The organism is Aliibacillus thermotolerans (assembly GCF_027853235.1).
GTDB lineage: Bacteria > Bacillota > Bacilli > Bacillales > Marinococcaceae > Aliibacillus > Aliibacillus thermotolerans.
Map to the genome: position 1 here is coordinate 1 of NZ_WKJG01000026.1, position 53467 is coordinate 53467.

At 41.9% G+C, this 53467-nt stretch carries 49 protein-coding genes, 1 tRNA gene, 1 pseudogene and 1 other annotated feature; of the genes and pseudogenes, 46 read left to right on the forward strand and 5 right to left on the reverse strand.

Annotation, left to right across the window (positions count from 1 at the left end; genetic code table 11):
- The first annotated feature begins 272 nt into the window (after nucleotides 1-272).
- From GJS40_RS02655 to uvrC, 7 genes are all read left to right on the forward strand, one after another.
- On the forward strand, nucleotides 273-1982 hold the full coding sequence (locus GJS40_RS02655) for a long-chain-fatty-acid--CoA ligase (RefSeq protein WP_270895945.1): 1710 nt from the start codon (nucleotides 273-275) through the stop codon (nucleotides 1980-1982).
- 111 nt (nucleotides 1983-2093) lie between these two features.
- A complete protein-coding gene (locus tag GJS40_RS02660; RefSeq protein WP_270895947.1) occupies nucleotides 2094-2696 on the forward strand; it encodes a TetR/AcrR family transcriptional regulator in 603 nt (200 codons plus the stop codon).
- 18 nt (nucleotides 2697-2714) lie between these two features.
- A complete protein-coding gene (locus GJS40_RS02665; RefSeq protein ID WP_270895948.1) occupies nucleotides 2715-3488 on the forward strand; it encodes an enoyl-CoA hydratase in 774 nt (257 codons plus the stop codon).
- A 75-nt stretch (nucleotides 3489-3563) separates the two neighbouring features.
- Nucleotides 3564-4337, forward strand: coding sequence for an electron transfer flavoprotein subunit beta/FixA family protein (locus tag GJS40_RS02670; RefSeq protein WP_270895949.1), 774 nt, complete (start codon nucleotides 3564-3566; stop codon nucleotides 4335-4337).
- Nucleotides 4338-4353: 16 nt separating this feature from the next.
- Nucleotides 4354-5325 carry an electron transfer flavoprotein subunit alpha/FixB family protein gene (locus GJS40_RS02675; protein ID WP_270895950.1) on the forward strand — a complete coding sequence of 324 codons (972 nt, stop codon included), beginning with the start codon at nucleotides 4354-4356 and terminating at the stop codon, nucleotides 5323-5325.
- Between the two features lie 304 nt (nucleotides 5326-5629).
- Nucleotides 5630-5944, forward strand: a complete 315-nt coding sequence (gene trxA, locus GJS40_RS02680; RefSeq protein WP_270895951.1) for a thioredoxin — start codon at nucleotides 5630-5632, stop codon at nucleotides 5942-5944.
- A 78-nt stretch (nucleotides 5945-6022) separates the two neighbouring features.
- A complete protein-coding gene (gene uvrC, locus GJS40_RS02685) occupies nucleotides 6023-7798 on the forward strand; it encodes an excinuclease ABC subunit UvrC (RefSeq protein ID WP_270895952.1) in 1776 nt (591 codons plus the stop codon).
- Here uvrC and GJS40_RS02690 read toward each other — a convergent pair whose 3' ends face one another.
- Nucleotides 7799-8164, reverse strand: a complete 366-nt coding sequence (locus GJS40_RS02690; RefSeq protein ID WP_270895953.1) for a DUF2507 domain-containing protein — start codon at nucleotides 8162-8164, stop codon at nucleotides 7799-7801.
- Between the two features lie 116 nt (nucleotides 8165-8280).
- Between GJS40_RS02690 and GJS40_RS02695 the strand changes: the two genes are divergently transcribed.
- The 36 genes and pseudogenes from GJS40_RS02695 to GJS40_RS02870 all read left to right on the forward strand — a co-directional run bounded on the left by GJS40_RS02695 (nucleotide 8281) and on the right by GJS40_RS02870 (nucleotide 49323).
- The gene (locus tag GJS40_RS02695; protein WP_270895954.1) at nucleotides 8281-9642 is read left to right on the forward strand and encodes a TrkH family potassium uptake protein; all 1362 of its coding nucleotides are present in this window, start codon (nucleotides 8281-8283) and stop codon (nucleotides 9640-9642) included.
- Between the two features lie 419 nt (nucleotides 9643-10061).
- Complete coding sequence (locus GJS40_RS02700) at nucleotides 10062-10673, forward strand: succinate dehydrogenase cytochrome b558 subunit (protein ID WP_270895956.1); 612 nt, start codon at nucleotides 10062-10064, stop codon at nucleotides 10671-10673.
- 37 nt (nucleotides 10674-10710) lie between these two features.
- A complete protein-coding gene (gene sdhA / locus GJS40_RS02705; RefSeq protein ID WP_270895957.1) occupies nucleotides 10711-12489 on the forward strand; it encodes a succinate dehydrogenase flavoprotein subunit in 1779 nt (592 codons plus the stop codon).
- Nucleotides 12489-13250 carry a succinate dehydrogenase iron-sulfur subunit gene (gene sdhB, locus GJS40_RS02710; protein WP_270895958.1) on the forward strand — a complete coding sequence of 254 codons (762 nt, stop codon included), beginning with the start codon at nucleotides 12489-12491 and terminating at the stop codon, nucleotides 13248-13250. Before sdhA ends, sdhB begins: the two co-directional genes overlap by 1 nt.
- A 766-nt stretch (nucleotides 13251-14016) precedes the next feature.
- On the forward strand, nucleotides 14017-14484 hold the full coding sequence (locus tag GJS40_RS02715) for an acyl-CoA thioesterase (protein ID WP_270895959.1): 468 nt from the start codon (nucleotides 14017-14019) through the stop codon (nucleotides 14482-14484).
- A 103-nt stretch (nucleotides 14485-14587) separates the two neighbouring features.
- A complete protein-coding gene (locus tag GJS40_RS02720; RefSeq protein WP_270895960.1) occupies nucleotides 14588-14812 on the forward strand; it encodes a helix-turn-helix domain-containing protein in 225 nt (74 codons plus the stop codon).
- A 335-nt stretch (nucleotides 14813-15147) separates the two neighbouring features.
- On the forward strand, nucleotides 15148-16740 hold the full coding sequence (gene mbcS, locus GJS40_RS02725) for an acyl-CoA synthetase MbcS (protein ID WP_270895962.1): 1593 nt from the start codon (nucleotides 15148-15150) through the stop codon (nucleotides 16738-16740).
- A 762-nt stretch (nucleotides 16741-17502) separates the two neighbouring features.
- On the forward strand, nucleotides 17503-18318 hold the full coding sequence (gene racE / locus GJS40_RS02730) for a glutamate racemase (protein ID WP_270895963.1): 816 nt from the start codon (nucleotides 17503-17505) through the stop codon (nucleotides 18316-18318).
- 78 nt (nucleotides 18319-18396) lie between these two features.
- Nucleotides 18397-19467 (forward strand): GerMN domain-containing protein, encoded by a 1071-nt coding sequence (locus tag GJS40_RS02735; protein WP_270895964.1) that lies wholly within the window; start codon nucleotides 18397-18399, stop codon nucleotides 19465-19467.
- 492 nt (nucleotides 19468-19959) lie between these two features.
- Nucleotides 19960-20742 (forward strand): ribonuclease PH, encoded by a 783-nt coding sequence (gene rph, locus GJS40_RS02740; protein ID WP_270895966.1) that lies wholly within the window; start codon nucleotides 19960-19962, stop codon nucleotides 20740-20742.
- On the forward strand, nucleotides 20739-21329 hold the full coding sequence (locus tag GJS40_RS02745) for an XTP/dITP diphosphatase (RefSeq protein WP_270895968.1): 591 nt from the start codon (nucleotides 20739-20741) through the stop codon (nucleotides 21327-21329). Before rph ends, GJS40_RS02745 begins: the two co-directional genes overlap by 4 nt.
- 16 nt (nucleotides 21330-21345) lie before the next feature.
- On the forward strand, nucleotides 21346-21858 hold the full coding sequence (locus GJS40_RS02750; protein WP_270895970.1) for a metallophosphoesterase family protein: 513 nt from the start codon (nucleotides 21346-21348) through the stop codon (nucleotides 21856-21858).
- 85 nt (nucleotides 21859-21943) lie between these two features.
- Nucleotides 21944-22020 (forward strand) — tRNA-Arg (locus GJS40_RS02755).
- A 267-nt stretch (nucleotides 22021-22287) separates the two neighbouring features.
- Nucleotides 22288-22480 (forward strand): annotated as a pseudogene (locus tag GJS40_RS02760) (branched-chain amino acid aminotransferase); the annotation flags it as partial.
- 138 nt (nucleotides 22481-22618) lie between these two features.
- Nucleotides 22619-22880: a binding site (T-box leader), on the forward strand.
- A 173-nt stretch (nucleotides 22881-23053) separates the two neighbouring features.
- Nucleotides 23054-24781, forward strand: a complete 1728-nt coding sequence (ilvB, locus tag GJS40_RS02765; protein WP_270895972.1) for an acetolactate synthase large subunit — start codon at nucleotides 23054-23056, stop codon at nucleotides 24779-24781.
- Nucleotides 24778-25299: an acetolactate synthase small subunit gene (gene ilvN / locus GJS40_RS02770; protein ID WP_270895974.1), complete on the forward strand. Its 522-nt coding sequence runs from the start codon at nucleotides 24778-24780 to the stop codon at nucleotides 25297-25299. The genes ilvB and ilvN overlap by 4 nt, the downstream gene beginning before the upstream one ends.
- Nucleotides 25300-25394: 95 nt before the next feature.
- Entirely contained in the window at nucleotides 25395-26390 is a 996-nt protein-coding gene (gene ilvC, locus GJS40_RS02775; RefSeq protein WP_270895975.1) for a ketol-acid reductoisomerase, read from the forward strand.
- Nucleotides 26391-26408: 18 nt separating this feature from the next.
- Nucleotides 26409-27956 (forward strand): 2-isopropylmalate synthase, encoded by a 1548-nt coding sequence (locus GJS40_RS02780; protein WP_270895976.1) that lies wholly within the window; start codon nucleotides 26409-26411, stop codon nucleotides 27954-27956.
- A gap of 32 nt (nucleotides 27957-27988) precedes the next feature.
- Nucleotides 27989-29062: a 3-isopropylmalate dehydrogenase gene (gene leuB, locus GJS40_RS02785; protein ID WP_270895978.1), complete on the forward strand. Its 1074-nt coding sequence runs from the start codon at nucleotides 27989-27991 to the stop codon at nucleotides 29060-29062.
- 47 nt (nucleotides 29063-29109) lie between these two features.
- A complete protein-coding gene (leuC, locus tag GJS40_RS02790) occupies nucleotides 29110-30531 on the forward strand; it encodes a 3-isopropylmalate dehydratase large subunit (protein WP_270895979.1) in 1422 nt (473 codons plus the stop codon).
- A gap of 32 nt (nucleotides 30532-30563) precedes the next feature.
- On the forward strand, nucleotides 30564-31151 hold the full coding sequence (gene leuD, locus GJS40_RS02795) for a 3-isopropylmalate dehydratase small subunit (RefSeq protein ID WP_270895980.1): 588 nt from the start codon (nucleotides 30564-30566) through the stop codon (nucleotides 31149-31151).
- Between the two features lie 86 nt (nucleotides 31152-31237).
- Nucleotides 31238-32260, forward strand: a complete 1023-nt coding sequence (locus GJS40_RS02800; RefSeq protein ID WP_270895982.1) for a tetratricopeptide repeat protein — start codon at nucleotides 31238-31240, stop codon at nucleotides 32258-32260.
- A 93-nt stretch (nucleotides 32261-32353) separates the two neighbouring features.
- Nucleotides 32354-33697 carry a trigger factor gene (gene tig / locus GJS40_RS02805; RefSeq protein ID WP_270895984.1) on the forward strand — a complete coding sequence of 448 codons (1344 nt, stop codon included), beginning with the start codon at nucleotides 32354-32356 and terminating at the stop codon, nucleotides 33695-33697.
- Between the two features lie 1076 nt (nucleotides 33698-34773).
- On the forward strand, nucleotides 34774-36051 hold the full coding sequence (gene clpX, locus GJS40_RS02810; RefSeq protein ID WP_270895986.1) for an ATP-dependent protease ATP-binding subunit ClpX: 1278 nt from the start codon (nucleotides 34774-34776) through the stop codon (nucleotides 36049-36051).
- A 457-nt stretch (nucleotides 36052-36508) separates the two neighbouring features.
- Nucleotides 36509-38776 (forward strand): endopeptidase La, encoded by a 2268-nt coding sequence (lon, locus tag GJS40_RS02815; RefSeq protein WP_377902114.1) that lies wholly within the window; start codon nucleotides 36509-36511, stop codon nucleotides 38774-38776.
- A complete protein-coding gene (yihA, locus tag GJS40_RS02820; RefSeq protein ID WP_270895987.1) occupies nucleotides 38763-39353 on the forward strand; it encodes a ribosome biogenesis GTP-binding protein YihA/YsxC in 591 nt (196 codons plus the stop codon). Before lon ends, yihA begins: the two co-directional genes overlap by 14 nt.
- A gap of 122 nt (nucleotides 39354-39475) precedes the next feature.
- The gene (hemA, locus tag GJS40_RS02825; protein ID WP_270895989.1) at nucleotides 39476-40870 is read left to right on the forward strand and encodes a glutamyl-tRNA reductase; all 1395 of its coding nucleotides are present in this window, start codon (nucleotides 39476-39478) and stop codon (nucleotides 40868-40870) included.
- A 16-nt stretch (nucleotides 40871-40886) separates the two neighbouring features.
- A complete protein-coding gene (locus tag GJS40_RS02830; RefSeq protein ID WP_270895990.1) occupies nucleotides 40887-41717 on the forward strand; it encodes a cytochrome C assembly family protein in 831 nt (276 codons plus the stop codon).
- Between the two features lie 25 nt (nucleotides 41718-41742).
- Nucleotides 41743-42678, forward strand: a complete 936-nt coding sequence (hemC, locus tag GJS40_RS02835) for a hydroxymethylbilane synthase (protein WP_270895992.1) — start codon at nucleotides 41743-41745, stop codon at nucleotides 42676-42678.
- On the forward strand, nucleotides 42675-43457 hold the full coding sequence (locus GJS40_RS02840; RefSeq protein ID WP_270895993.1) for a uroporphyrinogen-III synthase: 783 nt from the start codon (nucleotides 42675-42677) through the stop codon (nucleotides 43455-43457). The genes hemC and GJS40_RS02840 overlap by 4 nt, the downstream gene beginning before the upstream one ends.
- Nucleotide 43458: 1 nt before the next feature.
- Complete coding sequence (hemB, locus tag GJS40_RS02845) at nucleotides 43459-44454, forward strand: porphobilinogen synthase (RefSeq protein ID WP_270895994.1); 996 nt, start codon at nucleotides 43459-43461, stop codon at nucleotides 44452-44454.
- On the forward strand, nucleotides 44454-45740 hold the full coding sequence (gene hemL, locus GJS40_RS02850; RefSeq protein ID WP_270895996.1) for a glutamate-1-semialdehyde 2,1-aminomutase: 1287 nt from the start codon (nucleotides 44454-44456) through the stop codon (nucleotides 45738-45740). Before hemB ends, hemL begins: the two co-directional genes overlap by 1 nt.
- Before the next feature lie 125 nt (nucleotides 45741-45865).
- Nucleotides 45866-46162 carry an Rpn family recombination-promoting nuclease/putative transposase gene (locus tag GJS40_RS02855; RefSeq protein ID WP_270896013.1) on the forward strand — a complete coding sequence of 99 codons (297 nt, stop codon included), beginning with the start codon at nucleotides 45866-45868 and terminating at the stop codon, nucleotides 46160-46162.
- A 36-nt stretch (nucleotides 46163-46198) separates the two neighbouring features.
- Nucleotides 46199-46546 (forward strand): DUF4351 domain-containing protein, encoded by a 348-nt coding sequence (locus tag GJS40_RS02860; protein WP_270896015.1) that lies wholly within the window; start codon nucleotides 46199-46201, stop codon nucleotides 46544-46546.
- Between the two features lie 358 nt (nucleotides 46547-46904).
- Nucleotides 46905-48338 carry a LysM peptidoglycan-binding domain-containing protein gene (locus tag GJS40_RS02865; protein ID WP_270895998.1) on the forward strand — a complete coding sequence of 478 codons (1434 nt, stop codon included), beginning with the start codon at nucleotides 46905-46907 and terminating at the stop codon, nucleotides 48336-48338.
- Nucleotides 48328-49323, forward strand: a complete 996-nt coding sequence (locus tag GJS40_RS02870; RefSeq protein WP_270896000.1) for a protein kinase family protein — start codon at nucleotides 48328-48330, stop codon at nucleotides 49321-49323. The genes GJS40_RS02865 and GJS40_RS02870 overlap by 11 nt, the downstream gene beginning before the upstream one ends.
- Before the next feature lie 42 nt (nucleotides 49324-49365).
- Here GJS40_RS02870 and GJS40_RS02875 read toward each other — a convergent pair whose 3' ends face one another.
- Complete coding sequence (locus tag GJS40_RS02875; protein WP_270896001.1) at nucleotides 49366-49590, reverse strand: hypothetical protein; 225 nt, start codon at nucleotides 49588-49590, stop codon at nucleotides 49366-49368.
- Nucleotides 49591-49791: 201 nt separating this feature from the next.
- Between GJS40_RS02875 and GJS40_RS02880 the strand changes: the two genes are divergently transcribed.
- On the forward strand, nucleotides 49792-50268 hold the full coding sequence (locus GJS40_RS02880) for a flavin reductase family protein (protein WP_270896003.1): 477 nt from the start codon (nucleotides 49792-49794) through the stop codon (nucleotides 50266-50268).
- Between the two features lie 47 nt (nucleotides 50269-50315).
- On the opposite strand, the gene GJS40_RS02885 is transcribed toward GJS40_RS02880, so the two are convergent.
- The gene (locus tag GJS40_RS02885; protein WP_270896005.1) at nucleotides 50316-50450 is read right to left on the reverse strand and encodes a YfhE family protein; all 135 of its coding nucleotides are present in this window, start codon (nucleotides 50448-50450) and stop codon (nucleotides 50316-50318) included.
- 238 nt (nucleotides 50451-50688) lie between these two features.
- Between GJS40_RS02885 and GJS40_RS02890 the strand changes: the two genes are divergently transcribed.
- Nucleotides 50689-51156: a hypothetical protein gene (locus tag GJS40_RS02890; RefSeq protein WP_270896006.1), complete on the forward strand. Its 468-nt coding sequence runs from the start codon at nucleotides 50689-50691 to the stop codon at nucleotides 51154-51156.
- Nucleotides 51157-51471: 315 nt separating this feature from the next.
- Nucleotides 51472-52311, forward strand: coding sequence for a flagellin N-terminal helical domain-containing protein (locus tag GJS40_RS02895; protein WP_270896007.1), 840 nt, complete (start codon nucleotides 51472-51474; stop codon nucleotides 52309-52311).
- A gap of 353 nt (nucleotides 52312-52664) precedes the next feature.
- Here the strand turns inward: GJS40_RS02895 and GJS40_RS02900 are convergent, their stop codons facing one another.
- Together GJS40_RS02900 and GJS40_RS02905 are read right to left on the reverse strand one after the other, a co-directional pair.
- The gene (locus GJS40_RS02900) at nucleotides 52665-52976 is read right to left on the reverse strand and encodes a zinc-binding dehydrogenase (RefSeq protein WP_270896009.1); all 312 of its coding nucleotides are present in this window, start codon (nucleotides 52974-52976) and stop codon (nucleotides 52665-52667) included.
- 27 nt (nucleotides 52977-53003) lie between these two features.
- Complete coding sequence (locus tag GJS40_RS02905; RefSeq protein ID WP_270896010.1) at nucleotides 53004-53300, reverse strand: alcohol dehydrogenase catalytic domain-containing protein; 297 nt, start codon at nucleotides 53298-53300, stop codon at nucleotides 53004-53006.
- Nucleotides 53301-53467: the final 167 nt, after the last annotated feature.

Below are 53467 nucleotides of genomic sequence, written 5' to 3' on the forward strand. Positions count from 1 at the left end.
GTTCGTTGTACCCGAATTAACGCCTGTGGAGTGTTATACCAAACGAGAGTAGCTTCGGCAAAATCGGACACGTTGAAGCAGGAAATAAACAAAACTTTAGAGTTTTATAGAGTTTTGGCAACGGAAAATAACTTCTAAACTTCTCCCAAAAGAGGTTGCTTCACGATTTCTTTTAAAATACTATTTCAAAATGAGTGATAATTCAGTACAATAGAATGAGAGAGAAGAATGGATGAAAGAAAGGAGAGGTGCGAAAAAGAGGAGGAGCACACATGCAAGTTGATACGCAACCCATCTGGTATGATCATTATCCAAAACAAATCCCTCATTCTATTTCTTATGAAAAAAAGGCGTTGCATTTATTTTTAAAAGATACAATGATAACTTATCCGAATCATCGGGCCATCAATTTTTATGGGAACACGTGGACATTTAAACAACTGTGGCAAGATGTAGTCACTTTTTCTCATGGTTTAAAGGAAATGGGCGTTCAAAAAGGGGATCGGGTAGCGATTATGCTTCCGAACTTGCCCCAGACGGTCATTAGTTATTATGCTGTCTTAATGACAGGTGGAATTGTTGTTCAAACGAATCCTTTATACATGGAAAGAGAACTCAAGCATCAACTAATAGACTCCGGTGCGAAAGTGATAATTTGTTTAGATGACTTATTTCCTCGTGTGATGAAAGTGAAGAAAGAAACATCGCTTGAAAAAATTGTCGTAACTAGTATTCAAGAAGCGCTCCCTTTTCCAAAAAAAGTTTTGTATCCGCTTACGCAATGGAAAGAGAAGAAAATAAAAGTGGATGTGGAGGTAGATGACCAACATATCTTTTCTTTTCAAAAAATGTTACGTAAAAAAAGGACAGACGAAGTAAATGTCGAAATAAACGGAGAAGAAGATATAGCTCTACTGCAATACACTGGTGGTACAACCGGAGTTGCGAAAGGAGTGATGCTTACACACGAGAATTTAGGAGCAAATACGACGCAATGTTTGCATTGGATGTATGAACTGGATGAAGGGAAAGAGAAAATATTAGCAGTTCTCCCTTTTTTCCACGTGTACGGCATGACTGTTTCAATGAACTTGTCCATCATGCATGCAGCAGAGTTAATCATTCTTCCGAAGTTTGAGCCGGAAGAAGTAATGAAAACGATTGAAAAACAAAACATTACGATTTTCCCAGGCGCACCAACCATGTACGTCGGCTTGTTAAACCATAAAAAACTGAAACACTATGACTTATCTTCTATCCGGGCTTGTATTAGTGGTTCTGCTCCATTGCCTTTAGAAGTCCAACAACAGTTTGAAAAAGTGACGGGGGGAAAGCTAGTGGAAGGTTATGGGTTAACGGAAGCTTCTCCTGTGACGCATTGTAATTTAATTTGGGGAAAAAGAAAAGAAGGAAGTATCGGCATACCATGGCCGGATACCGAAGCTGCCATTTATTCCTCCGAAGAAGATCGGCTACTTGAAGCAGGAGAAATCGGGGAATTGATTGTACGAGGTCCTCAAGTGATGAAAGGTTATTGGAACAGACCAGAAGAGACTGCCGTCACTTTAAAGGGCGATTGGTTGTTCACCGGAGATATGGCGTATATGGATGAAGATGGTTATTTTTATATTGCGGATCGCAAAAAAGATATGATTATTGCCGGTGGTTTTAATATATATCCACGCGAGATTGAAGAAGTGTTATATGAACACGAAGCTGTGCAAGAAGCGGTCGTCATTGGGGTGCCGGATCCTTACCGAGGTGAAACAGTGAAAGCTTTTATCGTACCTACAAAAGAAAGGAAAGTGACCGAGGAAGAATTGAATGCGTTTTGTCGTAGTCGCTTAGCTGCTTACAAAGTCCCTCGTTTATATGAATTTCGCACAGAACTTCCTAAAACGAGTGTCGGCAAAATTTTAAAACGAGTGTTAGTAGAAGAAGAAAAGAAAAAAACTTCCTTCCCATACGAACAAACAAAATAAAAATAATTGGCGATTGACAACGATTTTATTTTTACCTAGAATAGTAATCACAAGCCGACTGAATAATCATTCACTTACGCCAACCGGTGAATGAGGGAAGGAAGTTGACAAATGGGAAAGCGAAAAGGGCCAAAATATGAACAAATTATTGAAGCGGCTGTGCGCGTCATTGCCGCCAATGGTTTTCACAATGCACAAGTGTCCAAAATCGCCAAAGAAGCAGGCGTGGCCGATGGAACGATTTATCTATATTTCAACAATAAAGAAGATATTTTAATTTCTTTATTTGAAGAAAAAATGAGTGCTTTTGTCGAAAAAACAAAACAACGAATGAGCGAGTCGGATTCCCTCGAGGAAAAGCTAAGAGCGATTGTTGAAATGCATTTCAAACAACTTGCTGCAAATACCGATTTAGCCATTGTTACTCAACTCGAGTTACGGCAGTCTAGTAGTAAACTTCGCTATCGGATTAATGAGGTGCTGAAAGATTATTTAACCCTCATGGAAGATTTAATTATTGAAGGAATCAATAAAAAAGTGTTTTTTCCTGAATTAAACGAAAAGCTGGCCCGGCAAATGTTATTTGGTACGCTCGATGAAGTAGTTACAAATTGGGTGATGAAAGATTGTAAATATGATTTGGAGTCATTTACCGATTCCGTCTATGAAATGTTGCTCTATGGTTTTGGTGCGAAGGGAAGAGAGGAAGCATAAGAAAGGAAGTCGTTGTGTATGGATTTTTTTTCGATTCAAAAAGAAGGTCCAATTGGTATCCTGCGATTAAACCGACCACCAGCAAATGCCATTTCAACAGCCGTACTGGAAGAGTTATCGGAAGCTATTGACACAGTGAATGCAGATGATTCACTAAAAGCGATCATTTTGCATGGAGAAGGTCGATTTTTCGCAGCCGGTGCTGATATTAAAGAATTTTTAGAAGTGAAAGATGGGCAGGAATTTAGCCGGATGGCGTACACTGGACAAACATTATTTAAACGCATTGAAGGGATGAAAAAACCAGTCATTGCTGCTATCCATGGCGCTGCCCTTGGAGGTGGTTTGGAACTGGCCATGGCTTGTCACTTGAGAGTGGCTGCCAAAGATGCGAAACTCGGTCTTCCGGAATTAACCCTTGGAATTATCCCCGGATTTGCCGGAAGCCAACGACTACCCGATCTTGTCGGAAAAGCAAAAGCCGCTGAAATGATGCTTACCGGTGAGCCTATGACGGGTGAAGAGGCAGAAAAAATTGGACTTGTGAACATTGCTTGTGAAGCGGAAGATGTTTTTTCCACAGCGATGCGCTTAGCGGAGAAAGTGGTCGAAAAAAGTAAGGTGACAATCGAAATGGTGATGGAATTACTCACATATAGCGAACGGCCAACTTTTCAGGATGGATCGAAGAAAGAAGCCGAACTATTTGGTAAGGCGTACGACTCTCACGATGGAAAAGAAGGGATTCAAGCTTTTATTGAAAAACGGAAACCAAACTTTCAAGATAAATAAAAGTGACCATACACCTTATCGATTTGGTGTAGGTACATATAAGTGACTTAGAACTTATAGGAGGGAAATCAGCCAATGAACATTTTTGTCTTGATGAAAAGAACGTTTGATACGGAAGAAAAAATTGTGATTAATGACGGTGTCGTCGATGAAGAAGGAGCAGAATTCATTATAAACCCGTACGATGAGTACGCCATTGAAGAAGCCATTGTTCTTCGCGATGAACATGGAGGCGAAGTAACCGTCGTCACTGTGGGGGATGAAGAAGCAGAAAAAGAGTTGCGCACAGCCCTTGCGATGGGTGCCGATAAAGCGGTATTGATTGATATGGAAGACTTCGACGAAGAAATCGATCATTTTACTGTCGCAGAAGCGTTAACAGCTTACTTAAAAGAGCAAGACTATGACATCATTCTCGGTGGAAACGTCGCTGTCGATGACGGTGCCGGTCAAGTGGCCCCACGCGTCGCGGAAGGACTTGGCATCAATCAAGTGACAACGATCACCGGCATTCAAGTAGATGGTGAGAAAGTGGAGATTGAACGAGATGTCGAAGGAGATGTGGAAAAGATTGAAACATCGCTTCCACTTCTTGTGACGTGTCAACAAGGTTTGAACGAACCACGTTATCCTTCGCTACCAGGAATTATGAAAGCGAAAAAGAAACCGTTAGACACGTTGGATATTGATGATTTAGACTTGGACGAAGAGGAGATTGCCGCAAAAACGAAGACGTTAGACAAGTATTTACCACCGGAAAAAGGTGCCGGAAAAGTCTTAGAAGGAGAAATCGATGAGCAAGTGAACGAACTTGTCAGCTTACTCAAAAACGAAGCAAAAGTCATATAATGTGGAGGGAAAAACGATGGCGAAAAAAGTACTCGTATTAGGAGAACTCAAAGGTGGAGAGCTAAGAAATGTCACGTTTGAAGCAATTGCAGCCGCAAGTCAAGTAGCAAATGGCGGAGAAGTCGTTGGTGTCCTCTTTGGCGAAAATGCAAGCAGTCATGCGGAAAAAATGATTCATTCTGGCGCAGACCGCGTGCTTGTGGCTGAAAACGACGAATTAAAACAATTTACCACTGACGCGTATACACAAGCATTTTTGCAAGTGGTAGAATCTGAAAAACCAGAAGGGATCATGATTGGACATACATCTTCCGGAAAAGATATCGCTCCTCGCATTGCGACGAAATTAGGTGCTGGGTTAATCTCCGATGCGGTAGATGTAGAAGTGAATGGAGACGATGTTGTCTTCACACGTCCGATTTATTCCGGGAAAGCTTTTGAGAAAAAACAAATCGAAGAAGGACTTGTATTTGCGACGATTCGTCCAAACAATATTGCGCCATTAGAAGAAGACACGGCACGCACCGGAGATATTACAACGGTAGACGTAGACATCAAAGATCTTCGCACCATTGTCAAAGAAGTCGTGAAAAAGACCTCTGGTGGCATCGATTTGGCAGAAGCAAGCATTATCGTCTCCGGTGGCCGGGGTGTGAAAAGCGCGGAAGGCTTTAAGACGTTGGAAGAACTCGCAGAAGTGTTAGGAGCAGCTGTTGGAGCATCGCGCGGAGCTTGTGATGCGGGATATTGTGACTATTCCATGCAAATTGGGCAGACAGGAAAAGTGGTGACGCCGGATTTATACATTGCTTGCGGTATTTCCGGGGCGATCCAACACTTAGCGGGAATGTCCAACTCGAAAGTGATTGTGGCAATCAATAAAGATCCGGAAGCACCAATTTTTGATGTAGCCGACTATGGCATCGTTGGCGATTTATTCGACGTGGTACCAAAATTAACAGAAGCATTTAAAAAAGAGTTAGCATAAAGACGCGAAGGGATGGTAAAATCCCTTCCATCCATCTCTAACAATGTCATTTGAATCGATGATGTTGTTAGAGATTTTTATGTCACTGATTCCGGGTGAATAGAACAATTTACCTTCAGGCATTCGGAGATAGTTACATTTCTCCAAGCCATGCTTCATGTGAATGAACGTAAAGCAGCGTGATTTAATTCTTCAAAGAAAGGGTACATTAACGCAAAAGAAGCATCTTATTCGCTAGTTACAAAAGTGAGTGCTATAATGCATATATGGAAAATATTTATATCACTCAATAAGGAGGATTTCCATGGCGATTGTAAATGTAACTGATCAAAATTTTGCGAGTGAAACGTCGGAAGGAGTAGTGCTAGCTGACTTTTGGGCTCCATGGTGTGGACCTTGTAAAATGATTGCGCCTGTGTTGGAAGAAGTGGATCAAGAATTAGGTGGAAAAGTGAAAATAGCGAAGATTGACGTCGATGAGAACCAAGAAACAGCAGGAAAATACGGGGTCATGAGTATTCCAACTTTACTCGTGTTTAAAGATGGTGAAGTCGTTGATCAAGTAGTAGGATTCCAACCAAAAGAACAGTTGATTGAACTTCTAAACAAACACATGTAATGAACACGGAAAAACTGCTGATAGTCTCAGCAGTTTTTCGTCTGTTTAACGAAACGGAGAGGAAAGGTGGTGAATTTCGTGGGAAATGTGAAAGAAAAACTTCCAACACTTCCGGAACAACCGGGTTGTTACTTAATGAAAGATAAGCATGGAACGGTTATTTACGTTGGAAAAGCGAAAATTTTAAAGAATAGGGTGCGGTCTTATTTTACCGGAAGCCACGATGGAAAAACGCAACGACTCGTGAATGAAATAGCGGATTTCGAATATGTCATTACTTCCTCTGAATTAGAAGCGTTAATTTTAGAAATGAATTTAATTAAAAAGCATGAGCCGAAATATAACGTTTTATTGAAAGATGATAAGTCGTATCCGTACTTAAAAATTACAAAAGAAACCCACCCTCGTTTAGTGATTACTCGAAAAGTAAAAAAGGATGGGGCAAAATATTTCGGTCCGTATCCGAATGCCAGTGCAGCCAATGAAACGAAAAAATTACTAGATCGTTTATATCCTTTACGGAAATGTCGTACGTTACCGAAACGGGTGTGCCTTTATTATCATATTGGTCAATGTCTTGCTCCTTGCGAATTCGAAGTGTCAGAGGAACAAAACCAAGAGCTTGTGCAACAAATTCATCGTTTTTTAAATAACGGACATCACGAAGTAAAAAAAGAACTTGAGAAAAAAATGGAAGCGGCTGCCGAGGAATTAGATTTTGAGCGAGCCAAAGAGTACCGTGATATTATCATGAATATCGATGCAGTGATGGAAAAACAGCAGATGATGGTCAATGATCAAGTGAGTCGGGATGTGTTTGGATATACGTTCGATAAAGGATGGATGTGTGTTCAAGTATTTTTTATTCGACAAGGAAAACTAATCGAAAGAGATGTCTCCATTTTTCCATTTTACCGAGACCCGGAAGAAGACTTTCTCACTTTTTTAGGTCAATTTTATAGTTCTGAAGCCCATATGAAACCAAAAGAAGTAATTATTCCTTCTCATATCGATACGGAAATGGCGTCCCATTTGCTCGGAATGGCAGTGACCCAACCGAAAAGGGGGCGAAAAAAAGAATGGATTGAATTAGCGGAAAAAAATGCTAAGCAATCATTGCGAGAACGGTTTTTCTTAATTGAGCGGGACGAAGAGCGTACGGTGCAAGCCGTAGAAGAACTTGGGAAAATATTAAAGATTGATGTTCCACATCGCATTGAAGCTTTTGATAACTCTAACATTCAAGGGACGAATCCAGTCTCTGTAATGGTGACTTTTCTTGACGGAAAACCAGAGAAAAGTGAATATCGCAAATATAAAATAAATACCGTTTCTGGCGTAGATGATTATAAAACAATGGAAGAAGTCATTCGCCGTCGATACCTTCGTCTCCTTAAAGAAAAATTACCACTTCCTGACTTAATTTTGGTCGATGGTGGGAAGGGACAGCTGAATGTCGCAAAAAGCGTCTTAGAAGATGAACTTGGATTATCCATTCCTGTCGCAGGGATTGTCAAAGACGAAAAACATCGTACTTCTCATTTGATCATTGGAGAAGAAGCGAAAGCCGTTCATTTAAAACGAAATAGCAATGCGTTCTATTTAATTCAACGAATTCAAGATGAAGTCCATCGTTTTGCTATTACATTTCACCGGACGCGTCGGAAAAAATCAGCATTTGCGTCTATATTAGACGAAGTCCCGGGAATTGGAGAAAAAAGAAAAAAACTCCTCCTCCGTCATTTCGGTTCCGTCCATAAAATCAAAGAAGCTTCGGAGGAAGAATTACGAAAGTTATCTATCCCCGCTTCTGTGTCGAAAGAGTTGCTTTCGCGTCTCCAAGAAGAAGATTAATTATGTATCCCATTGTACAATGAAAGAAATATGTTTTGCCTTTTTATGAATATACGTCTCTGCCGCTTTCCCTTCTAATCTTTCTATTTGTTCAGCAAGATAACCGGCTTCTAAATGATAGTCAAGCGGTGGAGACTGCTGTTTCATTTGAAAGTGAATCTCTCTCTTTTTTTTCTTTACAATATGTAGTTCTCCCCAATCTGCTTTTTTAAAAAAGAGAAGAATATCTTCTAAGGAATCCGCTGGATACTGTCGGGCAATGACTTTTCCTCCCCAATAAAGCAAATCGGATTCTTCTTTTCCCAATAACTCAGGGAGTAGTACGGTACGTAAAAGCTGTATTCCAAACTTTTCCTTTAACTCCATCGTCTCCCTCCTTTCAATCCCGTTCTCATTATACCTAATAAACCATCTTTTCGGTGATGTAGTTTTCAAAATAGAGACATGATATACTAAGTCAGAATTGAGAGGAGGTAAAGGAGATGATCAGAAGGAAAATCGCAGCAGTGATGACTCCTTTTCGTATCATCATCGCAGCATATATTGTATCTATTTTCATATTTAGCATTCTAATCTGGTTACCTGTCTCTCAGAATGAAGGCATTCGTTTAACATACATGGAGGCGTTATTTACTTCCGTTTCTGCCGTGAGTGTCACAGGTCTGACTGTCTTTGATGTTTCTCAAACATTAAGTCTCACTGGGGTGATTATTTTAGCTTTGGCGATGCAAGTTGGCGGCATTGGCATTATGACATTGGGAACATTCATTTGGTTGTTGTTGCGACGAAAAATTAATTTATCTCAACGCCTCTTAATTATGGTCGATCAAAATCAATACAATTTTTCCGGTATGGTCAAATTAATGCGCGGAATTTTATTGCTCGCTTTATCTATTGAAACAATCGGTGCTCTTATTCTTGGAACTCATTACCTTCAATATTTTGACAGTGTCTGGGAAGCTTATTATCAAGGGGCATTTGGTGCTTTGAGTGCTTTTACAAACTCCGGCTTCGATGTGACAGGACAATCTTTTATTCCTTTCGTCGATGACTATTTCGTACAAATCGTTGTCATTACTCTTATTTTTGCAGGGGCGATTGGATTTCCCGTTTTGATGGAAATAAAAGAATATGTTCAAAGCATCAAAAGGAAAAAGTCGTACCGTTTCAGTTTGTTTACGAAAGTAACCGTGACAACATATTTTCTTTTATTTGGTATTGGTGCTTTCGGTATTTGGTTGTTTGAACACGATCTTTTTTATGCGGAGTTAACGTGGCATGAACAGTTGTTTTACTCTCTATTTAATTCTGCAACCGCCCGCAGCGCCGGCCTTGCGACAATGGATATTTCTGTCTACGCCTTGCCGACGTTACTTTTTTTATCTTTTTTAATGATCATCGGTGCCAGTCCTTCCAGTGTAGGAGGAGGAATTCGAACGACGACCTTTGCAGTCATGTTTTTAACGATTAAAAGTTTTGCGCTTGGGAAAAGTGACGTCAAGGTTTTCGGGAGAGAAATACATCCGGAAGATAAACAAAGAACGTTCGTTGTTCTCTCTTTCTTTATGTTTGTTTTATTTGTCGCAATTTTAATGATTAGCTTCTTTGAAGGAAACAATCCGTATGTCGATCTTATCGATATTATTTTCGTGACAAGTTCGGCTTTTGGAACGTGTGGATTAACGATTGTGCCGACATCTTCCTTTTCAACAAGCAGTCAAATCACCTTAATGGTTTTAATGTTTATTGGAAGAGTAGGAATCGTCGTATTTTTATTTTCAGTGAAAAGAAAAGAAACAAAATCATATTATAAATATCCAACAGAACGGATTATTATTGGATAATCGGTAAAAAAGACAGTGACAGTTTCTTGACGACCGAACAAACTGAGAGTACAATAAATTTGTCGGATTGATGAAAAGGAAAGAGAATATCGTCTATTTGTCAGACTAATGAGTCTTTCCTGACTCTTTCCTGCATTTCATTTCTTATCCATCCACAGATAGGAAAGAAACAATAGAAAAAATGCATATTCAAAGACATGAGGGTTATATTGTACATATTTGAAGATCAAAAATAAAGCAGTCTCCAAGGATATGTATAGGACTGTTTTTCTTTTGGAATAGTTTACATGAGAATGGATCTTCCCTCTTGTCTTTGGAAGGAAACAGGGAGGTTGTTTCATCGAAGCAATTTTTCAAAAAATCCATTGAAGTAGGTAGTTGTTTGAACGAAAAAACTTAATTAGGGGGAAAACATAGGCATGGCTGAAAACCGTGAATTTATGAATCGTAGACTGCATTCCCTATTAGGGGTCATTCCTGTGGGAATATTTCTCGTTCAGCATCTTATCGTGAACCATTTTGCGACGAGAGGGCCGGAAGCATTTAATGCGGCTGCAGGGTTTATGGAAAACTTACCGTTTCGAATTATTTTGGAATTTGTCGTTATTTATATTCCTATTTTATTTCACGCAATTTATGGGTTGTTTATCGTATTTCAAGCGAAAAACAATACGCGCAGATACGGCTTTTTCCGTAACCATATGTTTTTGTGGCAACGAATCACTGGAGTTATCTTAGTTATTTTTATTGCTTGGCACGTATGGGAAACGAGAATTCAAGCTGCTTTCGGTGCAGAGGTAAACTATGATATGATGGCAGATATACTGAGTAGTCCATTTATGTTGATCTTTTATATCATCGGGGTATTGTCAGCAACGTTCCATTTTTCAAATGGACTGTGGTCATTCTTCGTTTCTTGGGGAATTACTGTAAGTCCTCGTTCACAGCATATTATGACGTACGTTACAGTCGGTATCTTTATCATTTTATCTGTCATTGGTATGAGAGCACTCTTTGCTTTCATCGCGTAACTTGACTTATCCAACTTTATAAGGAGTGGGTCTTACCATGAGTAATAGTAAAATTATCGTTGTCGGCGGTGGACTAGCAGGTCTAATGGCGACTATTAAAGCAGCGGAAGCAGGGGTACAAGTAGACCTCTTTTCCCTCGTACCGGTAAAAAGGTCGCACTCAGTTTGTGCCCAAGGTGGAATTAACGGTGCGGTAAATACAAAAGGGGAAGGCGACTCCCCGTGGGAGCACTTTGACGATACCATTTACGGTGGGGACTTCTTGGCGAACCAACCACCGGTAAAAGCAATGTGTGAAGCGGCTCCTGGTATTATCAACTTACTCGATCGCATGGGAGTCATGTTTAACCGTACGCCGGAAGGACTTCTTGACTTTCGTCGCTTTGGTGGTACACAACACCATCGTACCGCTTTTGCCGGGGCGACAACCGGACAACAGTTACTATATGCGTTAGATGAACAAGTTCGTCGTCATGAAGTAGCAGGACTTGTGAATAAGTACGAAGGTTGGGAATTTACTTCTGCTGTCATTGATGAAGAAGGACGTTGTCGTGGAATTACGGCACAAAACTTACGCAGCATGGAAATCCGAAGCTTCCGTGCCGATGCTGTTATCATGGCAACTGGCGGACCGGGAATCATCTTTGGAAAATCTACCAACTCTGTTATCAATACTGGTTTTGCTGCTGCAAGACTTTACGAGCAAGGCGTATATTATGCAAACGGAGAATTTATTCAAATCCACCCGACTGCCATCCCGGGAGACGACAAACTTCGTCTCATGAGTGAATCTGCTCGGGGAGAAGGTGGACGAGTTTGGACGTATAAAGATGGAAAACCTTGGTATTTCCTTGAAGAAAAATATCCGGCTTATGGAAACCTCGTACCTCGGGACATCGCCACTCGGGAAATCTTTGACGTGTGCGTAGAGCAAAAACTAGGTATTAACGGCGAAAATATGGTATATTTAGATCTTTCTCATAAAGATCCAAAAGAACTAGACATTAAACTTGGTGGAATTATGGAAATTTATGAGAAATTTATGGGCGACGACCCACGGAAAGTACCGATGAAAATCTTCCCTGCTGTTCACTATTCCATGGGCGGCATGTGGGTTGATTACGATCAAATGACGAATATTCCAGGACTTTTTGCAGCTGGAGAATGTGATTACTCACAACACGGTGCGAACAGACTTGGTGCAAACTCTCTTCTTTCTGCAATTTACGGTGGAATGGTGGCCGGACCAAATGCGGTTGAGTACATTAACGGTCTTGATAAGTCTGCGGAAGACTTGTCTTCCACCATCTATGATAGTGAGTTAAAGAAAGCACAAGAAGAATATGATCATATTATCAACATGGACGGAAAAGAAAACGCCTATGTTCTTCATAAAGAACTTGGTGAGTGGATGACAGATAACGTGACGGTTGTACGATATAATAAAAAGCTACTTGAAACGGACGAAAAAATTCAAGAACTGATGGAACGTTGGGAAAACATTAACATGGTGGATACTTCCAAGTGGAGTAACCAAGCGGCATCTTTTACGCGTCAACTGAAAGGAATGCTTCAATTGGCACGTGTGATTACCCTTGGTGCCTATCACCGTGATGAGAGCCGGGGAGCTCACTACAAGCCGGAATTCCCGGAACGTAATGACGAAGATTTCTTAAAAACAACAAAAGCGAAATATAACCCAGGAAAGAATGGCCCTGACTTCGAATACGAAGATGTCGATATTTCGCTCATTAAACCGCGGAAACGAGATTACTCGCAAGCGAAGAAAGGGACTAAACAAGGAGCTGGTAACTAATGAGTGAAAATAAAAAAGTCCGTTTTATTATAACCCGTCAAGATGATCCAGAAAGCCAGCCGTATCAAGAAGAATTTCTTGTCGATTATCGTCCGAATATGAACGTCATTTCCGCTTTGATGGAAATCCGTCGTAATCCAGTGAACGCAAAAGGAGAAAAAACAACTCCAGTCGTTTGGGATATGAACTGTCTAGAAGAAGTGTGCGGTGCTTGTTCCATGGTCATTAACGGCAAAGCACGTCAATCTTGTACGGCGCTTGTGGACCAATTGGAACAACCGATTCGCTTAGAACCGATGAAAACATTTCCGGTCGTTCGTGACTTATTGATTGATCGCAGCCGGATGTTTGACGCATTGAAACGCGTCAAAGCTTGGATTCCAATTGACGGTACGTACGATCTTGGGCCAGGACCACGGATGGCAGAAACGAAGCGACAATGGGCGTACGAACTGTCCAAATGTATGACGTGCGGTGTTTGTTTAGAAGCGTGTCCAAACGTGAATGACAAAAACGATTTCATCGGTCCGGCACCACTTTCTCAAGTGCGTCTCTTTAATGCCCATCCAACAGGAGAAATGAACAAAGCAGAGCGTTTAGAGACGATTATGGGAGACGGAGGACTTGCGGACTGCGGTAACTCGCAAAACTGTGTGCAGTCTTGTCCAAAAGGAATCCCACTAACGACATCCATTGCTGCCTTAAACCGTGATACAGCAATCCAATCTTTCAAAAACTTCTTCGGTAGCGACAAAATATAATGACAAAGGAACTGGCACTCAGCCAGTTCCTTTCTTGTGCGCCTGGCATGGGTGTAATCTATAGGGTGAGAGTCACGAAGGCAGAAGTAGTGGTTAGCTTAACGCAAGGGTGTCCGTGGTGACGCGGAATCTGAAGGAAGCGGGCGCGAAACTAGGTCTCGAGGAACACGAACTTCATACAAGGCTAGGTATCATTGGATGAATTTGCAAGACACAACAAAGTCCTTTCTGCCAAAGGTGATACAGAGTAAATGAAGCGGATAGATGGAAGGAAAGATGACATCCTTACCCAGGGAGGTCTGATGGATACGTGAAGTACCCTTCATAACCTACTTCATGAGGAGTAGCTGAACCATCAGAGGTCATAGTACAAATCGGTCTAGAACGGTTTGGAAGGACGGAACAATGAAGAGAGAATAGCCCTTTCTATTCAGTCAGTCATGATGAACACAGAAAACGTAGTACCTCACTTGAGGAAGGAAACGGTGAATTCCGTGGAAGACCTCTTGGAGGGTGGAGTGACTACTGGCATAAGAAGATAAGCTATTCACGGAAGGAAGTCTTGCGTTACCCATCTTAATTGAACCGCCGTATACGCGAACCGTACGTACGGTGGTGTGAGAGGACGGAGGTTCATCACCTCCTCCTACTCGATTATTCCAGTTTGATTGCGATCTCGCATCATTCTCTTTATAATAGAAAAATATGTAAGCGTTTAAATAAAATTGTACGTATTTAAAAAAGATGATGATAGGGGGAGAAGGCTGTGAAACATGTTTCATACATTACCGATTTTGAAGAATGGCGAAAAGATTTTTATTTTTCCATCCCGATCAAAGTACGTTTTTCAGAAACGGATGCTTACGCTCATCTCAACAATACGAAACCGTTTATTTATTTTGAAGAAGTGAGACTTGATTATTTCCGGTCATTAGGTTTCACGGAATGGGAAAATCCTACTTCTGACAAAGGATTTGTGGTGGCAGATTTGCAGTGTGATTTCATTCGACAAGTATTTTTTAATGAACGGTTAACTGTATATATTAAGCTAGTATCATTCGGAAACAGCTCCGTGGATTTACACTATTTGATTGAAAATGAAAGCGAAGAACCGTGCATTGTTGGTCGGGGGGCAGTTGTACAAATATCGAAAAAAGATGGTACTGCTGTCCCTTGGGATGGTAAAATAAGAAAGAGATTTGAAGAAGAAATCAATAAGAGCAAAATCACATAACGAACAGCACGAACCCTATCTATCCCGCATAATATGAGGATGACTATATTTTTCCTTCTCGACCGACTAGCGGGGACAGCCTTGTCGAGAAAGGGTGAAGCGATTGAGGGATATAGATAGGAATCGTCGGACGCTCTTAACGAAACGCGAGCGGGAAGTGTTTGAATTGCTCGTTCAAAATAAAACGACGAAAGAAATAGCACAAGAATTATTTATTAGTGAGAAAACCGTTCGGAACCATATTTCCAATGCCATGCAAAAGTTAGGGGTGAAGGGACGCTCTCAAGCCGTCATTGAATTGATTCGAATGGGTGAACTCAAAATCTAATAAAAACCGGCTTTTCATTTGGAAAGCCGGTTTTTCAATGACAGTACGAATAGAAAAAGGTCCTTGCATTTTTTGCTGAAAACGTTTACAATGGAAATGCCAAAGGAGGGATGTCGATCATGTAGGGACAAAAATTGAACGAGCGCTCAATTGCCAAATAACGCAACTTTTACATAATCATCTTTTTTTACTTATTTCTTCAATTTGGCAGTGTGACTGCCGCTTATCTATGGTAAAATTTTATTAGAAGATTGTTTTAACTATTGTTTGAATTTTTCGTCTTTTCTTGATTCAGCAGACGCGATGATGAAATCAAATTAGAGGGGGAATGTGTGATGGATCTTAAAGAACTGATTGCACCAGAGGATTATAATATTGCCAAGGAATTGGATAAGTACCAAGACGATGCACAAAGGGAAGCAATTCGTTGGGTGAATGCAGACGGCAATCGACGTTCTCTTTCTTATAAGGAACTCGTGGAACAAGTGAATCAATACGCGCAAGCATTGAAACGATCTGGCTTGGAAAAAGGGGACCGTGTGTTAATCATTATTCCACGTCTTCCGGAAGCGTACATTACGTATCTTGCCTGCTTGAAAGCTGGACTTGTAGCAATTCCTTGCTCTGAAATGCTTCGTAAAAAAGACTTAACGTATCGCATGGAACATTCGCAAGCAAAAGGAGTCATATCTTTCTCTCAAACAACGAGTGAAGTGAATGCAATTACTGAAAAACTCCCTGCGTTAGAACGGAAATTTATTATCGGTGGTACGGAAGAAGGATGGGTTTCTTTAGAGGAATTAGCAAAAAGTGAAAGTAAAGACTACGATGGGGAGCCGACCAAGCGAGATGACATGGCATTTCTTTCGTATACATCCGGAACGACAGGAAACCCAAAAGGAGTCGTTCATACGCACGCTTGGGGATACGCTCACGTCAGAACGGCTGCGAAAAACTGGCTTAGCGTAAAAGAAGGCGATCTCGTATGGGCCACTGCCGCACCAGGGTGGCAAAAATGGTTGTGGAGTCCATTTCTTTCTACGATTACGTTAGGAGCCACTGCTTTTGTATATCACGGAGCATTTGAACCGAATAAATACTTAGAACTGTTGGAAAAAGAAGAAATTGAAGTGCTATGTTGTACTCCGACTGAATACCGTCTCATGGTAAAAGTAGACAATTTACAATCTTACAATTTATCAAAACTTCGTAGTGCTGTTTCCGCCGGGGAACCACTCAACCGTCCGGTCATTGAAGCGTTTAAAAATGCTTTTGACATCAATGTGCGCGACGGTTACGGACAGACAGAAAATACGTTGCTCGTTGGTACGTTAGAAGGAATGGAAATTAAACCAGGTTCCATGGGGAAACCAACACCGGGAAATAAGGTGGAAATTATTGATGAAGACGGGAACCCTGTACCGGTCGGCGAAGTAGGAGATATTGCCGTGCACAAAGATGCACCGGCATTATTTAAAGAGTACTATCAAGACCCGGAACGGACACAAGCTTCTTACCGAGGAGACTGGTATATTACAGGAGACCAAGCATCAAAAGACGAAGATGGCTATTTCTGGTTTGAAGGTCGAAGTGATGACATCATTATTAGCTCCGGATATACAATTGGACCATTTGAAGTAGAAGATGCACTTGTAAAGCACCCAGCAGTGAAAGAGTGCGCAGTCGTTGCTTCACCAGACGAAATTCGCGGTAGTATCGTAAAAGCTTTCGTCGTATTGCGAGAAGATGCACCAAGTGATCAAAGAGAGAAGGAAGCATTAATTAAAGAGTTGCAAGACCATACAAAAGAACTCACAGCCCCTTACAAATATCCGCGTCAAATTGAATTTGTTCATGATCTTCCAAAAACAACATCTGGGAAAATCCGCCGTGTGGAATTAAGACAACGAGAACAAAAGAAAGCATAAGTATAGATGAAACGAGATAGGAACAAAACTCCAGTAATGAAAAGAGAGGGCTCACCAAAACTTGGTGAGTCTTTTTTTAGTTATGAGATCAATTATTTATCCCATAGAGGAAAAAATGTCGTATGAACTGGTCGTGCGACACTTTTTTCGTACAAACTGATCAGGAGTGGTCGCAAAAGGGTTGAAATTGGAATAATTAGGTGTTTTGAACTGCTTTTCTGCCATGTGACGAATGACGCGTTAAAAAAGAAGATAAATCGTCCCATGAACGTTTCATACGACGCTTCATTTTGTCAAACAGCGAGTGAATCGTCGTATGAAAGCCGTTAATGGAAGAAATTAGGATGAAAACAATCAAGTTTCATACGACCAATTATTACGAAAATGATGCAATGAAGTGTCGCATAAAAGGTCCATACGACTACGCATAAAAGGTCCATACGACTATATTTCGCATCAAACTCCCACCGAATGGTCTCATGGCGTTTTACAACGGAATTTTTCAGTATAACTTTCAGACGAGAAAACTAGAGACATTTGAAGTCATTTACGTTTCTTACTTTTTCGTGAAAGGAACAGAGATGGTGAAACATACGCTTCCGGTGACTCGTATGTCCCTGCCCAGTTTTATATAAAAATCACTTAGAGTTTTTCCCATACATAGGATAAAGAAACGAATCGTCGGATTAAACATTGAAAATACATACCAAAAGAGAGAAAATATATAAGACAACATTACATGAAGAAATTGAGGGAAGCACCGTGGAAAGACCAATTGGAATAATTGACTCAGGTGTAGGTGGATTAACAGTTGCACGTGAAATTGCACGACAATTACCAAAGGAAAAAATGATATATATTGGGGATACAGCTCGTTGTCCTTATGGACCACGACCGAAAGAAGAAGTGAGAACTTTCACATGGGAAATGATCGATTGGCTTTTGCATGAAAACATTAAAATGCTCGTGATTGCATGTAACACTGCGACAGCGGTTGTATTGGAAGAAGTAAGAGAAACCTTGTCGATTCCGGTCATCGGTGTCATTCAACCGGGAGCGATCACTGCTTTAAAAACAACGAAAACCGACTCCATTGCGGTGATTGGTACAGTTGGCACGATTCATAGCGGTGCATACGTAAAAGCATTAAAAACGATCAACGAACATGTAAAAGTAGAAACATTGGCCTGTCCTCCGTTCGTACCGCTCGTTGAAAGTGGCAAATATGAGGAAGCGGAAGCGGAGATGGTTGTCCAAGAAACCCTTGCTCCTCTCTTGGAAAAATCTTTTGACACGCTGATTTTAGGTTGTACTCACTATCCTTTGTTACAAGAGACTATCCAAAAAGTAGTAGGGGAACATATTTCCATCATTTCTTCCGGAGATGAAACCGCGCGAGAAGTGAGTACGATTTTACATTATCAAGGACTGTTACAAAAAGAAGAAACGAATCCAGAACATATATTTTTCACGACCGGCTCCCCCCATCGATTTCAAATGATTGCCAATAGGTGGTTGGACCAAAAAGTACAGAATGTGAAAAATATTTCGCTACGACCTATTAAAGTTGTGGAATAAAATAAAGAATTCAAGGTCTATTTCTCTCCCAGGCTCGTATAAATGAAAGTACAAACTGTTTCTGGGAGGGAAGAGACGATGTTAAAAACGATATTGAAAGGGACGGCTTTTATTGTGACCCCTTTTATCCTGATAGGGTGTACCACGGAGAAAATGGACGCTCCACCAAGTGATATGGTGGAAGAGATAGAATGGGAATCATTTTCTGAAGAAGAATCTCAAGAAAGTGAAGAGGGGGAGCAGGATGAGGCTGTAGCAGAAGGTGTGGAAAGAGAGCTTTATTTGTTGGATGAAGAAGGGGTGGTTGTCCCTTTTAAATTAGCGTTGCCACGGGAAGAAGGAGCGCTTAAACAAACACTTGAATACTTAGTGAAGGACGGTCCAATCACCCCTTTTTTACCGAACGGCTTACAACCGGTATTGCCGCCGGGAACGGAAGTGGATGTCCATTTGACAGAAGATGGAACGGCGATTGCTGATTTTTCTCCGGAATTTAAAGAATACGACCCGAAATATGAACAGTCTATTTTACAAGCAATCACATGGACACTCACTCAATTTGACAATGTGGACAATGTGCAAATAAGAATGAACGGTCACGAACAAGAAGTGATGCCGTTAGAAGAAACGCCGATTGGGAAATCATATAGTAGAGAAAACGGCATTAATTTGGAAAGTGGAGATGTCACTGATATGACTGCAAGCAATAGTGTGACGGTATATTTCTTGTCTCATATTGATGGGGAACCGTATTATGTGCCGGTCACCCGGAGAGTAGTGGTAGAAGATAAAGAAGACCAATTGGCAAAAACAATGGAAGAATTGTTAAAAGGACCGGCAGTGGACAGTTCGTTTGAGCATATTTTCAACGAAGGGATTAAGGTAGAAGAATCAACCATTAGCGACGAAGAAACTGCTTCTCTTTCTTTCAACGATGCAATTTTAACAGAAAAAGACGGCACAGCCATCTCGGAAGAAGCGTTACAAGTCATTTCACGTTCTGCCACGGCAATTGAAGGCATTGAACAAGTAGATATTAAAGTAGATGGATTAGAAGATGTAATTTCCGTCTCGAGTGGAAGTTTAGAAGATGCAGAAAGTGCTGAGGAACAAGATCATGAAGTAGACGAAGAAGAAATGGTGAAATAATGTTTGCAATTGCCGTCCAAATGGAATAGCAGTAATGTTTTCTCGGAATGCCTACTCGATGCGTGATAGCGCTCTTCATGGATGATGGAGGGGGCAACGATGGTGGATTGGAGTCGCATCTTCTTATCATAGAAATTTTGATAAGAGGGAGTCGCTCGTATGTGTAAAATAGTTCTCAAAATTCTAGCCAAAAAAGAAGAGGCACTCTATCATAAATGTATGCGTACCAAGCAAATACATTTATAAAGAGGCCTCTTCATGAATTATATGATATCAAAATGATACACATTCATACACCAAACTAACAATTTAATTGATATTGAGGAAAGCGTTCGTACTCTGATGTATGACCATCCCGTTCGCATTTGGAAAAAAATCTGTTATAATGAATGACGCTGAAGGTAGCACAGGCTACCTTCTCTTATTCTGTCTCGAAAAAATTATACATAATATATAAATAAATCGAAGAGATTGACTAATGGAGGGTTACATATGACAAGACTAGATGGAAGAGAGGCCGATGAGCTACGTCCGGTGACGATTGATCCCCATTTTTTAAAACATCCGGAAGGATCGGTGTTAATAACCGTGGGGGATACGAAAGTAATTTGTACTGCCAGTATTGAAGACCGAGTGCCTCCGTTTATGCGTGGAAAAGGGAAAGGCTGGATTGCGGCGGAATATTCCATGCTTCCACGGGCCACAGAGCAACGCAATATTCGAGAAGCGGCAAAGGGGAAACTATCCGGACGGACGATGGAAATTCAACGAATGATTGGGCGCTCCCTTCGTTCCGTCGTTGATCTTTCCCAAATCGGTGAACGCACCATTTGGATTGACTGTGATGTGATTCAAGCGGACGGAGGAACGAGAACAGCAGCGATTACAGGGGCTTTTGTAGCAATGGTCCAAGCGCTTCAAAAACATCAGGAGGATAAAAAAATTGACACGATCCCGGTCACTGATTTGTTAGCGGCAGTGTCGGTTGGTATTGATGAAAAAGATAACGCCCTCCTAGATTTATGTTATGCTGAAGATGCCGTTGCCAAAGTGGATATGAACATTGTAATGACTGGAAAAGGTGAATTTGTGGAACTGCAAGGAACGGGAGAAGAAGCCTCCTTTTCTCGTGGGCAGTTAAACGATCTGCTCGCATTAGGAGAAAGAGGGCTTCGTCACATCATGGACATTCAAAAAGAAGTGTTACAAGACGTAATGGATGAAGACGGAAATTTTCGCGCTGAAAATGAGGAAAAAGGAATGTCATCCGAATGAAAGAAATTATGATTGCAACGAAAAATAAAGGAAAAATAAAAGAATTTCAAGCGATGTTTGGAGATGATTGGAAAGTCCTTTCCCTTCTCGACAAACCGTTTGACGATATTGACGAAACGGGTAGTAGTTTTGAAGAGAACGCTAAATTAAAAGCAGAAACAGTGCGGGATGCGTGGAATTGTCCGGTGATTGCCGATGACTCAGGTTTGGTTATTGACGCATTAAATGGTCGCCCGGGAATTTACTCTGCGCGGTATGCGGGAGTTGATAAAGATGATGACGCAAATATGGACAAAGTGTTAGCTGAAATGGAAGGGATAGAAGAAGAAAACCGAACCGCTCGTTTCGTTTGCGTCATTGCCGTAGCAACATTAGAGGAAACCCATGTATTTCACGGAACGTGTGAAGGGATGATCGCAACATCTAAACAAGGCAACAACGGGTTTGGTTATGACCCAATTTTTTATATTCCGGAAAAAAGAAAGACCATGGCGCAACTCAGTGCGGAAGAAAAAAATGCCATTAGTCACCGTCATCACGCGTTAGAAAAGTTACGTCGCAAGTGGACGGACATTTTCAGGCAATAGAAAAGGAGTGATTCGAGTGAAAGCACTAGTTTTAAGCGATACGCACGGAACTACGGAGGAAGTGGCGGAAGTATGCGCTCGCCATCGTGAAGAGGTAGACGCTATTTTTCATTGCGGGGATTCTGAACTTCCTTCCTCTTCTCCTGTATTGGAAGAAATGTATGTCGTCTTAGGTAACTGTGATTTAAAAAATGCTTTTCCTGAAGAAATTGTAGAAGAAGTGGAAGGTGTGCGGATTTATATGACACATGGCCACAACTATAATGTTAAAATGTCTTACGTTCCGATCACTTATCGCGGCGAAGAAAAAGGGGTTCATCTCGTTTTCTTTGGGCATAGCCATGTGCCGGTTGCTTTTCAGCAAAATGGAATCGTCTACGTCAACCCGGGAAGCCTTCTTATTCCGCGGAGTCGCTCTGAGCGAAGTTATGCGCTCGTCCACGCAACGGGAGAGGAAGTCACCGTACAATTTTTTGAACGAGACAGTGGCAGAGAGCTTACGGATATGAGAGAGTCTTTTTCTTTATGAAAAAACTAGTGCATTACCAGAAAAACTACCTTGACTTTCTAGGAGGGATATAATATTATTGTAAATGTCGCAAGCGAAGTGATTTGTCCCAGTAGCTCAGCTGGATAGAGCAACGGCCTTCTAAGCCGTCGGTCGGGAGTTCGAATCTCTCCTGGGACGCCATTTGAGATTTGTCAATAATGAACAAACGCCTAATCCAATGAAGGGGATGGGCGTTTTTAGTTTCATTCCTCTTTTCTAAATTTTTTGTTAAGTTTTTACTTCATTTCATCCATGAAAACGAATACATTAAAACTTTTCCCGAAATCGTCTCAAAATTCAAGAAAAAAGGTTGACCGGAAAGCGTAATAGGCGTATGATAAACGTCATAGAGCATAACGACAAAAGGACATCGAAGCAGTTGGTGAAATACACTAGGAATGATGCCGAATGGGCAAACAATGGATTTATTTGAACGATGAATTTGTAAAGAAAGAAGATGTAAAAATTTCCGGTGATGACCAACGGTTTTTTGTATGGGGATGGTGTTTTTGAAGGAATTCCTTGTTATGACGGAAACATTTACAAATTAAAAGATCATCTTCTCCGTCTTTACAATTCGGCGAAGTCCATGATGTTAGAAACGACTGTTACAAGCCTTTCGTGAAAAAGTCGTTCAAGCAGGCAAAATTGACTCATTTGCAAAAGAAATAGAAACATAATAAAATTTTTAAAAAAAGTTATGCAAAACATTTCTTTTTCTGTTATAGTATTATTTAAAAGAAACGCGTTGACGAGGACAAGTAATTTTCGTTTTGTGTTACGACAGAGAGCCGCGGTATGCTGAGAAGCGGTGTAACCGGCGAAAATGAACTCACCTCTGAGTGCTTTTGTGAAAAGTGAGTAGCAAAAGCCGGGTGTAGCCCACGCTTCACCCGTTATCAAATCAAGACAGGATCCCTTCCTGTCGTTGAGACGGCGATTGCTGAAAGGTAGCCGTGAAGAAGGGTGGTACCGTGGAAAGTCATCTTTTCACCCCTTCGACCAATATTGGTCGATTTGGGTGGAAAGATTTTTTTATTATATAAAGAAACTTTCTCAAAGGATTCTTAACTTTTTAAAAAAGAGTGAGCCACCGTTTCATATCATCCAGATTATTGTCGTGTTGCTTTGTCATTGGATAATAGGTGTACTATGAAGCAAGGAGGAGCAAAAGATGAGTACGAAATTGCAAGAAGACAGTGGACGCGAATTGAAAAAAGAAAATCAAGAAATGACGGGATCAAGTATGCTCATTCAAGCTCTGGCCCGTGAAAATGTTGATATCATTTTCGGTTATCCGGGTGGAGCTATTTTACCAACATATGATGAAATTTATCGCAGTGGCATTCGTCATATTCTTGCCCGCCATGAACAAGGAGCGATTCACGCAGCAGAAGGATATGCACGCGTATCCGGCAAACCGGGCGTTTGTGTCGTGACATCCGGACCGGGGGCAACGAATGTTATTACGGGAATTGCCGATGCGATGATTGACTCCTTGCCGCTCATTGTGATTACCGGTCAAGTGGCAACGAAAGTCATCGGAACAGATGCTTTTCAAGAAGCAGATATCGTTGGTATTACGATGCCAATTACAAAACATAATTATCAAGTACGTGATATTGAAGATTTACCGAGAATTATTAAAGAAGCATTCCATATTGCAACTACAGGTCGTCCGGGACCGGTTGTGATTGATCTCCCGAAAGACGTTTCAGAAGCAACGGGAATCTTTACGTACGACCAACCGGTAGATTTACCGGGATATCAACCGACTTACACTCCAAATAAATTACAAATTAGAAAAGTCAGAGAGGCGGTAACGAAAGCGAAAAAACCGGTCATTTTAGCAGGAGCGGGAGTATTACATGCAAAAGGTTCGGACGAATTGCTTGCATATGTAGAACAACAACAAATCCCGGTTGTGAATACGCTCCTCGGATTAGGCTCTTTCCCTGCAAGTCATCCATTAGCCATTGGAATGGCAGGAATGCATGGGGAGTATACCGCGAACATGGCGCTTCATCATTGTGACTTGCTCATCAATATCGGTGCTCGCTTTGATGACCGTTTAACTGGAGCGCTTAGTGACTTTGCACCGCATGCAAAAGTTGCTCATATCGACATCGACCCGGCTGAAATCGGAAAAAATGTAGAAACGCACATCCCGGTCGTTGGCGATGCGAAAGAAGCGTTGAAAATGTTGATTGCTGAAAATGGCAAACCATCTGAATGTACGGAATGGAAAGAACAACTATATGAATGGAAAAAAGAATATCCACTTTGGTATGAAAAAGACGATGAAGTCATCAAGCCACAACAATTAATGGAAATCATTTACGAAGAAACGAATGGAGAAGCAGTGGTGACAACGGATGTCGGTCAACATCAAATGTGGGCGGCGCAATATTATAAGTTTGATAAGCCAAACCATTGGGCAACATCCGGTGGCCTTGGAACGATGGGTTTCGGCTTCCCGGCTGCAATTGGTGCCCAATTTGCTGAACCGGACAAACCGGTTGTCTCTATTTTAGGAGACGCCGGCTTCCAAATGACCGCACAAGAAATGTCTATTTTGCAAGAATTGAATATTCCGGTGAAAATCATCATCGTCAACAACTCCTCCCTTGGCATGGTGCGACAGTGGCAAGAACTATTTTATGATGAGCGGTACTCTCATTCTATCTTTCCAATCCAGCCAGACTTCGTGAAAATGGCGGAAGCATATAACATTCAAGGATGGAAAGTAGACGATCCCAAAAAAGTGAGAGAAGTCTTGCAAGAAGCGCTTGCCTATGATGGTCCGGTTCTTTTAGACTGTCGCGTGGCAAAAGAAGAAAACGTCTATCCGATGATTGCTCCTGGAAAAGGACATCACGAAATGGAGGGAATAAAACCATGAAGCGAACGATTATAGCGACAGTGCATAATACATCTGGAGTCATGAACCGCATTACAGGGTTATTTGCCCGTCGAAACTTTAATATTGAAAGCATTACCGTCGGATTGACGGAAAACCCGTCCATTTCTCGCATGACGTTTGTCGTCAACGTTGATGACGAACGCGGGTTGGACCAAGTAATTAAACAATTAAATAAACAAGTAGATGTTTTAAAAGTTCGCGACATTACCGATGAAGCGATTATTGCTAGAGAGCTAGCGTTAATTAAAGTCGTCGCTACTCCTGAAACACGCGGAGAGATTTCTACGTTAGTAGAGCCGTTCCGTGCCTCCATTGTAGACGTGGGGCGGGAAAGCGTGACCATTCAGGTGACTGGTGATCAACAGAAAATAGAAGCAATGATTGATTTATTAAAACCTTATGGCATTAAAGAAATGGCCCGCACCGGGGTCACTGCCTTCAAACGTGGCACGAAAAAAAGCGTATTAGATTCTCCAAAGTACTCCATTATTAGCTAATTTGTTGAACTATTTGAACAAGAGGAAGAAATACACGTACTCTTCCTTCTTTACAATAAAAACACATGAGAAAATATTAAAGGAGAGAATGAAACATGGCAAAAGTATATTATAACGGAGATATCAATGAAGGACTTTTAGAAGGGAAAACAGTAGCAATCGTAGGATATGGTTCTCAAGGGCACGCTCATGCACAGAACTTACGGGATAGCGGTGTCAATGTCATCATGGGACTTCGTCAAGGAAAATCTTGGACGCAAGCAGAAGAGGATGGCTTTGAAGTTTACAAAGTACAAGAAGCTGCGTCAAAAGCGGACATCATCATGATCTTAACACCAGATGAGCATCAACCAACTACGTATAAAAATGAAATTGAACCAGAATTAACAGAAGGAAAAACGCTCGTATTTGCCCATGGATTTAACATTCACTTTAACCAAATCGTTCCTCCGGAAAACGTCGACGTCATTATGGTTGCTCCAAAAGGACCAGGTCACATCGTTCGCCGTACGTACACGGAAGGAGCAGGGGTACCAGCGCTCTTTGCGGTCTATCAAGACGCGAGCGGAAACGCAAAAGATACGGCCCTTGCATACGCAAAACAAATCGGTGCAGCTCGTGCAGGGGTACTTGAGACGACGTTTAAAGAAGAAACAGAAACAGACCTCTTTGGAGAGCAAGCAGTCCTTTGCGGTGGAACGACTGCGCTTGTGAAAGCAGGATTTGAAACGCTTGTAGAAGCCGGTTATCAACCGGAAGTTGCTTATTTCGAATGTTTACATGAATTAAAACTAATCGTTGACTTAATGTACGAAGGCGGCCTTGCGGGAATGCGTTACTCCATTTCTGACACAGCCCAATGGGGAGATTTCCAAGCCGGACCACGAATCATTACAGAACAAACGAAAGAAACAATGCGTGACATTTTAGAGGATATTCAAACGGGTCGTTTCGCCAAAGGATGGATCCTTGAAAACCAAGCGAACCGTCCGGAGTTTAACGCGACAAACGCCCGTGAAAACGAACACTTGATTGAAAAAGTTGGTAAGGAACTTCGTGAAATGATGCCGTTTGTGAAAGGGAAGAAATAATTTAAAGGAGTGGTAGTTGTGCGAAAAATCCAAGTTTTTGACACGACGCTTCGCGATGGAGAGCAAACCCCTGGAGTGAATTTGAACTTTGAAGAGAAATTACAAATTGCCACTCAGCTGGAACGCCTCGGTGTTGATATCATCGAGGCCGGCTTCCCGGCTTCTTCTGAAGGAGACTTTCGAGCTGTCAAAACGATTGCGGATACCATTAAAGAAAGTTCGGTGACAGGGCTTGCTCGTTCGGTGAAAAAAGAAATCGATGCGGCATGGGACGCGTTAAAAGGGGGAGTAGAACCGAGACTTCACGTGTTCATTGCAACTTCTCCCATTCATATGAAACACAAGTTGCGGATGACAGAAGAAGAAGTCATGGAAAACGCGGTGGAATCCGTAAAATATGCAAAAACAATGTTTCCACATGTGCAATGGTCAGCAGAAGACGCGTGTCGCTCGGACTTAGACTTTTTAGTCCGTCTCATTGAAAAAGTCATCGATGCTGGAGCGGAAGTCATTAACCTTCCGGATACAGTCGGTTACATTACGCAAGAAGAAATTCGCCATCGCTTCCGTTACATTAAAGAAAATGTTCCGAACATTGACAAAGCAATTCTTTCCACCCACTGTCACGACGACTTAGGGATGGCTGTCGCCAACTCCCTCGCTGCAATTGAAGCAGGAGCGGACCAAGTAGAAGGAACGATTAACGGAATTGGTGAAAGAGCAGGAAATGCTTCCTTAGAAGAAATTGCGGTTGCGCTTCGAATTCGAAACGATTTTTACCAAGCAGAGACAGGTCTTCAGTTAAATGAAATCAAACGCACAAGCAATCTTGTCAGCAAACTGACTGGGATGCCGGTGCCAAACAACAAAGCCGTTGTGGGAGATAATGCGTTTGCACACGAATCAGGTATTCACCAAGATGGTGTCTTAAAAGAAACGTCCACGTATGAAATTATTACCCCGGACTTAGTAGGAGTAAGCTCGAACCGATTGGTCCTTGGAAAACTTTCTGGCCGCCATGCGTTTAAAGAAAAAATTGAATCCCTCGGTTATAAAGCAACGGATGAACAACTAAACAAAGCGTTCAAAGCGTTTAAAGACCTCGCTGATAAGAAAAGAGAAATTACCGATGAAGATATTTTCGCGTTAATGTCGGAACAAAAAGCAGGAGACGAAGTGAAATATTATGAATTAGAAACGATTCAAGTAACTTACGGAACAAACAACGTGACAACTGCGACGGTAACGTTGAAAAATCCGGAGAATGAAACAATCCAAGAAGCAGCCACTGGTTCAGGAAGTGTGGAAGCACTTTACAACACGATTGAGCGAATGATTGATGGAGAAGTAAGACTCAATGATTACCGCATTCAATCTACGACGGGAGGTCGGGATGCACTAGCGGAAGTCTATGTTCAAATTGAACATAAAGGAGAACAAGTTTCCGGACGCGGCACGGCAAACGATGTGCTTGAAGCTTCTGGAAAAGCGTATGTGAATGCAATTAATCGTGCTTTAAATCTTAAAAACTATCCAAAGAAGCCAATGGAAAAAATTCACGTATAAAATTGTTGTAAAGGTAGGAAAGGGAGAAAACGATGCAAAAAACGATCACAGTGCTTCCGGGCGACGGCATTGGTCAAGAAGTTGTGGAAGCAGCGACAAAAGTGTTAGATAAAGTAGCAGAACGATACGGTCATCAATTTGAATATCGCTATGGAGACATCGGTGGTACTTCCATCGATAAAAATAATGATCCACTCCCACAAGAAACCATCGATACGTGCTTACAAAGTGATGGCGTGTTGCTCGGTGCAGTGGGAGGCCCAAAATGGGATAATTTAAAAAGCGGAATGAGACCGGAACAAGGTCTTCTTGGCATCCGGAAAGCGCTCGGACTATTTGCAAACCTTCGTCCGGTGACAGGACACGAAAGTTTGACTGACTCTTCTACGTTGAAAAAAGAAGTGATTGAAGGAGTCGACCTCGTCATTGTCCGAGAGCTCACTGGAGGACTTTATTTCGGAGAGCCGAAAGAACGACGCGAAATTGATGGCGAAAGCGGCGCGGTAGATACACTCGCTTATAAAAAGTCAGAAATCGAACGAATTGTTCGTCAAGCTTTTGAAATGGCGAAAGTGCGCCGTAAAAAGCTCACTTCCGTCGATAAAGCGAACGTCTTAGAGACAAGTCGCCTTTGGAGAGAGACAGTGGATGAAATCAAAGGAGATTATCCGGAAATCGAAGTGGAGCATATGCTCGTCGATAATGCAGCGATGCAACTCATTCGTGAACCGAAACAGTTTGATGTCGTTGTCACCGAAAATACTTTTGGCGATATTTTAAGCGATGCCGCTTCGATGTTAACGGGTTCCCTCGGCATGCTTCCGTCCGCAAGCATTGGAAGCAAAGCCCCGGGGTTATATGAGCCGGTCCACGGTTCCGCTCCTGATATTGCCGGAAAAGGAATCGCCAATCCCCTTGCGACGATTTCGTCTGCCGCGATGATGCTCAAATATTCTTTCGGCATGTTAGAGGAAGCCGATGCCATTGACAATGCAGTGGCAGAAGTGTTGCGAAACGGGCATCGCACTGGGGATCTTGCCAAACCGGGAGAGAAAGCTCTCTCCACTGAAGAGATGACCGAAAAAGTCATCGATGCTTTAAAATAAATCGGCTTATAACATATTGAAACAACAAGATAAAGTGAGGGAAGAGGATGAAACCGAAAACGATCATTGAGAAAATTTGGGAAAATCATACGGTACTTTCTGAACCGGGAAAACCGGATTTGTTATACATCGACCTTCATATGGTGCATGAAGTCACGTCCCCACAAGCATTTGAAGGTCTTCGCTTAGCGGGAAGAAAGGTACGTCGTCCTGACTTGACATTTGCAACGATGGACCATAACGTACCAACGACAAACAGACAGACAATCACCGATGAAATTGCGAAAAAGCAAATGGAAACATTGTTGAAAAACTGTGAAGAGTTTGGAATTGAAGTTGCTGACATTAACAGTCCAAACAATGGAATTGTGCACGTCATTGGACCGGAATTAGGACTTACTCAACCAGGAAAAACAATTGTTTGTGGAGACAGCCATACATCTACCCACGGCGCCTTTGGTGCGCTTGCGTTCGGGATTGGAACGAGTGAAGTAGAGCATACCCTTGCGACCCAAACGATCTGGCAATCCCGTCCGAAAACGATGGAAGTGCGTGTCAATGGTCGTCTTGCTCCGGGAGTTACAGCAAAAGACATTATTCTTGCGATCATTGCCAAACACGGTGTTGACTTTGGTACAGGGTACGTATTGGAGTATACTGGAGAAGCCATCCGCGGACTTACAATGGAAGAGCGCATGACCATTTGTAACATGTCCATTGAAGCCGGCGCGAGAGCTGGACTCATTAGCCCAGACCAAGTTACCTTCGACTATTTACGCGGCCGTGAAAAAGTACCTCAAGGAGAAGCGTTTGAGCGCAAAGTGGAAGAATGGAAAGCCCTTGCGACAGATGAAGGAGCGACATACGATGCCGTCGTTGAAATTGACACTTCTGAAATTGAGCCAATGGTTACTTGGGGCACAAACCCATCTCAAGGCGTCGGAGTAAACGGTGTTGTTCCATCCCCGGAAGATGCGACTTCCAGTGCCGAACGCAAAGCAATTGAACAGTCCCTTGAATACATGGACTTAAAGCCGGGCACGAAAATGACCGATATTGAAATTCAACACGTCTTTATCGGATCTTGTACGAACTCTCGCTTAAGTGACCTTCGTGCTGCTGCGAAAATTGCGAAAGGTAGAAAAGTAAAAGAAGGCGTTCGGGCCCTAGTTGTCCCTGGTTCCCAACGAGTGAAAAAAGCAGCGGAAGAAGAAGGACTCGACAAAATTTTTATCGAAGCAGGTTTTGAATGGCGGGAATCCGGTTGTAGTATGTGTCTTAGCATGAACCCTGACTTCGTTCCGGAAGGGGAGCGTTGTGCTTCTACATCGAACCGAAATTTTGAAGGACGTCAAGGAAAAGGAGCAAGAACGCACCTTGTCAGCCCTGAAATGGCAGCCGCAGCCGCAGTGGCAGGAAAATTTGTCGACATTCGCACATTAGAAACAGAAGCAACTTCTCAATCATAATTTGGTATTTTTATAGAAGAAGGTGAAAGAAAGTGGAACCAATTGTAAAGCATACAGGAAATACAGCGGTGTTACCACGAGTGAACGTGGACACAGACCAAATTATTCCGAAGCAATTTTTAAAACGGGTGGAACGAACCGGTTTCGGACAGTTTTTATTCTTTGACTGGCGCTTTTTGAAAGACGGAAGCGACAATCCCGACTTTGAGTTAAATCAACCGGCGGCAAAAGATGCAACTATTTTAATTGCCGACCACAACTTCGGATGCGGTTCTTCTCGGGAACACGCTCCGTGGGCGCTCCAAGACTACGGCTTCCGTGTCATTATCGCGCCTAGCTTTGCAGACATCTTTTATAACAATTGCTTTAAAAATGGAATTCTTCCTATCCGTTTAGATGAAGAAAAAGTGTATGAATTAATGGAAAACGGGAAAGATAAAGTATATGAACTCACCGTTGACCTTGAAAACCAAACAATTACGGATTCCAATGGCTTTCAAGCAAGTTTTGAGATTGATGATTATTGGAAAGAAATGCTTTTAAATGGATGGGATGAAATTAGCCTAACGCTTCAATATGAAGACAAGATTGCAGCATACGAAGAAAAACAAAGCGTATAAAGCGGAAGGCGACCTCTCGCACAGGTCGCCTTCCTCCCATTTTTCACTCCTCCAATCCTCTTTGTTGACCAAAAAGGAGAATGAAAATGAAAAAGGAACAGAAAAATGATAACATCGTCCTTTTTCCAGGATCGGCTCAATATCTTGTTCAAAAAGGGATGCAAAATTTTAAAGAAGGAAAGAAAGCACAGGCGCTCCGTCATTTTCAACAAGCGCTTTCTCATGAAAAGAATCATCCGGAAGCTTCCTATGGACTGCTATTAGTATACGCGGACATGGGGAAATTTCATCAAGGTCGAATGTTAGCAGAAAAAATGCTAGAAGAGGGAATTGGGGAATACATAGAAGTGCTTCGAGTATACGTGTCGATTTTGGCGCAATTAGAAGAATATGAGACAGTCGTCGAAATTTTAGAAGAATCGCTGGAAGAAGGGATCATCCCGGAACAAATGAAAGAAGAATTAGAAGCGCTCCTTACTTTGTCAAAACAAATCCAGCAAGAAGAGACAATACTATCTTCTTTCGTGCCAAATGAAGAAAATCCATCTTCCTTGATGCAAGAATGGAAATATCGCTTGAAATTTGGGACCGAAGAACAAAAACTTGCGCTCATTAAAGAATTACAAAAACATGGCCCATCTCCTTTTCTCGCTGTGATTGAAGAAGTTTTGCGCGATCAAACGAGTCCGCCTCTGTTGCAGAGTTTGTTATTGCTGTTATTAAAAGATTGGGAAGTAGAAGCGCACGTATGGGTAGAAAAATTGGAGCGCAAAGGCGAATTTTCTCCTGTATCTTTGCCTGCACTGGAAGAAACGACCGCATACATACAGACTGCTCAACTGCTAAGAGATGTGCTGGAACAAACGAATCCAACCTTATTAACAGAAGCAAAACGATTATTGAAACAAATCGTATTATATTACTATCCTTTTTCACCGACCGTTCAAATAAAATCATTCGCATGCTTTATACATAAAGAAATGGCGACGTTGCTTGGGATGGAGAAAGACGTTTCTTCCTTATTAAACGTATACGAAACCGACGCACGATCAGTAAGTGTCATCGAAGCAGAATACGAAAGAATACAAACTACTTTATTTCAATTGTAAATACTGATATTTTCATTGAAACGAAAAAGTGATATGTTATAATAAAATGGTTGTAAAACGGGCAGTATCTATGAAAATATGGAGGGAAAATATATGAGTGCCAATTGGGAAAAGAAAGAAGGTAATCAGGGCGTACTTACCGTCGATGTTGACGCAAAAAAGTTTGAAGAGGCGCTCGACGAAGCATTTAAAAAAGTAAGAAAACAGGTCAACGTGCCTGGATTCCGTAAAGGGAAAGTACCGCGTAAAATTTTCGAGCAACGCTTCGGTGTGGAAGCGCTCTATCAAGATGCGGTAGATATTGTGCTTCCGGAAGCGTACGCAAAAGCTGTGGAAGATACAGGCATCGAGCCGGTAGATCGTCCTGAGATTGATATTGAAGAAATTGAAAAAGGAAAGAATCTCGTATTTAAAGCAACTGTTACGGTAAAGCCGGAAGTTGAACTAGGCGAGTATAAAGGTTTGGAAGTAGAAGAATTTGATACGACGGTGACAGATGAGGAAGTAGAGGAGTCCCTCAAACAATTACAAGAACAACACGCAGAGCTTGTCGTCGTAGAAGATGGAACCGTGGAAGAAGGAGACACAGTCGTCATTGACTTTAAAGGATTTGTCGACGGTGAATCTTTTGAAGGTGGAGAAGCTGAAAACTATTCTTTAGAAATTGGTTCCGGACAATTTATTCCAGGATTTGAAGATCAGCTCGTCGGTCTCAAGCCAGGGGAAGAAAAAGAAATAAAAGTTACTTTCCCGGAAGAATACCACGCAGAACATCTTGCTGGAAAAGACGCGGTCTTCGAAGTGAAAGTGCATGACTTGAAACGAAAAGAAGTACCGGAACTGGATGATGAATTTGCGAAAGACGTCGATGAAGACATTGAAACGCTCGATGAATTAAGAGAAAAACGAAAAGAAGCGTTACAGAAAGATAAAGAACATGCGAAAGAACATCATGAACGCGACACCGTTGTAGAAAAAGCAGCGGAAAATGCGACCATTGATATTCCGGAAGTAATGATTACGAATGAAGTAGAACGCATGGTACAAGAATTTGAACAACGCTTGCAAGCACAAGGTATGGGTCTTGACATGTATTACCAAGCGACTGGAACCGACGAAGACAGCATGAAAGAACAATTTAAACCGGAAGCAGAAAAACGAGTGAAAATGAATTTGACCTTGGAAGCCATTGCGAAAGCGGAAAACATTGAAGTGACAGACGAAGACGTCGATAAAGAACTTGAAAAAATGGCAGAAATGTACGACCGGGAAGTAGATGAAATTCGTAATCTGTTCATGATGCAAGGTGGACTTGACGTCTTAAAAGATGATCTTCGTATTCAAAAAGCGATTGATTTCCTCGTCGAACAAAGTAAAACGGTACCGAAAAAAGAAGAAAATGAAAATGACGACCAACAAGAGCAAGACGAAGAATAAATAAACAGATGATGAGACCAATTCTTCCTTGGAATTGAGGGAGGAAAGGTCTCATCCCCATTTCATGCGACACTTTTTTGTAAATCGTTCCCTCGAATGGTTCCATGACAACTGAAATTTGGAATAAACAGGGGAATGAAAGGGCCAATCGATGCTTATAGAACCCTTTGCGTTTCAAAATAGCAAACAAGACGAGCCTGTCAAATTAGTCCTGAAAAATAAATCGAGCCGTTCCTTTCAACAATCATTTAGCGCTGAAACGGTGCCATACATCGTGCATGGATTGCTCACAATGGTGTTTGGATCGAAACGGTGCCATGATCCGTTCATCGCTTGTTTCCTCAAACTATTTTTGAATGAAACGGCGGCATGAGCGATTCATAACTTGCTTTCATCAGACATTATTTGAATAAAACAGAGTTATGATCCATTTATGGCTTGCTTTTACAAGCAATACTTTGATGAAACGATGGCATGACCCATCCACGATTTACTTCCATCAACCATTTGGTGTTGGAAACATGCCTATTCGGCCAAGAGACGTTTCCAGAAGCAATTTTTGATGAAGCGGTAACAAAAAATGTCCAAAAAGTCACCAATCATGACTTTTTAAACAGCTCCAACTTTTCTCATGAAATTGCAATGTAGTGGTCGCATGGAAGTATAAAATGGAAATAAAAAGAAATTAACAGGCCGCAATATGTTTGATGCGACCTGTTTTTGCTAGAAAAAGAAAATGAATCGTCGATCAGCGGTTCATGGGACATTTTTCTGCGTGAAAATCATGTGGAACGGTCTCATGACTTTTTTAAAAAAACATAATTATGTTTGTAGAAAAAAGGATATAGTAAAGAAAAGAAGAATGAATAAATGAAGTACATAAAAGTAAATCATTTTATTTCATTTCCATTCTTGTGGTGTGTTACAATACATCACATGAACAATTGCATGAGAGAGAGGAAATAAGAATAAGATGTAAGACGAGATGTACACGATACTTTCACGAAAACGGTAAGTCTTTTGAGGTGCGGAACGACAGAAAACCGTGTACAATACAAAAGTAAGAGGTGAAATGGATGTATAAGTTTAATGACGAAAAAGGACAACTCAAATGTTCTTTTTGTGGCAAAACCCAAGAACAAGTTCGCAAATTAGTCGCAGGTCCAGGCGTTTATATATGTGATGAGTGTATCGAGCTCTGCACGGAAATTGTGGAAGAAGAGCTTGCAACAGAGGAAGAAGTGGAATTTGAAGATATTCCAAAACCAAGTGAAATTAATGAGATTCTAAACGATTACGTCATCGGGCAAGATCGAGCGAAAAAAGCGCTTTCAGTTGCCGTGTATAACCATTACAAACGGGTGAACTCTGCATCAACAAAAGATGAAGATGTGGAACTTGCGAAAAGTAACATTTGCCTCATCGGACCGACCGGGAGCGGGAAAACCCTTCTTGCTCAAACGCTTGCACGTATTTTAGATGTGCCATTTGCCATTGCTGATGCAACGTCTTTAACAGAAGCGGGATACGTTGGGGAAGACGTGGAAAACATTTTGTTAAAGCTGATCCAATCTGCTGATTTCGATGTGGAAAAAGCGGAAAAAGGAATTATTTACATTGACGAGATTGACAAAGTCGCGCGCAAGTCCGAAAACCCATCCATCACGCGGGACGTTTCGGGAGAAGGAGTGCAACAAGCATTACTTAAAATTTTAGAAGGAACGGTCGCAAGCGTTCCTCCACAAGGCGGCAGAAAGCATCCGCATCAAGAATTTATCCAAATTGACACGACGAACATTTTATTTATCGTCGGTGGTGCCTTTGACGGTATCGAACAAATTGTGAAAAAACGTCTCGGGAAAAAAGTCATTGGCTTTGGCGCAAACACCGAGAAAACAGATCTGGACAAGGACGAATACATGAGCAAAATTTTACCGGAAGACATGCTCAGCTTCGGATTAATTCCTGAGTTTATTGGACGCTTACCGGTCATTGCCACGCTCAACGAACTGGATGAAGAGGCACTGGTGGAAATTTTAACAACACCGAAAAATGCCCTTGTGAAGCAGTATCAAAAACTGCTTGAAATGGACGATGTGGAACTGGAGTTTACCGAAGATGCTTTGAAAGAAATTGCAGCGAAAGCAATTGAAAGAAAAACAGGAGCGCGGGGACTTCGTTCTATTATTGAAGGAATTATGCTCGATGTCATGTATGACTTACCTTCCAAAGAAAACATTGCATCTTGCTTAATTACCGCAGAATGTGTGACAGAAGGGGCTTCCCCGATCTTAAAAACAACAGATGGAAAAGAAATTTCTTTAGATCAAGCGAAACCAAAGGAAAGTGCTTAATCTCAACGTACAAAAATGCGCCCGGTTTGATGGAACCGGGTGTTTTTTTACCATTTTGCTTTTTTCAAGCTTATAAAAGAAGTATGTATTCCCTCTCCCTCGTCGATACTACAACATAGCGAACGCTTGCCCCGTCTCGCTTCGAATGGAAAGGTTTTACAGAACGAGTGAGAGAGAACGTGAATCTCCAAATTCAATGCATAGACACAAAAAATGACGCTCGGGTCTTTCCATGCTTGTCATTAGACAAAGCTTAGAGGAGTAGGATAAAATTGTAACAAGGTTCTTTCGTGTTCGACTTTCTTCTTACTCTTACTTGCCATCAATATTTTTTCTACATATACATAAATACAAATATTCTTTATTCATAAGACTATCTGGAGGTGTATATATAGTGAGTAAAGAGTCACGCTCCATCCCTCTTCTTCCTTTGCGCGGTGTCCTCGTTTTTCCAACGATGGTGCTTCATCTGGATGTTGGACGGGAAAAGTCGGTGCAAGCCCTTGAGGAAGCGATGATGGAGAACAGTGAAATCTTACTAACAAGTCAAATGGATTTATCCATTGACGAGCCGGATGAAGATGATTTATACCAAATCGGAACCATTGCCGAGATTAAACAAATGTTAAAGCTTCCCAACGGAACGATTCGTGTGTTGGTGGAAGGGTTGAAACGGGCAAAAATCACCCGCTTTTACGATAGAGATGATTTTTTTCAAGTGGAAGCGAAGCCGATTGAAGAAGTAGAAGACAAAACCGATACAAAAGTCATTGCATTAATGCGAAGTTTGTTAGAGCAATTTGAGCAATATGTTCATATTTCGAAAAAAGTCTCCAAAGAAACGTTACAATCGGTACAAGACATTCAAGAGCCTTCCCGCCTTGCAGATGTGATTGCTTCCCACTTACCGCTGAAAGTAGCGGAAAAACAAGCGTTGTTAGAAACATTTTCGGTAAATGATCGCTTGATGCAACTGATTGAAATTTTAAATAATGAAAAAGAAGTGCTCGGTCTCGAACAGAAAATCGGTCAGCGGGTCAAGCAATCGATGGAACAGACGCAAAAAGAATATTATTTGCGGGAACAATTGAAAGCGATCCAAAAAGAACTCGGAGAAAAAGAAGGAAAATTGGAAGAGACCGAAGAGTTACGAGAGCGAATTAAAGAAGCGAAAATGCCAAAACAAGTGGAAGAAAAGGCATTAAAAGAACTCACTCGCTACGAAAAAATCCCGCAAGCCTCCGCCGAGAGCTCAGTGATTCGTAATTATATTGAGTGGCTCGTCACCATTCCGTGGCATGAAGAAACGACAGACCGACTCGATATTAACCATGCTGAAGAAATTCTCGATGAAGATCATTACGGTTTAGAAAAAGTAAAAGAGCGGGTACTTGAATATTTAGCGGTACAAGAGTTGACGAAATCCTTGAAAGGCCCCATTTTATGCTTAGCAGGTCCACCGGGAGTAGGGAAGACGTCTTTGGCGCGCTCCATTGCCCGCGCTTTGGAGCGGAAGTTCGTTCGTATCTCTCTTGGTGGCGTGCGAGACGAAGCGGAAATTCGTGGGCACCGCCGCACGTACGTCGGTGCGATGCCAGGGCGAATTATTCAAGGAATGAAAAAAGCAGGTTCCATAAACCCTGTCTTTTTATTAGATGAAATTGATAAAATGGCGAGCGACTTTCGTGGTGATCCGGCTTCTGCGATGTTGGAAGTGCTAGACCCGGAACAAAATGATTCCTTTAGCGATCATTTTATTGAAGAGCCGTACGATTTATCGAAAGTGATGTTTATCACCACCGCCAATAATGTGCAAACGATTCCAGCGCCGCTTCTTGACCGGATGGAAATTATTTCAATTGCCGGCTATACCGAAGTAGAAAAAGAAGAAATTGCGAAACGGTACTTACTTCCAAAGCAAATGAAAGAACACGGTTTGACGAAAGGTCGCCTACAAGTAAAAGATGAAGCGATTTTGAAACTGATTCGCTACTACACTCGGGAAGCGGGAGTAAGGAATTTAGAGCGGGAAATTGCGACAGTTTGTCGAAAAGCTGCAAAAAAAATCGTCTCGGGAGAACGGAAACGCGTCATTGTGACGGAAAATACGATTGAAGAAATGCTTGGAAAACCTCGCTTTCGCTATGGTCTTGCGGAGGAAGAAGATCAAGTCGGTGCAGCAACAGGTCTTGCTTACACGACAAGCGGTGGAGATACTCTTTCCATTGAAGTATCCCTAGCAAAAGGGAAAGGGGAATTAATATTAACCGGTAAGCTTGGGGATGTAATGAAAGAATCCGCCCAAGCCGCTTTCAGTTATATTCGCTCACGGGCGGATGAATTAAACATTGACCCGAATTTCCATGAAAATGTAGATATTCATATTCACGTTCCTGAAGGCGCCACACCGAAAGACGGGCCTTCCGCCGGTATCACGATGGCGACCGCCTTAGTGTCTGCTTTAACCGGACGCAAAGTGAAAAAAGAAGTCGGGATGACGGGGGAAATTACTTTGCGTGGCAGAGTGCTCCCAATCGGAGGACTGAAAGAAAAAGCAATGAGTGCCCATCGAGCGGGGCTTGAGACGATTATTATTCCGAAAGAAAACGAAAAAGATTTAGAAGAGATACCGGAGAGCGTGAGAAAAGGTCTTACTTTTATTTCGGTATCTCATCTCGATGAAGTATTACAACATGCATTGGGGGAGGAACATGAAAAGGAGTAAAGCAGAGCTATTAATTAGCGCTGTTTCACCGGACCAATTTCCGACAAAAGGCTTGCCGGAGATCGCGTTAGCCGGCCGGTCGAACGTCGGAAAATCTTCATTTATCAATGCGCTATTAAATAGAAAGAAATTAGCTCGCACATCTTCCAAACCAGGGAAAACGAGGACACTTAATTTTTATGAAGTGGATGAGTCGCTTATTCTCGTCGATGTCCCTGGTTATGGATATGCGAAAGTATCCAAAGCAGAAAAAGCACGTTGGGGAAGAATGATTGAACATTATTTAATGACGCGAGAACAGTTGCGGGGTGTCGTGCAGGTCATTGATATCCGTCACCCGCCTACCGACGAAGACGTACAAATGTATCAGTACTTAAAACATTTCGAACTTCCTATTATTATCATTACGACGAAAGCCGATAAACTTTCCAAAAATAAACGGCCAAAACACGTCAAACAAGTGAGAGAAGGGCTCGGGGTAAGAAAAGAAGACAAAGTGATCGTTTTTTCCGCCGAAACTGGCTTAGGAAAAGATGAAGCGTGGCAAGAAATTGTAGCACTTCTGTCGGATTCATAAAGATGTCAGACGGTGTTCACATTTTCATTGGAGCAGATTTGCTGACATGGTATAATGGGCATAGGAATCATACGTATGAATAAGACATTTTTTTTGAATGGAGTTAGAAGTGGGGGAGCTACATGCATATACTAACAGTTGGAATCAATTATAAAACGGCCCCTGTCGAAGTGAGGGAGCAATTAGCGTTTGAAGAAGAGACGTTAAAAGACGCTCTCCATCAGTTTCGGAAGATGAAAAGTATTTTAGAGTGCACGATTATTTCTACGTGCAACCGGACGGAATTATACGCTGTGGCAGACCAGCTTCATACTGGTCGCCATTTCATGAAAAAGTTTTTATCCGAATGGTTTCACATGGACCAAAGCGAATTTGCACCTTACTTAACGATTCGTGAAAATGACGACGCGATCACACACTTATTCCGAGTAGCCAGCGGGCTTGATTCGATGATTTTAGGGGAGACACAAATTTTAGGACAAGTGCGCGATGCTTTTTTACTTGCCCAAGAAGAAGGCGTCACCGGAACGGTTTTTAATGAACTGTTTAAACAAGCCATTACGTTTGCACGGAAAGCCCACCGGGAAACAGAGATTAACGACAATCCTGTCTCCATCAGCTATGCAGCAGTGGAACTAGGGAAGAAAATTTTAGGACCATTTCAAAACAAACGCGTATTTATTCTCGGTGCGGGAAAAATGAGCGAACTGACCGCCAAACATTTGCATGCAAGTGGTGCAACGGATGTGACGGTATGGAACCGAACATACGAAACGGCAGAAGAGTTGGCGGAGAAATTTTCCGGACGAGCAAGACGAATGGAAGAGTTACCGGATTACTTGGAAAAAGCGGATATCATTATTTCTTCTACCGGTGCTTCCAACTACGTCATTACAAAATCGATGGTCGAACGTATCGTAAAGAAACGAAAAGGTCGCCCGCTCTTTATGGTTGATATTGCCGTTCCGAGAGACTTAGATCCGGCGCTGTCAGAACTGGAGCACGTCTTTTTATACGACATCGACGATTTAGAAGGAATGGTTGCGGCAAACTTAGAAGAGCGTCAGGAAGCAGCAACAGTCATTGAAGAGATGATTGAAGAAGAACTTGTCGCCTTTAAAGATTGGGTGCATACTCTCGGTGTCGTACCAATTATTTCCGCATTGCGTCAAAAAGCATTAACGATTCAAGCGGAAACGATGGACAGCATTGAACGAAAGCTTCCTGACTTAACCGAAAGAGAGAAAAAAGTGCTGCGAAAACATACGAAAAGTATCATTAACCAGATGCTACGCGATCCTATCACCCGAGCGAAAGAACTAGCAGCAGAATCCAATGCAGAAGAGTCACTAGCATTGTTTACGGAAATCTTTGCGCTAGAAGAGGAAGTGAAAGAGGCGAAAGAAGCGGAGTTGAAAAAAATGAAAATCGATGCCGCTGAAAAAGCTTGGGATAAAAAGAAACAAACACCTCTCCTTCCATATGCTTATGCCAAAGACGTAAACATCCGCTCATAGAGAGGAGATGTAACGAATGGTTGCAGCATCTGGGATTCTATATGTCGTAACCATTGTGTTATATAGCCTGAGTGTATTTGGATATTTTATTGACTTTTTAACGAACAACCGGAAAGCGAACAAAATCGCTTTCTGGTTGCTTTCTATTGTATGGGTTCTCCAAACGTTCTTTTTCATCACTCGGGCATTGCAATATACGCGACTACCGGTCATTACCCCTTTTGAAGGCTTATTTTTTTATGCATGGCTGCTCGTTTCCCTCTCCCTGCTTATTAATCGGTTCTTTCGCATCGATTTTTTTGTGTTTTTTACAAACGTCGTCGGCTTTATTATGATGGCGTTCAGTTTGTTTGCAACCGGCGCAGACGTACCGGTCGAATTGGAAGCGTTGCTCACGTCGGAAGTGTTATTTCTGCATATTACTTTTATCCTTTTATCATACACAGCTTTTACTTTTGCTTTCGTCTTTAGCATCTTATATCTTTTACAGCACCAGATGCTGAAAAAGAAACAGTGGGGGAAAAGATTGGTGCGGCTTGGCAACTTACCACGAATGGAACAACTTACTTTTTGGATGACCGTCTCAGGCGTTCCATTGTTATTGGTAGGCCTCATTCTCGGTTTTGTTTGGGCATGGATTCAGTTTGAGATGGTCCCGCTCATCGACGCAAAAATTATCGGATCCCTCCTTGTCCTTTTGGCCTACAGTATCTTCTTGTATACTTGGATTGTAAAAGGAAAACGCGGATACGATATGATGCTTTGGAATGTGGCCGGCTTTTTACTCGTATTAGTGAATTACTTCTTAACGAGAGTGTTAACAGACTTTCATATATGGTATGTATAAGGGAACTATGGAATGGAGGGAAAGCATGCGAACGATTGTATTAGGAACGCGAAAAAGTAATTTAGCGTTAAAACAGACGGAATGGGTCATTGCGGAACTGGAAAAAAAGAACCTCCCGTATCGTTTCGAAACGAAAAAAATTGTCACAAAAGGCGATCGTATTTTAGATGTCACCTTGTCAAAAGTCGGCGGAAAAGGATTGTTTGTGAAAGAAATTGAACAAGCGATGGCGGATAAAGAAATCGACATTGCGGTACATAGTATGAAAGACGTGCCAAGTGTCCTCCCGGATGGATTTGCCCTCGGTGCCATTACGAATCGAGTCGACCCGCGGGATATATTTATCTCGAAAGACAATATCCCGTTAGCGGAACTCCCTGCTGGAGCCATTGTCGGAACGAGCAGTTTACGTCGCTCGGCGCAAATTCTCGCATATCGCCCGGATCTAGAAATTAAATGGATTCGCGGAAACATTGAAACGAGATTGCGGAAGTTAAAAGAAGAAGACTATGACGCCATCATTTTAGCAGCAGCGGGCATAAAGCGGGTCGGTTGGGATGAAGACATCGTTACCGAATATTTAGAGCCGGAAGTTTGTTTACCGGCGGTCGGACAAGGAGCCCTTGGCTTAGAGTGTCGAGAAGATGATACGGAAGTGCTCGACATTCTTTCTCACCTAAACGACGAAGCAGTGGCAAAACAAATACAAGCAGAACGCGCCTTTTTAAAACAAGTGGAAGGCGGCTGTCAAGTGCCGGTGGCAGGTCATGCAACAATTGTTTCAGAAGGGACTGTTTCGTTAACTGCCCTTGTCGCAACTCCGGATGGGAAAACGATGTTAAAAGAAACGGTGACAGGAAACAATCCGGAACAAGTCGGGGAAGAAGCAGCGAGACGACTGATGGAAAGAGGCGCAGGTGAAATTTTAGCAGAAGTGAAAAAAGAGCTGGGGTACGAATGAATGACGAACCGTTAACTGGATATACCGTTTTAGTTACACGTTCAAAACGACAAGCACCAGCACTAAAGCGGCTCATTGAAAACGCAGGGGGAGAAACGTTTGTCCTCCCTCTCATTGAAACCGTTCCTGTAAAAGAGAGATGGGAAGAACATGTGGATACGCTCAAACACGCCACGTTCGATTGGATTGTATTTACGAGTGCGAATGCGGTACGATTTTTTTATGACGCATGGAAAGAAAGCGGAAAGGCACTTCCTACTAATGTGAAAATCGCCGCCATCGGGTCGAAAACCGCACAGAAAGTCGCCCGTCTCGGATGGCCCATCCACGTGACACCGTCCGAATTTGTTGCCGAAGAGTTGGCAGATGTGCTCGTAAAACACGTAACACGTGGAGAAACGGTATTATTTCCAAGAAGCGCCCTTGCTCGCCACGTCATTCGACCAGCGCTGGAAGACATCGGAGCCTCTGTCATTGATATGCCAATTTATACGAGCGCGCCGGTAGTGGAAAATAAAGCGACGTTAAGAAAATGGATTCAAGAAGGTGTCCTGGACGTACTCACTTTCACGAGTCCGTCCACCGTGAAAGCATTCGTTTCTTTCATCCAAGAAATAGAGCGAGAAAAGTGGCAACAGTTACGAACCGTTTGCATCGGACCGATTACCGAACGGGAAGCCGCACACCACGGCTTTCAACACATTATTGTCGCGAAACCATACACGATCGAAGGAATGGTGCAAGCGCTCATTTCCCACGTAAATAAGGAGGGTACATAGTATGAAAGAATTATCCTTTCGTCGTCATCGTCGCCTGCGCCAGTCAGCAGGAATGCGGGCGTTGGTGCGAGAGACGGTACTGCGAAAAGAAGATTTAATTTATCCGATTTTTGTCGTTGAAGGAACCGACGTGAAAAACGAAGTCCCATCGATGCCGGGAGTATATCAAGTATCTCTCGACCATTTAACTGAAGAAATGACGAAATTAGAAGAACGAGGCATTCTTTCAGTCATCGTATTCGGAGTACCGAATGAAAAAGATGACCAAGGAAGCGAAGCATACAACGATGAAGGCATCGTGCAACGAGCGATTCGTCAAATTAAAAAAGACCATCCGTCGCTTACCGTCATTGCCGATACGTGCTTATGTCAATATACCGACCACGGACATTGCGGAATTATTGAAGACGGAGAAATTGTGAATGACCCTTCTCTTACGTTACTGACAAAAACAGCGGTATCCCAAGCGAAAGCTGGCGCGGACATTATTGCTCCGTCGAATATGATGGACGGTTTTACCGCAGCGATTCGCCAAGGGTTAGATGAAGCAGGATTTACGAACGTTCCAATTATGTCTTACGCGGTGAAATATGCTTCAGCATTTTACGGACCGTTCCGCGACGCCGCTCACAGTGCGCCGTCTTTTGGCGACCGGAAGACGTACCAGATGGACCCGGCAAATCGTTTAGAAGCACTAAGAGAAGCGAATGCTGACGTGGAAGAAGGAGCGGACTTTTTAATCGTCAAACCAGCCCTTTCTTATTTAGACATTATGCGCGAAGTGAAAAACGAAACGAACCTTCCTGTCGTTGCGTACAACGTATCCGGGGAGTATTCCATGATTAAAGCAGCGGTTCAAAACGGTTGGCTCGATGAAAAAGAAGTCGTGATGGAAAAACTGTTAAGTATGAAACGGGCGGGAGCGGACCTTATTATTACGTACTTTGCATTAGACGTTGCGAAATGGTTAGATGAAGAGGGAAAGGAGATGGGATGATGGCTACTTTTGATAAATCCGAACAAGCATACGAACAAGCAGTCACGATGATGCCAGGCGGGGTCAACAGCCCGGTGCGTGCATTTAAATCAGTGGGGCACCCGCCTGTCTACATGGCAGAAGGAAGCGGGGCACGAATTAAAGACCTGGATGGGAATGAATATATTGACTACGTCCTTTCTTGGGGACCGTTAATTCGCGGTCATGCCGATCCAGTCGTCGTAGAAGCACTGAAGAAAACAGCGGAAAAAGGAACGAGCTTCGGTGCGTCTCACGAAATGGAAATTAAACTCGCCGAACTTGTTATTGAACGAGTTCCATCTGTTGAAGTCGTGCGCATGGTAAACTCGGGAACAGAAGCGACGATGAGTGCGTTACGTCTTGCCCGTGGGTATACAGGTAGGGATAAAATCGTCAAAATGGAAGGATGCTACCACGGCCACGGAGACTCGCTCTTAATTAAAGCAGGGTCAGGCGTCGCTACTCTCGGACTACCTGATAGCCCGGGGGTTCCGGAATCCATCGCTTCCCATACGTTAACGGTGCCGTATAACGACCTCGAAAGTTTAAAGCTCGCGTTTGAAAAATACGGTGACGATATTGCCGCGGTTATTATGGAGCCGGTGGCAGGTAACATGAACGTTGTCCCACCAGTGGAAGGATTTTTACAAGGAGTACGAGACATTACGAAAGAGTACGGCAGTCTGCTTATTTTTGACGAAGTAATGACCGGATTCCGTACCGACTACAACTGTGCCCAAGGATACTTCGGTGTCACTCCGGACTTAACGTGTCTCGGAAAAGTCATCGGTGGTGGGCTACCAGTTGGAGCATACGGGGGAAAACGAGAAATGATGGAACAAATTGCCCCGAGCGGACCGATTTATCAAGCGGGAACTTTGTCAGGAAACCCTCTTGCAATGACTGCAGGGTATGAAACGTTACGTCAAATGACACCGGAAGATTACGACACATTTAACCGACTCGGAGAAATGCTCGAAGAAGGCTTAAGTGCCGCAGCGAAAAAGCACGGCATTCCACATCACATGAACCGTGTTGGCTCGATGATCGGCTTTTTCTTCACGGATGAAGAAGTTGTCGACTTTGCTACGGCGAAAACGTCTGACTTAGACTTATTCTCCGCGTACTTTAGGGAAATGATGCAACAAGGCGTCTTCATTCCACCATCTCAATTTGAAGGAATGTTTTTATCCACCGCTCACACAGAAAGCGACATCGAAAAAACAATTGATGCCGCAGAAAAAGCCTTTGCGAAAATTAAATAATGAAATAGGGAGGGTTATCGCATCGTGCGATAACCCTTCAATATTTTTGGAGGAAAAGCTCAATGTAGAGCAAGTAAAAACTATACAATGTGGAATCCTTTCTTCCATGACTGTATAAAGAGAAAATAAAAGAATTGCCAATCATTATCCCTCTTGTCATTTACCATGGGCAAACCAAATGGAAAATACCGACAAATCTCAGCGAATTAATTAATGGATATGAGGCATTACCAAAAGAAGTAAAAGAATACGTTCCGGATTTCAAGTACTTACTTTACGATATTTCCCGCTACTCCGATGAAGATATCAAAGGTTCTGCTGAAATAAAAATTCTTTTCACGTTGTTTTGTGATATTGTCACAAAAACAGGAGAACCACTTTTTCATTCCATACAACGAGCGCTGTATTATTGGTTGGAATGAAAAGATAAAGAAACGGCAGTCGGTTATTTGGAAACAATGCTACGCTATATTTTCAGCACCGCCAAAGATTTAACCGAAAATGAAGTGGAACAAATCATCACGACGTTGGAGACAACAAATATGAAAGGAAGTGAGTTTGTGATGACATTAGCTGACAAGTGGAGACAAGAAGGCATGGAGAAAGGCAGAGAAGAAGGTAAAGCGGAAGGAATGCGACTTGGATTAGTAAAAAGTATTACTCGAATATGCATGAAAAAATTCGGTGAACTTCCAAAAGAAATGCGTGATGAACTCAATCAATTAGACGTATCTTCTTTAGAAGCGATTTTAGAAAATATTTTTGAAATGGAACGATTGGAAGATGTGAAAAAGTTTATTCGTTGAGCTGGATTCTCCACACAATGAACCCCGTAAACATCTTCAACATAGGTGGGGAACAAGACGAATTCGTCGTCTCAAAGAAACATCACTTCAAGCGAAAAATGGTTTTCGTTTGAATGTGGTGTTATTTTTTGGAAAGGAAAGAATGAGAAAGTTTTCTCGTTTCCGCACACAAACTCATTAGACGTCGTTTCAACTCCCTCCAACTCCCAAATCGATGATTACCTTCTCTTATTCCCATCACAATTTATCATAAGCACTCTTTTTCCCGCATAGGTTGTAAGGGATAAGATTTTTCTCACGAGGCAAGATTGGCAACTTTCGATAAATAAATGAAGATGCGATAAAGGAGGTTTCCTTCATGGGAAGAGAACATTCTTCCGCACTAACGTTTCATTTGGAAGAAACGATTTGGCTAGATAAAGAGCAACAAATGAAAGATTTGTTGTCGTTAGGGCTTACCCCCGACATTCATATTGAAGAAAAAGGGGATTACGTTGTCATTAAAGGAGGACTGAGACTGCACGGGGAGTATACGATTGACGATGACAAAGTGGAAACAGTAGAACGGGAATTTACACCGAACCCAGCAGATGAGATCAATGTATCAGAGGAAAAAGGAATCATTTCTCACTTTTTCCCAGTGGATATTACGATTCCTTTGCATCGCATCAACAAGTTAGACGATATTTACGTTCATATTAACGGTTTTGACTACGATTTACCAGAGCCGGACTGCATTCAACTGACCGCAGAAGTTAGCATTACTGGGATGAAAAATGGCGCGGCTGTTCAAACAAGAGAAACTCTACCACCAGAAACATTTCCTGTGTGGGAGATGGAAAAAACAGCTGAATCAGAGCCGGAAGAGGAAAAAGAAAGTGCCGAGAGAGAAGCGGAAGAAGAACCGCCTACTGAACAATTAGAAACGGAACCGATAGAAGAAATAGCAACAGAAGAAAAGGAAGAAGAATCCGAAGAGGAGGACACGCCTACAACCCCTGCTGTCTTTTTCAATGAACAAGAAAAGAGAAAGGACGTAGCGAGCGAGGAAAAAGAAATAGACGAAACGGTGGAAAACGTCGCGGAAGTGGAGGAAGACACAGAAGAAGAGGAGAGAGAAGAAACAGAAGTCGAACGAGAAATTCCTTCCGAAGAAGCACGAACAGAAATAACGACAGAAGCGGAAAAAACGGAAGAAAAAGAAACGTCACCAACGAATGAAGAAGAACATGAACAAAGAAGCGTGGAATCTACCGAAGAAGAACCGCCAAAAGAGGAAGAAACAGAGAGCGTAGCTGTAGGAGAGGAAGAGAAAGAAACGGAAGCAGAGGAAGAAAGAGAAAAAGAAAAGGAAGCCGAACCTGAATCCGAAGAAAACACCGTCGTTACCTCTTTCCGTCGCCGCCCTGAACGTGAAGAAGAACCTACTTCAGTACAAATCAATGAAGAAAACGAACTTTCCGAACGGGAAGAAGATAGAGACGAAGAAGAAACAAGTGACGAAGAGACGGAAGACGGTAGAGACGAAGAAGAAGAGAAAGCCCCTGCAAGTGAGCGAGACGACAATGCCCTTTATTTAACGAAAATGATGACGAAAAGCGAAGAACAATTCTCTCGCTTAAAAATGTGTATCATCCAAGAAAATGAGTCGCTGGAAACAATTGCGGAACGGTACAACACGACGACGACCCATCTCATTCGCTTTAACCGGCTCGAAAACGAACACGTGGAAGAAGGGCAAATTTTATACATTCCAGCGTCATGGGCAGGACGATCTGCGAATGAAAAATAAAGCTATGGAAATTCTCGCGTATTACCCAATTACCCCGGAAGAGGCGGAAACGAACGGAAACGTGACGAAAGTACAAGCAAAAGAAGGCACATTTGCGTTAAAAAAAACCCGACTCCCCCCCGATTACATGGAGCGTTTCGAGCAAACGCTCCACTATTTTGAAAAAGAACAACTTCAGACGATTACTCCGGTTCTCCGCACGAAGCGGGGAAACTGGTTCGTCCGAAAAGAAAACGCCCTTTACTATCTCATGCCGTGGGGAGCAACACCGCAAAAAACACCGGAAACGGTCTACTTTAAAACTCTCGCTCTCTTTCATCGCCAAACGAACAATCCGGTCCTGCTTGAAGACAGAAAAGACGACATCTTGGCGACGAAAAAAAGAAGGACGGAAGAACAAATAAACACACTGGAAGCAATCGCCGACCATATTGAACAAAAGCGTTATTTCTCTCCACTCGAACTCAATTATCTTCTCCACTTTCCCCTGCTCGCAAACACCGCCATGAATTCTGCCCGCTACGTAGAAGAGTGGCTTTTGGATCAAGAAGAAGAAGCGACGATGAACGAAGTGTATTGCCACGGAAGTCCCACCCCGGACCATATCATTGTGGACGGCAGGGGGAGTCACCGCTTTATTAACGTAGAAAAAGCAAACATCAACCATCCTCACAGAGACGTCGCTCACTTATACCGCGCTTGTATGGAAAATAGACTTGCGGAAAGAGTCACCGGTTACGAATGGGTATATACGTACAAAGAACATTTCCCGACAAAGCGATATGACGACTACTTATTAAAAAGTTACCTCACAAGCTTGCCGAACTTCCACGTCATCATACAGCCACTCACAAAGCGAAGCCCGCAAGAAGAACCGTACGTCACCGCCCGGTTCATGAGAGAAATGTGGCTCTTGGAAAAAATGCAAGAAGATATGGAGCGGTGGCCCGCCCCAGTGGAAGCAAGAGAAGCGGATTCGACGTAAAAAGCCATGGGAGAAAGAAACGATTTTCTTCCCATGGCCTTTTCACGCCGGCGTAAACACCGCAAACAAAAAAATCGCAATTAAAAAACATAAAATTAAAATGTCCAACGTCGTCGGTAAAAAAAGCGTACGAATAAATTGGAAAATAATAATCGGAAACAGAATTTGCAGCAAAACAATTTTCCACCGTCGCCACCAATAGGGCTTCCTCCAAAGCTTCTTTTTCGGTGGCGGCCGCTTGTACGGTTTGTAAGGATAAGAAGCCATCTCCATCCCTCTCTCTAGACAATTGTTTCTTATTGTATGCACGCCGTCTTGGAAAAGTGTCTAGACAAACAAAAAAGCTTGCCGAAAACACGGGCAAGCTTTCAGCGAGCATGTATACGAGTTTATATTTTCATTCTCGGTTTTTTTATATTATAATTAAAATTAGAAAAGTTAGAAAATAATAGAAAGGTGGAGTTTATCATGGATCCAAATGCAAAAAAGACAGCACTACGAGGAATTACATACGGTTTATACGTTGTCGGAACGAAAGGTGATGAAGGAGTAAATGCATTTACAGGGAACTGGCTCACTCAAACGTCCTTTGAACCACCTTTAGTCGCTCTCGCTGTGAAAAAAGATACCACTTCCCAAGAACAAATCAAAAAGAATGAAGTGTTTAGCGTCAACATACTCGAAACCGGCCAAAAAGATATGGCTACTTCCTTCTTCAGTGCCATCAAACAAGAAGACAACAAATTACAAGGATATGAGTTTTACATAGAGCAAACAGGCTGCCCAATTTTTAAAGACGCGTTAAGCTTTTTCGAGTGTCAAGTCGTCGACCGCATTGAAAAAGGAGATCATTACATTTATGTCGGTGAAGTGACAAATGCTGGTGTCCATAAAGAAGGCGACCCACTCACATTAAAAGAAACCGGTTTCAATTATGGAGGATAAATCATTATACGGTTCTAATCTACAGCTGATTAGAACCGCTTTTTTCATTACTTCTTACGCTCTTTTTCTTTTTCATACGCTTTATCCGCTTTTTTAAATTCACTTTGATACACCACTTCTTGCGTCGCACTCAGCCCCTTTTTATCAGACATTCGTTCATGGGGAGCATTTTTCTCTTTCACAAACGATTCTCCTTTCTTCATATGAATGTACAAAGTATAGTATGTCCAATGTTGAATGAAACGATTAAAATATGCTATTAGCATAAGAGATTTGGATTGTTAATGAAATGTAGATATAGTATGATGAAGTGAATGAAAGGAAGAAAATAATGGTATGTCTCCTACTTTTAAGCGTAATAATAGGAATACATACGCTTGAAGGAGGAGGATATTTGTGCTATGGACAGGAGGTGTAAAAATGGAGAAGAAAGATTATTTTTTAGAAAATAAAAAATTAGAGAGTTATGTATTTGAAAGTGAAACTTCTCCCCGTGAAATTTTTTATCAGTCACTCTTGTCTCTATCTGAGCAATTAAAAGTAGCAAAAAATGAACTGTTAAATGCGTCCAGAAATTTTGTCGCAAACTTAAACAGAGAGATGAAAGAACGTCTTCAATGGTTACAAAATGACTTTGATCAAATGATGGAGAAGCATGTACAACAACTACGACAGAAAGCAAACAATAAACAATTCACAAAAGATCAAAATGCCGCTCATGAGACGGTTTTTTATTTACGAGAATTAACAGAATTGTATTTGGAAGAATTTTTAGACACGAAAGAATTAGAGGACTTTAAAGTAAACTTAATGTGGTTAACCGAAGCACCATATAAAATGAAAAACAATGTGGAACTAGCATTTGATGAGGCTGTTGGCATTAACTAAAAACATAATGTCTTTCAATATCACAGAGCAATCCTCAAAAAGTGAGGATTTTTTTAAAAATAAAAATAAAAGATGGAAAAAGTCATGATAATACTTTAGTCTTGTTACGAATTTAATTGTGACAAAAGTATGAACAAAGAAAATGAAAGTAAAAAAATCGTAAAAAAAGACTAAAACAACCGAAACCTTAGCCGATATTATGAATGAAGCGGGAAGAATGGTTGTCACAACATACATAACCAAGCTTCACGCTGAAGAACTTGCAACACAAGGACGTGGCGCAAGTAAAAAATAAAACATTGGAGGTTTTATATTATGATTATTAACAACAACATTCCAGCGCTTAACACACATCGTCAACTTGGCATTAACCAAAACATGATGCAAAAATCTATGGAGAAACTTTCTTCTGGTATGCGTATTAACCGTGCCGGAGACGATGCAGCAGGGCTTGCGATTTCTGAAAAAATGCGTGCCCAAATTCGCGGACTAGACCAAGCAAGCCGTAACGCACAAGATGGTATTTCCATGATTCAAACAGCAGAAGGCGCGCTAGACGAAGTTCATGCAATTCTTCAACGTCAACGTGAATTAGCGGTTCAAGCGTCAAACGATACTAATGTCGGAGTAGATAGAGGAGAATTGCAAAAAGAATTTGCTCAACTGTCAGAAGAAATCGAAAGAATAATGAATGAAACGGAATTTAATAAACAAAATTTATTAGATGGAACAGCAGGAGATGGTGCGGGTTCTGTACAAGTTCAAACTGGTGCGAATTCAGATCAACTTACGGAAATTGACTTCTCTACTGATGGCGTGAATCTTGAGACAGTTCACACAAATGTAGCTGCTATCGACATTTCAACAGATCAAAGTAGTGCTACAACAGCAATTGATGCAATTAATGATGAAATTGAAAGAGTTTCAGCGGGTCGGTCTTATCTAGGTGCGATGCAAAATCGTTTGGAACACACAATTGCCAACCTTGATAACGCCTCAGAAAATTTACAAGCTTCAGAATCTCGTATCCGTGACGTAGATATGGCTCGGGAAATGATGGAAATGACAAAAGCAAATATTCTTTCTCAGGCTTCTCAAGCTATGCTTGCACAAGCAAACCAAATGCCACAATCAGTATTACAACTACTTCAGTAATTTTATTAAACAACGTAAGAGAGGCTCTAGCAAAAGCTGGGGTCTCTTTTGTTGGTTCTAATAATTTTCTGAAATTTTTCATAGGGGAGAGTTAGAACGGTGTTACATTAATCCTCAAGATACAATTCATAATTAGTAACAATGAATAACTCTAAATAATTAGAAAAATCCACTCCTGTTAACTGACGGGAACTAGTCCATTCATAGTAATTCAGTCGTTTCATAAAGTCATAGAATCGAGTATCTTTTAAAAAATATGTAATCAGTTGTATATGTGCTTTTTGTTTCCGAGAAATGAAAGGTGGATTTTTTTATGATCGTCCTAACGATTCCAAGAAGAATATCTGTCATTTCTAAACCAATCGCTTCGCCTTTATATTAGCATAGGCTGTTGGCACATCTACTTTTTTATAATTTACGACTTCGTCTACTCCAAGGGATTCAAGCAGTTTTTCGTTTCTGCTCGTTGTCGCAATGACATGTGCGACATTCTGTTTTGCAAATTGCACAGTGTATGTTCCTACTCCACCTGAACCACCTTGAACGAAAACTGTCTCTCCTTCTTGCACTTCATATGATTCTTTATTTACGAGTTGATAAGCAGTAAGTGCGGCAATCCCAAGAGCTGACGCTTCTTCGAAAGAAACTTTTTCCGGCTTTTTCAATACGTATTTTTCAGGGATGGGAACGAACTACGCCAGCCCACCACCGCGATTTACTTTATAAGAAGTAAAAACTTCATCACCTACGGAGAAGTTTGAAACATTCTCGCCAACTTCAGAACCAACTCCGGAAATATCCGTACCTAAAATCATTGGAGACTTTAATTTAAATGGCATTCTTCCTTTTCGAATTGCACTATCTACCGGATTAATGACGAAAGCACGAACTTCAATGAATACTTCATCTGCATTCACTTTTGGTTTGGATACTTCTTGTTCTACAAAATCCTCTATATTGCCATTTTCTTTAACAACAATTGCTTTCAATCCATACACCCTCCCTCAATAATATCTTCCAAATACTCGATTATTCTCAAAATTTCATAGACACTGTTTTACACCTAACAGCACTTCCACCTTATAAAAGGATAATCACAGAATACTCTAACAGGGTGAAACCCATCCTAACGACCAAACGACTGGATAAGTTTGGA

Coding starts and splice junctions, on each gene's coding strand:
- GJS40_RS02655 (WP_270895945.1), top strand. CDS start 273: ATGCAAGTTGATACGCAACCCATCTGGTATGATCATTATCCAAAACAA.
- GJS40_RS02660 (WP_270895947.1), top strand. CDS start 2,094: ATGGGAAAGCGAAAAGGGCCAAAATATGAACAAATTATTGAAGCGGCT.
- GJS40_RS02665 (WP_270895948.1), top strand. CDS start 2,715: ATGGATTTTTTTTCGATTCAAAAAGAAGGTCCAATTGGTATCCTGCGA.
- GJS40_RS02670 (WP_270895949.1), top strand. CDS start 3,564: ATGAACATTTTTGTCTTGATGAAAAGAACGTTTGATACGGAAGAAAAA.
- GJS40_RS02675 (WP_270895950.1), top strand. CDS start 4,354: ATGGCGAAAAAAGTACTCGTATTAGGAGAACTCAAAGGTGGAGAGCTA.
- trxA (WP_270895951.1), top strand. CDS start 5,630: ATGGCGATTGTAAATGTAACTGATCAAAATTTTGCGAGTGAAACGTCG.
- GJS40_RS02690 (WP_270895953.1), bottom strand. CDS start 8,164: ATGGAGTTAAAGGAAAAGTTTGGAATACAGCTTTTACGTACCGTACTA.
- GJS40_RS02695 (WP_270895954.1), top strand. CDS start 8,281: ATGATCAGAAGGAAAATCGCAGCAGTGATGACTCCTTTTCGTATCATC.
- GJS40_RS02700 (WP_270895956.1), top strand. CDS start 10,062: ATGGCTGAAAACCGTGAATTTATGAATCGTAGACTGCATTCCCTATTA.
- sdhA (WP_270895957.1), top strand. CDS start 10,711: ATGAGTAATAGTAAAATTATCGTTGTCGGCGGTGGACTAGCAGGTCTA.
- sdhB (WP_270895958.1), top strand. CDS start 12,489: ATGAGTGAAAATAAAAAAGTCCGTTTTATTATAACCCGTCAAGATGAT.
- mbcS (WP_270895962.1), top strand. CDS start 15,148: ATGGATCTTAAAGAACTGATTGCACCAGAGGATTATAATATTGCCAAG.
- GJS40_RS02735 (WP_270895964.1), top strand. CDS start 18,397: ATGTTAAAAACGATATTGAAAGGGACGGCTTTTATTGTGACCCCTTTT.
- rph (WP_270895966.1), top strand. CDS start 19,960: ATGACAAGACTAGATGGAAGAGAGGCCGATGAGCTACGTCCGGTGACG.
- GJS40_RS02745 (WP_270895968.1), top strand. CDS start 20,739: ATGAAAGAAATTATGATTGCAACGAAAAATAAAGGAAAAATAAAAGAA.
- ilvB (WP_270895972.1), top strand. CDS start 23,054: ATGAGTACGAAATTGCAAGAAGACAGTGGACGCGAATTGAAAAAAGAA.
- ilvN (WP_270895974.1), top strand. CDS start 24,778: ATGAAGCGAACGATTATAGCGACAGTGCATAATACATCTGGAGTCATG.
- ilvC (WP_270895975.1), top strand. CDS start 25,395: ATGGCAAAAGTATATTATAACGGAGATATCAATGAAGGACTTTTAGAA.
- leuB (WP_270895978.1), top strand. CDS start 27,989: ATGCAAAAAACGATCACAGTGCTTCCGGGCGACGGCATTGGTCAAGAA.
- leuC (WP_270895979.1), top strand. CDS start 29,110: ATGAAACCGAAAACGATCATTGAGAAAATTTGGGAAAATCATACGGTA.
- GJS40_RS02800 (WP_270895982.1), top strand. CDS start 31,238: ATGAAAAAGGAACAGAAAAATGATAACATCGTCCTTTTTCCAGGATCG.
- tig (WP_270895984.1), top strand. CDS start 32,354: ATGAGTGCCAATTGGGAAAAGAAAGAAGGTAATCAGGGCGTACTTACC.
- clpX (WP_270895986.1), top strand. CDS start 34,774: ATGTATAAGTTTAATGACGAAAAAGGACAACTCAAATGTTCTTTTTGT.
- lon (WP_377902114.1), top strand. CDS start 36,509: ATGGTGCTTCATCTGGATGTTGGACGGGAAAAGTCGGTGCAAGCCCTT.
- yihA (WP_270895987.1), top strand. CDS start 38,763: ATGAAAAGGAGTAAAGCAGAGCTATTAATTAGCGCTGTTTCACCGGAC.
- hemA (WP_270895989.1), top strand. CDS start 39,476: ATGCATATACTAACAGTTGGAATCAATTATAAAACGGCCCCTGTCGAA.
- GJS40_RS02830 (WP_270895990.1), top strand. CDS start 40,887: ATGGTTGCAGCATCTGGGATTCTATATGTCGTAACCATTGTGTTATAT.
- hemC (WP_270895992.1), top strand. CDS start 41,743: ATGCGAACGATTGTATTAGGAACGCGAAAAAGTAATTTAGCGTTAAAA.
- GJS40_RS02840 (WP_270895993.1), top strand. CDS start 42,675: ATGAATGACGAACCGTTAACTGGATATACCGTTTTAGTTACACGTTCA.
- hemB (WP_270895994.1), top strand. CDS start 43,459: ATGAAAGAATTATCCTTTCGTCGTCATCGTCGCCTGCGCCAGTCAGCA.
- hemL (WP_270895996.1), top strand. CDS start 44,454: ATGGCTACTTTTGATAAATCCGAACAAGCATACGAACAAGCAGTCACG.
- GJS40_RS02860 (WP_270896015.1), top strand. CDS start 46,199: ATGCTACGCTATATTTTCAGCACCGCCAAAGATTTAACCGAAAATGAA.
- GJS40_RS02865 (WP_270895998.1), top strand. CDS start 46,905: ATGGGAAGAGAACATTCTTCCGCACTAACGTTTCATTTGGAAGAAACG.
- GJS40_RS02870 (WP_270896000.1), top strand. CDS start 48,328: ATGAAAAATAAAGCTATGGAAATTCTCGCGTATTACCCAATTACCCCG.
- GJS40_RS02875 (WP_270896001.1), bottom strand. CDS start 49,590: ATGGCTTCTTATCCTTACAAACCGTACAAGCGGCCGCCACCGAAAAAG.
- GJS40_RS02880 (WP_270896003.1), top strand. CDS start 49,792: ATGGATCCAAATGCAAAAAAGACAGCACTACGAGGAATTACATACGGT.
- GJS40_RS02890 (WP_270896006.1), top strand. CDS start 50,689: ATGGAGAAGAAAGATTATTTTTTAGAAAATAAAAAATTAGAGAGTTAT.
- GJS40_RS02895 (WP_270896007.1), top strand. CDS start 51,472: ATGATTATTAACAACAACATTCCAGCGCTTAACACACATCGTCAACTT.